We start from the raw sequence: 57,671 nt of genomic DNA on the forward strand, positions 1-57,671 counted from the left end.
CTCCCCGTCCCCGACAGCTGACGGCACGCCGAGTGCCGACCCGAGCGGCGACCCGAGCGGAACGCCGTGAGCCGGTACGGGGCCCCACCGTGCCCCGGCCGGGAGTTGTGCCCGCCCCCGGCTTCTGTTCTGATCGGGACATGACAGCGCTCTCCGGCCTCCGAGCCGTACGCCGGCCCGTACGCAGGCCGACCATGGCCGACGTGGCGGCGGAGGCGCATGTCTCGATCAAGACGGTGTCCCGGGTGGTGAACCGGGGCCCCGGGGTGCGTCCGGACACCGCCGAACGCGTCCGGGCCGCCATCGAACGGCTCGGCTTCCGCACCACGGGCCCGGAGGCGCGCAGCCGGGTCCACACCGTCGGCCTGGTGGTCGAGACCCTGGCCGGCCCCTTCTCCGCGCAGATCGCCGCCGCGGTCGAACGGGAGACCCGGCTGCACGGGTACAACCTGATCACCGTCTCCGCCGAGAGGTCGGCCGCTCCGGACCGCCGGCTGCTGCACGACCTGGCCGCCCGCTGCGTCGACGGACTGATCGTCGTCCCGGCCGGTGAGGCGGCCCGTACGGAGTCCCAGGTGGCGGGCAGCGGTATCCCCCTGGTCTACCTGGGCCGCCCGGCCCGGGGCGCGGCGGACGCGGTCCTCAGCGACAACCAGGGCGGGGTGCGCGGCGCGGTCGAGCACCTGGTGGCGCACGGCCACCGGCACATCGGGTTCCTCGGTGGCGCCCCGCCCCGGTGGACGGCCCGGCAGCGCCGTGACGCCTTCGTCCACACCCACCAGGCGCTGGGCTTACCCGGTACCCCGCGCGTCGCCATGGGCCCGCACACCCGCGACTCGCTCGTGCACGCCCTGCGGACATGGAGCCGCCCCACCACCTCCGCCACCGTCACCGCCGTCATCGCGGGCGACAACCGGGTCACCCTGCTCGCGCTCTACGTGCTGCGAGGCCTCACCCGTCCGGTCTCCCTCGTCGGCTACGACGACATCGAACTGGCCGACCTGATCGAACCGTCGATGACGGTCGTCCACCAGGACCCGGCGGCGCTCGGCCAGAAGGCGGCCCAGCAGCTGTTCTCCCGGCTGCGCGGCGACCGGACGCCTCCGCAGACCTTCGTCCTCCCGACCCGGCTGATCGTGCGCGCCTCCAGCCGCCGCCGGCCGGAGGCCGACCAGGAGCCAGGGCGGAATCCCGAACGCTGAGCACCGGAGCGGACCGGACCGGACAGCGGCACCGCGGGGCGGGTACGGGCAGCCCTCGCCCGTACCCGCCCCGCGCTGGGCGACCTCAGCCGTTGTTGTCGATGTCCCCCCTGATCTGGTCGTAGACCAGCTGGATGCGGGTGCCGATGTTGGTGCCGCTGGGGCAGCCCCCGCCCCAGTGCAGGGCGATCACCTTGTGCGAGGAGGCCGCCAGCACCGGCGAGCCCGAGTTGCCGCCGGAGGTGTCGCAGCGGTAGCCGGTGTCCTCGCCCCGCACCGCGACGTCGATCTTGCAGGTGGCGCCGCCGTCGCTCTCCTCGTAGATGGACAGGCGCTTCGCCTTGGCGTCACCGTGGCCGGGGATGTAGATGCGCTCACCGGCCTGCGGGGTGCGTGCGTCGAGGTACAGGGTGCCGAACGAGCGGATGCTGTCGAAGCTGTTCACGCTGAACAGCGTGTAGTCCAGCGCCGAGCTGGTCCGGATGAAGTCGGCGCCGCTCACCTTGGTGCCCGGCTTGGGGTCGTTCCCGCCGCAGGTGGCGCACTGGTAGTCGAACTGGAACTCGCTGGCGCGCAGATCGGCGGCGCTGCCCAGGCAGTGGTTGTTGGTCACCATGCGGTTGGTGTTGCCGACCCGCCAGGCGGTGCAGTGGCCGCGGCCGTTGAGCAGCTGCCGGGCGACGGCGCCGCCCCGGGCGTACTCGGTGGGGTGGCTGCCGCGGTAGCACACCACGTCGCGGCGGGCGTCCCGGCCGCACACGCTCCTGGCCTTGCGGTCCTGTGCCTGCTGCTCCGCGGCGTCGAAGCCCCGGTAGATCCGGTCCACGACCACCCCGTACCCCGCTCGGCCCAGCCGCTGGGCCTGGCGGGCGGCGGTGGCGTGCAGGGTGACGACCGCGGTGTCCCCGTCGATGGACAGGGCGGCGAAGCCCGGGTGCCCGTGCTCGGTGCGGTCCGAGCCGCGCCGGGGGTCCGCGTAGTAGGTGTGCTTCTCGCGCCCGTCGGGGGAGGAGACGCTGACGTAGTCGTCGCCGGCCAGCTTCAACGAGGCGAAGTGCACCTTCACATACGAGGAGCCGGGCGACCGGATCTCGGTACGCCAGGAGCGCCCCGAGGCGCCGTAGGCGATCCTGCGCTCCAACGCCCGTTCCGTACCGGCGGCTTCCGGGCCGGGTGCCTCGGGCGCTGCGGGCGCGGCGGACACGGCGGTACGGGGTGCGGGGCCCCCGGAGGTGTCCGCCAGGGCCGAGGGCTGGGCGCCCGCCCCGAGCGCCAGCACGGCCGCCGCCGCGCCGAGGGCGGTGCCCGCACACCGTGAACGCCGTCTGCGGGAACGGAAGATGGGGAGGTCGGGTATGAGACGCTTCATACGAGTGCCGTGCCTTTCAGCCGTGGGGGGACAGGGCGGGTCCCCGGACGGCACGGCGGAAGGTGTCCCGCCCGGGGCGTGGCGCGCGGGCCCGGCGCTGACGCAGAACCTAGGGACCGCCCCGAACCGGGGTCAACGGCCGCACCGGGAGTTGTCCACCCTGTCCACCACGGCACCCCTGCCCACATGCCCCTTCACGCCCCGCCGCACCGGAAGTGGACCCGCCTTGTCCGCTTGGCCGATCCACCCGCCTGACCGGTCCACCCGCCCCCACTCCGCTCCCGTAACCGAACGAACGGGCTCAGTGCTCGCAGAGCGAGAACTCCCGCTCGTACAGCTGCTCGTTGTGCTCGTCCACGAAGAACGTGCGCTCCCGCATGAGCTGTTCGCGGAAGTCCCGGGCCTGTTCCAGCGTCATGGTGGACGTGTCGGACCAGGGCTGCTGCGGCGGCACATCGGAGGTCGAGACGATGGTCTCCGACGGGTCGACCAGGAAGAACACCAGGATCTTGCGGTGCCCCGGGCGGGTGGGGTCGGCGAGGCGGAAGGAGCCGACGCGGTGCTGCAGGACGTTCGGGAAGGCCAGGCAGCGGCCGGCCGGGGTCGGCGCCGAGCCCAGCGGCTGGTTCAGCGCGTCCTCGTCCTCCAGCCCGTAGACCTCGCGCAGACCGTTCTCGTCGTTCTGCTCGTAGGCCGGGTCGTCGAGTGCCGCCCGGAAGCCCAGCCGGCTCTCGGTGGTGTTCTCGCTGTCCCAGTAGTAGATGCCGGTCGAGACGATCCGCTCGTTCAGCATCCCCTCGACATGCCAGGAACCGCCGGCGTACTCGGGCTGGTCCGGGGTGAGATGGATGGTGGCGAGCTTGACGATGACCTGGAGGCGGCGGCCGCGCAGATCGACCCGGTCGGCCGCGTCGGGCGGCTCGGGCGGGGTGAAGGCCGGGGCGTCCGGGACGACCGGGAGGCGGTTCTCCCACCAGTCGTCCTGGGCGGTCCTCCAGGCGCGGAGGGCCGCCCAGTAGGCTGCCGTGTCCTCGCCGTAGGAGGACTTCTCCGGACGCTCGGGCGCCGGGTCGTACCACCCGTAGGGGTCGGTCTCGATCCGCGGCGGCCGCGGATGGCGCAGATCGGTGAGCACGTTCTCCAGCAGCGGGCGCAGCCGCGCGAACAGTTCGGGAAGGACGGCGGCCAGTTCGCGGTGGGTCTCGGGGTGGACGTTGTTCACATACGAACGGAAGGCGACCTCGCCGTCGGCGCCGACCTCGACGTCCGTGGGCAGCCACTGGAACTTCTCCGAGAACTCGTACGCCGAGTAGTGGTCCGTCGGGTTCCGCCAGGCCCGCTCGGGCGCCCCGCTCACCTCCCGTACCAGGCAGAACAGCGAGGGATGCACCAGGTCCAGCACCTGGCCGCCGGATCCGGGATGCCAGTCCCGTTCCGCTTCGGGGACCTCTTCCAGGACCCGGACCGCCTCGCGCAGCCGGGACCTCAGCCCGTCGTCGACCAGGGTGTCCGACTGCCACACCCCGTCGACGGAGGACACCTCGACACCGGTCCGTCCGTCCCGCAGCGCCGCGTAGTGCGCGAGCTCGGCGATGACATAGCGCACCTGCGCCTCGGTGAGCCCCTGGGCGACCGCCTCCTGGGTCCATCGGGCGACGATTTCGGCGTCGTTCATCTTCTCGGACCACCCCGGCTTCTCCCGGATGGCGGCGCTGCACCGCATCATCTGGAGTTCCCGCAGTGTTCGGGGTGCCGCGAACGGCAGGGAACGCGAGGCGTGAAAGGGCAGCGGAAAAGCGGACAGGCCGGTCAATTCTCTTGTTCCTCCCGGTCGATGTGACGGCGGGAAGACTACGTCAGTGCACTGACACCGCCGCCGGCTGCCCGGCTCGGCGTCCCCGGCTCAGGTGGCGGTGAGCACCAGGACGGCCTGGTCGTCGTCGATCTCGCGGTTCCCGGTGAAGGCGCGCACCGCCCGGGTGAGGGTGTCGATGACCTGCTGGGCGGTGGGGTGGTGCGGGGTGGCGGTCAGGGCGTCGGCGAGGCGCTGGTCGCCGAACTGCTCGCCGTGGGCGTCCCGGGCCTCGGTGAGGCCGTCGGTGTAGAGCAGCAGGCTCTCGTGCCGGCGCAGCCGCAGCCGGTGGGAGGTCACCCGCGGGTCGGCGGAGATGCCGAGCAGGGTGCCGGGGGAGTCGACGGGGTGCGCGGTGTGCCGGGCGTCGAGGTGGAGCGGGAGGGTGTGGCCGGCGCGGACGAGTTCGACGTCCAGGCCGTCCGGGGTGGGGGTGAGCCGGCCGTGGACCAGGGTGACGAAGCCGGTGCCATGGCTGTCGGGCCGGTTGGTCAGGGCCCGGTTGACGGCCCGGACGACGTCCTGCGGGCCGGGCAGCAGCGGCGCGACGGCCCGGGCGGTGTGCCGGACCAGCGCGGTGGTGGTGGCCGCCATGGCGCCGCGTCCGCACACGTCGCCCAGCAGGAACGCCCAGCTGCCGTCGTCGAGGGGGAAGATGTCGTAGAAGTCGCCGCCGATGTCGAGCCCTTCGCCGGCCGGGTGGTAGTAGGTGGCGACGTCGGCGCCCGGCACCCTCGGCAGCTCGGGGAGGAGCAGCCCGGCCTGGAGGTCGCGGGCGAGGGTGACGCGGTGGGTGTACTGGCGGGCGTTGCGGGCGGCGGAGGCGGCGCGGCGGGCCAGTTCCTCGGCCAGGGCGACCGCGTGGCCGTCGAAGGCGTGCTCCCCGGTGGACAGCAGGGTGACGGTGCCGAAGGTGGCGCCCCGGTCGGTGAGCGGGACGCAGAGGTAGCCGGTGACGCCCAGGTCGTGCCAGGGGCCCGGGCCGGTGGGGGTGCGGCGGGCGACCTCGCTGATGCCGGAGGCCAGCACCCGGGCGACGGCGTCGTCGGCGGCGTCGTAGACCGGGATGTGGGAGGCGAGCAGCTCCCGCCGGTCCCGGGCGGGGGCGGCGGTGGCGATACGGCGCACCCGTCCGCCCTCGATCACGTCGACCGCGCACAGGGGCGCCAGCCTCGGTACGCAGGAGGCGGCCAGCCGCCCGAGGGTCTGGTCGGCGTCCAGGTCGGAGGCCAGGGTGGTGCTGGCCTCCAGCAGAAAGGCGAGGTCGTCGCGGGCGGCCCTCTCCCGGTCCTCGGCCGCCCGCCGCGCCCGCTCGTCGTGGTGGCGCTCCACGGCCAGGGCGGCGGTGTCGGCGAAGACCCGGGCCAGGGCGAGGTCGGCCTCCCGAGGCGCCCGCGGGACGCGGTGGTACATCGCGAAGGTGCCCAGCAGCGAGCCGTCCCGGGCCAGGATCGGGGTGGACCAGCAGGCGGCCACCCCGGCCCGGCCGGCCAGTTCGCGGAAGTCGTCCCAGAACGGGTCGGTGGCGATGTCGGTGATGATCACCGGGCGGCGGCGGTGGGCCGCGGTGCCGCAGGAGCCCACACCCTCGCCGGTGGCGATGCCGTCGATGGCCTGGTTGTAGAAGTCGGGCAGGCTGGGTGCCGCGCCGTGCCGCAGCCGCCGGCCGTCGGCGTCGGCCAGCAGCACCGAGACCAGCACCTCCTCCGGCGCCAGCTCCTCGATGGCGCGGGCCATCCCCTCCAGGACCTCGGGCAGCGGGGCCTGGCGGGCGATCTGCTCCAGCAGCACCCGGTGCTCCGCGGTCAGCCGCTGGGCGTGCTTGACCTGGGTGGTCTCCACCCCGATGACCCGTACGCCCACGACATTGCCGCCGACGTCCAGCCGGGGCTCGTAGGTGAAGTCGAAGAACGCCTCCCGCGCCGCGTCCCCCTGACCCAGCACCACCCGGGCGTCACGTCCGGTGTAGGGCTTGCCGGTGCGGTAGACCCGGTCCAGCAGCGCGGTGAACCCCTGCTCGGCCAGTTCCGGCATGAACTGCCCCAGCGGCACTCCGGTACGGCCGCGCTCGCTGCCGCCGATCGCGGCGAAGAACGCGTCGTTGGCCGTCTCCAGCATGTGCGCCGGGCCGGCCAGCGAGGCGAACACGGCCGTCGACTGCCCGAACAGCGCCCGCAGATCGTCCTCCGCGGCGCCACCCGCGACCCCGTGCGGGCCGGCGGCGCCGCGGGGTGTCTGCTGCTCCGGTACGCGCGTCATACGGGCTGCCCCTCACTCGAACGGGCCGGGCCACGGGGGCCGGCGCCCCCGGCCAGCGCCGCCGGCACATCGGCGTACACGGAGAACACCTGGTCCAGGCCGGTCAGCGAGAACAGCCGGGCCACCGAACCCGGTACGGACGCCAGCCGCAGCGCCCGGCCCGCCTCGGCCAGCCGCTGGTGCAGCCGTACCAGCGCGCTGATGCCGGAGGAGTCGCAGAACTCCAGCGCGGCGCAGTCGGCCACCACCGGGCCCACCGCCCCCGCACCCCTGGCCGACTCCCTCTCGCCGGCCTCCCGCAGCTGCACCGTGCTGTCGAAGTCGAGCTTGCCGCGCAGCACGAACACCACGTGCCGCGCACCGTGCCTGACATCCACCGAGAACACCCTCAGCATCCCCCGAGCAAGCCCCTCACCGACGAATCCGTTCATGGTAGACAGCCGGCCGCACCGCCGTGGATCCCGGGCCGACGCGGAGCCCCTATGCTTCTACATGCGTGTAGAAAAGCGAGGGGCGGCAGAGGTGCCCGGTTGCCCGACGGCGCCGTGAACGATCCCTCTCGCACGTCCGCATCACACGAAGGAGTGGACTCCCTGATGGTGTTCAAACGGCTACTCGGCTCGCTCGGTGCCGGCGGTCCGAAGGTGGACACGGTGCTCGATCCCGGTGCGGTGGCCCCGGGCGGCGTTCTCGGCGGACAGGTCCATCTGGAGGGCGGTGACGCCGACTTCACCATCGAGCACATCACCCTGGAGCTCGTGGCCCGGGTGGAGGTCGAGCACGGCGACGGTGAGTCCGAGGGTACGGCGGCCTTCGACCGGCAGGTGGTCGGCGGCCCCTTCCGCCTCGCCGCGGGCGAGCGGCGCAGTGTGCCGTTCTCCATCGCCCTGCCCTGGGAGACGCCGATCACCGAACTGCACGGCCAGCACCTGGGCATCGCCCTGGGGGTGCGGACCGAGCTCGGTGTGGCCGGCGCCCGGGACAAGGGCGACCTCGACCCGCTGACCGTGCGCCCGCTGCCCGTCCAGGAAGCGGTCCTGGAGGCGTTCGGGCAGCTCGGCTTCGGCTTCGCCTCCGCCGACCTGGAGGCCGGGCACATCTCCGGCACCGGCCAGCGGCTGCCCTTCTACCAGGAGATCGAACTCACCCCGGCGCCCGCCTACGCGCACCGGGTCGACGAGATCGAGGTGACCTTCCTGGCGAACCCGGCCGGGGTGGAGGTCGTCCTGGAAGCCGACAAGCGCGGCGGCTACGGCGCCGAGGGAGGTGACGCCCTCACCCGCGTCACGATCGACCACGCCGAGGCCGCCCGCACCGACTGGAACGCCCAAGTCGAGTCCTGGCTCGACAGGTTGGCCGACCGCCGCCCTCCCCACGCCTCCGGCTTCGGATACGCCGACCACACCGCCCACGGCCACCACGACGAGCACGGCTCCGGCCGGCGCTCCGGGCCCGGGGTGGGCACGGCGGTCGCGGCCGGCGCCGCCGGGCTCGCGGTGGGGGTGGCCGGCGGCCTGGTCGCCGCGGAAGTCGTCGACGAGGTGGGCGACTTCTTCGAGGGGGACGACGAGGGCGGCGAGGGGGAGGAGGGCTGAGAGACCCTTTCGGCGCCACGCCGATCTGATAACTTCTACACCACTGTAGAAGTCAGGGGCGGCGGTTCGGCCGGTGCTGAACCGGCCCGGATCGCCGCCCTGGTGATCCATGAGGAGACGGTGTGGCCCTGTGGGACCGGATCAGGGAGTCGGCATCGCAGATGCAGACCCAGCTGATCGCCAAGAAGCACGACCTGAAGTCCGGAGCCTTCCGCGACGCCTCCATGGCGATGTGCGCGCTGGTCGCCGCGGCGGACGGCACCATCGACGCCGCCGAACGGCGCCGGGTCGCCCAGCTCATCGCCTCCAACGAGGTGCTGGGCGCCTTCGACGCGGAGGACCTGCGGCGCCGCTTCGAGGACAACCTGGCCAAGCTGACGGCCGACTTCGACTTCGGCAAGGTCAGCGTGCTCCAGGAGATCGCCAAGACGAAGAAGAAGCCGGCCGAGGCCCGCGCGGTCATCCAGATCGGCATCGTCATCGGCGGAGCGGACGGCGACTTCGACAAGACCGAGCAGGGCGTGGTGCGCGAGGCGTGCTACGCGCTCGACCTGCCGCCGCACGAGTTCGACCTCTGAGCCGCCGGTACCCCCCCCCGGGGGCGCGGGCCGCTCGGCCTGCCGGTGGTGATCGGCGCGGCCTGGCAGGGTAGGGGGCAGACAGCGGACGCGGAGGCTCCCGCCGGCCCGGTGGCCGCGACGCACGGGCCGGCGGGCCGGATCCTGGAGGCGACGATGGACGACGGCGACTGGGCGGAGTTCGCCCGGCGGATGGCGACGCTGGCGCGCGACCTGCTCGCCCAGCCCTCGGTGGACGCCACCCTCAAGCGGATCACCGAGTCGGCCGTGGAGCTGATGGACGGCTGCGACGCGGCCGGCATCCTCCTCGTACGCCGCCGCACCGTCCGCACCTTCGCACCCACCGACGACCTGGTGACCCAGGCCGACGAACTGCAGGAGCACCTGGGTGAAGGGCCGTGCCTGGACGTGATCCGGCACGACGCCGAACGCGTCTTCCGCGTCCACGACCTCACCGCGCACCCCGACCGCTGGCCCCGCTTCGTGCCGGAGGCCGCCGGGCTGGGCATCGGCAGCATGATGGGCTTTCTGCTCTACACCGAGGACGAGGAGCTGGGAGCCCTCAACCTCTACTCCCGCAGGCCCTCCGCCTTCACCGAGGCCGGCGAGACCACCGGCTGGCTGCTCGCCTCCCACGCCGCCGTCGCCCTCTCCAGCGCCCGCACCCACGCCCAGCTCGAAGAGGCGATGGCCACCCGGGACGTCATCGGCGAGGCCATCGGCATCCTGCGCGAACGCCACCACCTCGACCCGGACCAGGCGTTCACCGCACTGCGCCGCTACTCCCAGGAGCGCAACATCAAGCTGCGGGACGTCGCCCGCCAGGTCTGCGCCAGCGGCCGTATCGGCAGCTGATCCGGGCACCGGCACCAGGCGCGGGCGCGACCGGGGGTGGTGGCGCAAGCGGTGGCGCGTCGGCCGAGCGTGCGTCAGGCGGCCCCCCGGGACCCGGACGGCCATACGGGCGGCTCCGGCGGCCGATCGGGTTTCCATTCCGGCACAGGGGTACTTGGGGGCGGCAACCGGAAGCGCCCCGCGCCGCACGGCACCCGTGCGGCATTGGGCGGATCTCCCGGACCCCTCCGTTAGGACGCCGAGCGCGGCGGTCATGGCTGTGGAGTCCCTTCCCCGAGCACGCCTGCCCCCAGCACGGAGGAACGATGTCCCACTCGCATCCGATCAAGGCGGCCGCCGAGAAGGTCGCCGACGCCCTGGGCGTCGGCGGTCCCCCCGAGGGGGTCCCGGGCGCTCCGTCGTCCGAGCCCGCGACCGTCGAGGAGCCCACCGAGCCGCGTGGTCCGCTGCCGCCCAAGCCCGACCAGGGCACGCCGGAGACCGTCAGCCCCACCGGCCAGCCGACCGGGGCGGAGCCGACCCGCAAGGCGCAGAGCGGCCCGTACCTGACCACCGCCCAGGGCACCCGGCTTCACGACACCGACCACTCGCTCAAGGCGGGCCCGCGCGGCCCGGTCCTGCTCCAGGACCACCACCTGCGCGAGAAGATCATGCACTTCGACCACGAGCGGATCCCGGAGCGCGTGGTGCACGCCCGCGGCGCCGGCGCCCACGGGGTGTTCCGGGCCTACGGCACCGCCGAGAACGTCACCCGCGCGGCCTTCCTGCGCAAGGGCACCGAGACCCCGGTCTTCGTCCGCTTCTCCACGGTGCTCGGCTCCCGCGGCTCCGCCGACACGGTCCGCGACACCCGCGGCTTCGCCACGAAGTTCTACACCGAGGAGGGCGTCTTCGACCTCGTCGGCAACAACATCCCGGTCTTCTTCATCCAGGACGCCATCAAGTTCCCCGACGTCATCCACGCCGGCAAGCCGCACCCGGACCGGGAGATCCCCCAGGCGCAGAGCGCCCACGACACCTTCTGGGACTTCGTCTCGCTGCACACCGAGGCCCAGCACCACGCCCTGTGGAACATGTCCGACCGGGGCATCCCCCGCTCGTACCGCACCATGGAGGGCTTCGGCGTCCACACCTTCCGGCTGGTCAACGCGGAGGGCGAGACCACGCTGGTCAAGTTCCACTGGAAGCCGAAGCTCGGGGTGCACTCCCTGGTGTGGGAGGAGGCCCAGATCGCCGGCGGGGTGGACCCCGACTTCCACCGCCGCGACCTCTTCGACGCCATCGAGTCCGGCGCCCACCCGCAGTGGGAGTTCGGCATCCAGGTCTTCCCCGACACCCCGGACCAGACCTTCGAGGGCATCGACCTGCTCGACTCCACCAAGATCGTCCCGGAGGAGCTGGCCCCGGTCCAGCCGATCGGGCTGCTCACCCTCGACCGCAACACCAGCAACTTCTTCGCCGAGACCGAGCAGGTCGCCTTCCACACCGGCCACCTGGTCCCCGGCATCGACGTCACCGACGACCCGCTGCTGGCCGGCCGGCTCTTCTCGTACCTGGACACCCAGATCACCCGGCTGGCGGGGCCCAACTTCAACCAGATCCCCATCAACCGGCCGCACGCCCCGGTCAACGACATGCTGCGCGACGGCTTCCACCAGCAGGCCGTGCACACCGGGGTCGCCCCCTACAAGCCGAACTCGCTCGACGGCGGCTGCCCGTTCTTCGCGGGCGCGGACACCGGGGCCTACATCGAGGTGCCGGTCGAGCTGCCGGCCGCGCGCAAGGTCCGCGAGGCCCCGGCCTCCTACGCCGACCACTACAGCCAGCCCCGGCTGTTCTGGCTGAGCATGTCCCCGGTGGAGCGCGAGCACATCATCGCCGCGTACACCTTCGAGCTCGGGAGGTGCTGGGACAACGCCGTCAAGGAGCGCCAGCTGCGGGCGCTCGCCAACATCGACTCCGAGCTGTGCGCCAGGGTCGCCGAGGGGCTGGGCCTGCCCGCCCCCGAGGCCACCGAGCCGCCGGTGGACGTCCAGCCCAGCCCGGCCCTCTCGCAGGTCGGCCGGGAATGGCCGTCGGACGGCCGGATCATCGGCATCGTCACCGACGGCACCACCGACGCCGACGGGGTGCGGGCGCTGCGCCAGGAGATCCTGACCGCCGGCATGGTCCCGCTGGTCGTCGCCCCGGCCGGCGGCAAGCTCGGCACCGGAGCCGACGCCATCACCGTCCAGCGGACCTTCGCCACCGCCCGCTCGGTCGAGTTCGACGCCCTCGTCCTCGCCGGCGTCCCGGCCCCGGGCGGCGACGCCTACGGCGCCCGGGACTCCAAGGCGGGCGAGGCCAACCCGGCCGGTGCGGCGCTGGACCCGAGGCTGCTGCTGCTGGTCTCCGAGGCGTTCCGGCACGCCAAGGCCATCGCCGGCTGGGCGGGCGCCGAGGCCGTCCTGGAGGCGGCCGGGATCGCCCCCGGCGCCCCCGGGGTGGTCCTCGCCGACGGCGGCACGGCGGCGCTGACCGGGCTGACCCCGCTGCTGGCCCGGCACCGCGTCTGGGACCGCTTCCCGGCCGCGGTCTGAGCCGGCGGCGTACGCGCGTGGGCCCCGCCGCCCGATCCTGGGCGGCGGGGCCCTGGGCGGCGGGGCCCCACGCGGTACCGCCGCGCATACGGCCCGTCCGCCGCGTCGCCGCTCCGTACAGCGCGGATACGGCCCGTCCGGTGCCCCCGCGGCCGTTTGGCGGGCGGTGATCGTGGCATCCGTTCCCCCGCGGCGCCACCACCGACGGGGCCCGCGGCAGGCCCGCAGCAAGGGAGAACAGGGCGCGATGCGAGCACCGTACGAACACCGTCCGAAGGCCGCGGCGGGACGCCGGGGGCACCTGCCCCGGCCGTCCTCGGCGCGACCGGGCCCGCGAACCGGCCCGGCCGTACGGTGAGCACCGCGCCGAAGAGCACGCCCGCACCGGGCCTGCGCCGCGCCCTGACCACCCCGCTGCTGTACTTCTTCATCCTCGGCGATGTGCTGGGCGCCGGGGTGTACGTACTGGTCGGCCAGGTCGCCGCCGCCTCCGGGGGCGCGGTGTGGGTGCCGCTGCTGACCGCGCTGGTGCTGGCCCTGCTGACCGCCGCCTCCTACGCCGAGCTGGCGACCAAGTACCCCCGCGCCGGCGGCGCCGCCCACTACGCCACCCTGGCCTACGGGCCGGCGGTCGGGTTCGTCGCCGGCTTCTGCATGCTGGCGGCCGGCATCGTCTCGGTCGCCGCGCTCGCCCGCGGCTTCGCCGGGGACTACCTCGCGGAGTTCGTCACCCTGCCGGTCGCCCTGGTGGCCGTGGTCTTCCTGGTCCTGCTGGCGCTGCTCAACGCCCGCGGCATCAAGGAGTCCACCCGGGCCAACGCCGTCGCCACCCTGATCGAGGTCGGCGGGCTGCTGGTCATCGTGGTCCTCGGCGCCTGGCTGCTGCTGCGCGGCGAGGGCGACCCGGGTCGCCTGGTCCGGCTCGGCACCCCCGAGGAGGGCGCGGCGGCGGCCGTGCTCAGCGGCTCGGTCCTCGCCTTCTACTCCTTCGTCGGCTTCGAGACCTCGGTCAACGTCGCCGAGGAGACCCGCGACCCCCGCCGCTCCTACCCCCGCGCCCTGTTCGGCGCCCTCGCCACCGCCGGAGCCGTCTACCTCCTGGTCGGCCTCGCCGCCTCGCTCACCGTGCCGACGGAGGTCCTGGCGACCTCCAGCGGGCCGCTGCTGGAGGTGGTACGCGCGGCCGGCGGCGTCCCACCGCGCCTGTTCAGCGCCATCGCGCTGATCGCCGTCGCCAACGGGGCACTGCTCACCGGGATCATGGCCTCCCGGCTCGCCTACGGCATGGCCCGGGACGGGCTGCTGCCCGCCGCCCTGACCCGGGTGCTGCCCGGCCGCCGCACCCCCTGGGCGGCCATCGCCGCCACCACCGTGCCGGCCCTGCTGCTGGCGCTGACCGGCAGCACCGCCACTCTGGCGTCCACCCTGGTGCTGCTGCTCCTGGTGGTCTTCCTGATCGTCAACACCGCCGTCCTCGTGCTGCGCCGCGATCCGGGCGAGCCCGGCCACTTCCGCGCCCCGAGCGTGCTGCCCGTCCTCGGCGCCGCCTCCTGTGTGCTGCTCGCCACCCGGATCGAGGCCGAGGTGTGGCTCCGCGGATCACTGGTCCTCGTTCTCGCGGTCGTCCTCGCCGCCGTCGCCGCCACCCGGCGGAGGCGTACCCGGCCCGGACCCGAGGGCGGCTCCTGACCTGGCCTTTCGCCGTCTGTGGCGGGCGACACCCCTGGTGGGCTGTGGCGCGGACCGTTGCCGGTGTGCAACGCTTGGCGGACGAAGAGACTGGCCGGCCCGCGAGGCCGGCCATGGTGCTGGGCATCGCCCCCCTCACGGGCATTCAGCACCGCCATCGTCGGCGCGCCCCGCGAGGGGCGTTTCGCCTTTGGGCTCACCACCCCCTGAGAGGGGGCACGCCCACCATGCACAGCACCACCACCATCGAGGGCACCACCGCCCGGATCACCCCGCACGGCGTGATCGACTTCACCACCCTGCCCGGCCTGCGCGCCAGCCGCGCCGCCCTGCCCTCGGAGATCACCGCGGTCACCTGGGACCTGCGTGACATCGTCTTCATGGACGTGGCAGGCCTCCATCTGCTCACCGAGCACCTGTCGGAGAACGGCCTCCCGCGGCGGTGGATAGTGGCCGTCGCGGGCCTCGCCGCCCAGCCCGAGAGACTGCTGCGCATGGCCGCCGAGGCGTTCCCCGCCATGGGCTTCGGCCGGCTGCTCACCGGACCGCCCCGGGAGCAGGTCTCCTGAACGCCCCGGACCGGACGCGGACCAGCCCGCGGCGCGTGTGCCGTGCCCCGGGCCGAGGACCGGGAGCCGTCGGCCGGCGGGTTGCGGCCGTGATGACAGGATGAGTGCCATGGATGTACGCCGCAGGAACAACGTCGTGGTGACCGGCCCGGAGGACGGGCCGGTGCTGGTGCTGGCCCACGGGTTCGGCTGTGACCAGAACATGTGGCGGCTGGTCCTGCCCGCGCTGGCCCGGCGCCACCGCGTCGTGCTGTTCGACTACGTCGGCTCGGGCCGGTCGGAGCCGACCGCGTGGAGCGAGGAGCGGTACTCCTCCCTCGCCGGCTACGCCCAGGACGTCGTGGACGTCTGCGAGGAGCTGGACCTGCGGGACGTGGCCTTCGTGGGGCACTCGGTCAGCGCGATGGTCGGTGTGCTGGCGGCCCAGGCCGCGCCGGAGCGCTTCGGTGCGCTGGTGATGGTGGCGCCGTCCCCGTGCTACATCGACTCCGACGGCTACCGGGGCGGGTTCAGCGCCGAGGACATCGACGAGCTGCTGGCGTCGCTGGAGTCCAACTACCTGGGCTGGTCGGCGGCGATGGCCCCGGTCATCATGGGCAACCCGGACCGGCCGGAGCTGGGGGAGGAGCTGACCGGCAGCTTCTGCGCCACCGACCCCGAGATGGCCCGGATCTTCGCCCGCACCACGTTTCTCTCCGACTCCCGGGGAGACCTGGACGGGGTGAGTGTTCCCACGCTGGTCCTCGAATGCGCCCACGACGCCATCGCGCCCCGTGAGGTCGGCGCCTACGTCCATGACCGGATCCCCGGCTCCGTCCTGGTGACGCTGGAGGCCACCGGGCACTGCCCGCAGCTGTCCGCGCCCCAGGCCACCGCGGCCGCGATCCTCCGGTTCCTGGAGCATCCGCGGTGATGTGCCGTACCGAGGAGGACCCGGAGCCGCGCGAACCGGATGGGGCCAAAGACGGAGACCGGACGACGGACGCGGCGTTCAGCGCCCTGCTGGAGGACAGCGTCGAGGAACTGTACGAGTCGGCACCCTGCGGGTACCTGTCCACGCTGATGGACGGCACCATCGCCAAGATCAACAGCACCCTGCTGGAATGGCTCGGGACGGACCGCGAGACGGTGGTGGCCCGCAAGCGGTTCGCCGACCTGCTCACCGTCGGCGGCAGGCTCTACCACGAGACCCACTTCGCCCCGCTGCTGCGGATGCAGGGCCGGATAACCGGCGTCGCCCTGGAGATGCGGACCGGCGACGGCGGGCGGCTGCCGGTCCTGGTCTCCTCGGTCGTCAAGCACAGCGGCGACGGGGAGCCGCTGCTGATCCGCACCACCGTCTTCGACGCCTCCGCCCGCCGCTCCTACGAGCAGGAGCTGCTGCGCCGGCAGCGGGAGGCCGAGGAGGCCCGCCGGCAGGCCGAGGAGGCGCGCAGGCAGGCCGAGGCCGACCGGGCCAGGCTGACGGAAGCCCTCGCCGCGCTCCAGCGGTCCCTGCTGCCCGCCGAACTGCCCGTCGTGCCCGGGCTGGAGACGGCCGTGCACTACCACACCGCCTCCCCCGACCGGCTCGGCGGCGACTTCTACGACCTGTTCCCCCTGGACGGGAAGCGCTGGGCGTTCTTCCTCGGCGACGTGTCCGGCAAGGGCCCCCGGGCCGCCGCCGTCACCTCGCTGACCCGCTACACCCTGCGTACCGCCGCCCTGCACGACGCCGACCCCGCCGGGGCGCTGGGCACCCTGAACACCGTGCTCCACGAGCGCTACACCGGCGACGACCCCCGCTACTGCACCGCGATCTTCGGCGTCCTCGAACCCGACCGGGACACCGGTGAGGTGACCGTCCGCCTGGCCTCCGGCGGCCACCCGCCCGCCCTCGTCACCCGCGCCGACGGCACCGCCCACTTCCTGCCCACCCCCGGCGGACTCCTCGTCGGCGTCCTGCCGGACCCGCACTTCGTGACGGCCACCACCGTCCTGGCCCCCGGCGACACCCTGCTGCTCTACACCGACGGCCTGACCGAGGCCCGCACCGGACCCGACCGCACCGACCTCTACGGGGACGAGGCCCTGCACGCCTTCGCCACCCGCCTCGCCGGCCCCCCGCCCGGAGGGCTGGTCCAGGCCCTGACCGCCCTGCTGGACAGCCTCGGCGACGGCGTCGACGACGACACCGCGCTGCTCGCCCTCGGCGTCCCCGCCCGCCCCGGCGCCATGTGACACCGCCACGCCCGCGCCTCCCGGGCGGACCCCACCGGCACCGCGCGCGGGCCGCCCGTGCCCGGACCGGGCGGATCCCGGCGATCCGGCGGATGGTGAAAGGACCGCTGCTCATGGGAGCCGCCGCCCGCGCCCGGGCCCGCCGGCGTCACCTTCCGCGGCCGCTCGCCGTCGCCCGCCGTCGCCCGCCGGAAGGTGACGGGCGTGCCGAGCGGTATGCGCCCCGGCGCACCCCGGAGGGCCGGGCCCCGGCCACGGATTCCGCGGCCGGGACGGGGCGCGGCCGACGTAGGCTCGACCCGGCGACCCAGGGACGAGGAGGACTTATGAACGCCGCCGACAGAGACCTGCGGCAGCTGGACCCGGTGAGCGTCCTCAACGCGAAGACCACGCTGGTCCAGCTGCTCGGGCGGGCGGGGGTCTACTCCGGCGACGCGGAGGAGCTGATCGCGCTCGTCGAGGCGGGCGCGCTGGCCGAGGCGCGCCGGGAGGCGGCACCGGTGCCGGAGGGCGCGCCGCCGGGGAAGGGCGAGCTGTACGCGGCGGGGTGGGGCGACGGCGCCCGGGCCGTGGTCCACGGGCTCGACGAGATCGCCGAGCGGGTGCTGCGGGAGGCGGTCGGCGACCACGGGCCTCAGGAGCCCGAGGAACCGGAGGAGCGGTACCGCGTCGGGCGGATGGACCTGGAGCGGGTGAAGGTGGTGGTGACACGCCTTCATCTGTCGTTCGCCGACGACTCGGAGCTGGACCCGGAGGTCTCCGAGCAGGTCCTGGTCGCCGTGCTGCGCACCATGGGGGCGCGGAACCGGGCCGGGTACCCGGGCCGGCTGACCCGGTTCACGGATGAGCACCGCGCCCGGCTGGAGCGGATGTTCGCCCGGTACGGGCCGGGCAGCCCGATCGCGATCCACGGCCGCTACACGCTGCTGCACTCTCCCACCTGCGTCGCGGTGCTGGAGCGGCTGACGGTGACGCCGGAGGAGCTGCGGAAGGAGTGGGACGCCGGGGAGCTGCCGCCGGCCTGGCTGGACGGACTGACCGCCGCCTGGGAGGCGACGGGCTGAGCGGCGCCGGGCCGGGCCGGGCGCGTCAGGCGTGACTGAGGATGACCAGCAGCGCGAAGCACTCTGCCAGCACCTGGACCGCGAGTGCCGCCTGCCGGATCCGTACGGCCGGCCCGGCCAGGGCGAGGAGCAGCGCCCCGCCGCCCAGCCCGGCACTCCAGCCGAACAGCCACCACGGCAGCCCGGGGGCGCACTGCTCACCATAGGTCAGACACCGGGAGGCCCCCTCCGACGCCAGGGTCAGCAGACCGGTGCCCGCGGCCCCGGGCACGAACAGGACGCCGGCCAGCACGGCCGCGAGGCGGGTGTGATCGGCCGGGGCCGGGGCGGTGTCCGGGTCCGGGCCGGGGTTCGCGGAACCGTTCATGTGCCCAGCCAACCCCGGCGCCGCGCGACGTGGCAGCGGACGGCTACTCAGATCGCCTGGTACGTCCTACTCAGCGGCCGCCGGGCCGCAATCACCGGGCGTCCGGGCGGTTCGTGCGCCTCGTGGAGGTGGGGGCGGCGAGTCCCGGGGGCCCGCCAGGTGTGCCGGCTCAGGGGTGCAGGGTGGGCCGGTAGACGAGCTCCTGGATGCTGCCGTCGAGGGTGCGGCTGTCGAGCAGTTCGAGGTCGAAGTCGGCCGCGCCCGCGAAGACCGGGTCCAGCCCGGTCCGCCCGGTGATCACGGGGAAGACCGTCACCTGGACGCGGTCGACCAGACCGGCGGCCATCAGCGCCCGGTTCATCGACAGGCTGCCGTGCGAGCGCAGCGGTACGTCCGACTCCTTCTTCATCCGGGCGACCACGTCCACCGCGTCGCCGTACGCGATCCGCGCGTCCGGCCAGTCGAGGGGCCCGTCCAGCGTGGTCGACACCACCGTGGCCGGCATGCTCCTCATCCGGGTCACCCAGGGGTCGCGCACGTCGGAGTCCTCGGTGCTCGCGGCCAGCATCGAGGCGAACAGCCGGTAGGTGCCGGCGCCGAAGACCATCCGCTGCTCGTCGCTGTACTGGGCGAGGCGGTGGGCCAGGAGCTCGGGGCCCTGCTTGCCCCAGTAGCCGGTCCAGTCGCCACCGGCGGCGCCGAAGCCGTCGAGGCTGGAGAAGACGTCGAACGTGTAGGTGGCGGTCATGGTGTCCTCCGGGAGCTCGGGGTGCTGAAGGTCTTCCGGAGGGGTGACCGCTGGCGGTCGCGAAACTCATCGCAGAGGGGCCCGTTTCCGGGAGGCGCCGGGGCCGCCCCCGGGAGGCGAGGTCGGGAGGTTTGCCCGGGAATAGGCGGGCCATGTTAGTTGCTATCTACACGTAGATGGCTCCCGGCCCGGAGCCCACTCGGCCGGAAACCCCGGCCCCGACCGCACCCCGCTGGAAGGAAGCGCACCCCATGCCCCGCACCGGCTCCGTCCCCACCGGCTCCGTCCGCCCCACCGGCGGCGGCACCCTGACCGACCGGGTGGCCACCGCCGTACGGGAGCCCGCCACCGAGGACGGCTACGACCTGCACGCGCGGCTGGACGAGGTGCTGGCCGGGGTCGGTCTCAGCGCCGCGGAGGCGGGCGGGGAGATCACCTTCACCGGCGCGGACCCCATCGTGCCCAGCACCCTGCGGCTCGCCTCGGCGACCGCGCTGGCGCTGACCGCGAAGTCGGTGGCCGTCGCCGCGCTCTGGCGCGACCGGGGCGGCGAGGGCCAGTCGATCAGCATGGACCTGCGGCGCGCCCCGCACCGGCTCTGCCCGTTCTACGACCGCCGCTGGGAGCTGGTCAACGGCTTCCCGCCCGGCCGCCCAAGCGACCCGGACAACCCGATGGCGCTGGACTTCTACCGCGCCGGCGACGGCCGCTGGGTGATGCCGCTGGAGATGTACCCGGGCCTGAAGTCGCGCACCCTCAAGCTGCTGCGCACCCACGACGACCGGGCGGCGATCGCCGAGGCGGTGGCCCGCTGGAACGGCGCCGACCTGGAGGCCGCCGGGGCGGAGGCCGGGGTCGTCATGCCGATGGTGCGCTCCACCGGCGAGTTCCTGGCCGAGCGCCAGTACCGCGAGGTCCTGGCCGATCTCCCGCTGGTCGAGGTGGAGAAGATCGGCGACAGCGCACCCGAACCGCTCCCCGAAGGCGCCGATGCCCCGCTGGCCGGCGTACGGGCCCTGGGCATGGGCCATGTGATCGCCGGCGCCGGCATCGGCCGGGCACTCGCCCTGCACGGCGCCGACGCCCTCAACCTCTGGCGCCCGGGGGAGTGGGAGCACGACGTCGTCTATGTCACCGCCAACACCGGCGTCCGGTCCGCCACCGTCGAGCCGGCCGTCCCCGAGGGCGCGGCGACGGTACGGGCGCTGCTGCGCGGGGCCGACGTCTTCTACGCCAACCGCCGCCCCGGCTATCTGGCCCGCTTCGGCCTCACCGCGCACGAGGCGGCCGAGATCCGGCCCGGCGTCGTCCACACCACCGTCACCCTGCACGGCGAGCGGGGACCCTGGTCCCAGCGGGTCGGCTTCGACCAGACCGCCGGCTGCGTCACCGGGATGATGACCCTGGAGGGCACCGCCGACCACCCGCGCCTGCCGTACATCAAGGTGGTCAACGACTACCTGGTGCCCTGGCTCGCCACCGCCGGGATCATCGCCGCGCTGCGCCGCCGCGCCCGGGAGGGCGGCAGCTACCGGGTCCATGTCTCGCTGACCCGGGTCGCCCTGTGGATCCTCTCCCTCGGCACCTTCGATAAGGACTACGCCCGGGAGGTGGCGGGCACCGGCACGCGCCACGCCTACCTGGACCCGGAGACCTTCACCGCCGACACCCCGCTCGGCCGCTACCAGGGCGTCACGGAGCAGATCGCGATGTCCGCCACCCCGGGCGCGTACCGCCCCTCGTCCCTGCTGGTCCCGCGCGGCTCGGGCCGGCCGGAGTGGCTGCCGGACCACCGCTCGTAGCCCCCTTCTCTCACACCATCCGCAGCTCCCCCAGCGAAGGACCCCCATGAACCAGGAACAGCAGCACACGCCCGCCGCGGTCCCCCCGGCCGCCGAACGCCCCGCCGATACCGTCGCCCGGCTGCGCGCCACCTTCAGCACCGGGCGCACCAAGCCGCTCGCCTGGCGGACCGCCCAGCTCCGGGCGCTGCGCACCCTGCTGACCGAGGAGGGCGAGGCGCTGGCCGCCGCGCTCCTCACGGACCTCGGCAAGGGGCGCGAGGAGGCGTACCGCACCGAGATCGACTTCACCGTCCGCGAGATCGACCACACCCTGGAGCACCTGGCCGACTGGCTGCGGCCGGAGCCGGCGCCCGTCCCGGAGCGGCTGAGCCCGGCCACCGCGCACACCGTGCTCGACCCGCTCGGCGTGGTCCTGGTCATCGCGCCCTGGAACTACCCGGTGCAGCTGCTGCTGGCCCCGGTGGTGGGGGCGCTCGCCGCGGGCAACTGCGTGGTGGCCAAGCCCAGCGAGCTGGCGCCGGCCACCTCCGCGGCGCTGGCCCGGCTGCTGCCCCGCCATCTGGACACCGACGCGGTGGCCGTGGTGGAGGGGGCCGTGCCGGAGACCACGGCCCTGCTGGCGCAGCGGTTCGACCATGTCTTCTACACCGGCAACGGGACCGTCGGCCGGATCGTGATGCGCGCGGCCGCCGAGCACCTCACCCCGGTCACCCTGGAACTGGGCGGGAAGTCCCCGGTGTTCGTGGACCGGGACGCCGATCTGCCGACGGTCGCGGCCCGCCTGGTGGCGACCAAGTTCATGAACGCCGGGCAGACCTGTGTGGCCCCCGACTACGTGCTGGCCGACCCGGAGACGGCCCGTGCGCTGGAGAAGGAGCTGGCCTCCGCGGTGCGCGAGCGGTACGGCGACGACCCCTCGGCGACGGAGGCCTACGGCCGGATCGTCAACGAGCGGCACTTCGACCGGCTGGTGGGGCTGCTCGACTCGGGCCGCACGGTCGTCGGCGGCCGGCACGAGCGCGAGGGGCGCTACATCGCCCCGACCGTGCTCGCGGAGGTCGCGGCCGACTCCCCGGTGATGCGCGAGGAGATCTTCGGGCCGATCCTGCCGCTGGTGGCGGTGGCCGGCCTGGACGAGGCCATCGACTTCATCCGGGGGCGCGACAAGCCGCTGGCCCTTTACGCCTTCACCGGCTCCGACACCACCCGGGAGCGGCTCACCGCCGAGACCTCCTCGGGCGGGCTCACCTTCGGGCTGCCGGTGGCCCATCTCACCGTCTCCGACCTGCCCTTCGGCGGTGTGGGGGAGAGCGGTATGGGCAACTACCACGGCCACTACTCGCTGGAGACCTTCAGCCACCGCAAGGCGGTGCTGGACCAGCGCGGCTGAGCCCGGCTCCTACCGCCGGAGTGCCGCCAGCTGGGCCAGCAGCAGTTCCAGGGCGTCCGGGAAGGCCGATTCGGCCATGGCGGACAGCTGGGCGCGGACGGTGTGCAGGTTCGGGTAGTCGCCGGGTGGCAGGGTGCCGTAGACGTCCTGCCACGCCTGGCGCTCCTGACGGCGCTGGTGCTCGGTGAGGCCCAGCACCTCCGCGTCCAGGGCGGCGTGGGCGAGGACGGTGTCGATGAAGGTGCGGTAGAGGCGCACCGCCTCGGCGGGCGGGAAGCCGGCCCGCAGCAGGATGCCGATCCCGGTGTCCACCGCCCGGCACTCGGCGGGCCCCGCGGTGACCCGGGAGGCGCTGACCGGCGCCAGCCGGGGGTGACGCAGTACCGAGCGGTGCACCCGCACGGCGAGCTCCCTGAGCGAGGCGGTCCAGTCCTCGCCCGGGGTGAAGCCGTCGATCGACTCCCCGATCAGCCGGTCGGCCACCGCCAGCAGCAGGGCGTCGGTGTCGGCGAAGTAGCGGTAGACCGCCGAGGGGTCGCAGCCCAGGGCGGCACCGAGCCGCCGCACCGTGAGCGCGTTGCCCCCGGGCGCCTCGATGAGCTCCAGCGCCGCCCGGACGATCGCCTCCTCGCTCAGCACCGTCCCGGAGCCGGTGGGGCGCCTGCGCTTGCGCCCCACCGGGATGCGCTGGGGATCCGGCATACCGGCCTCCTGGTCTGCGCGGCCCGCGGTGCCACGGAAGGGGCCGAGGGCTTACGACAACTTATTGACGTAAGTATGGCGCGGTTGTTTCATCGGCGCACCCCCTCGTTCACCGCCGAAGGAGCGCACCATGGCCGCAGTCATACCGGAGACGGAACCACCGGCGACGGCGATGCGCCGCACGCTGGGTGTACGGGACGGCGTGGCGATCGCGGCCTCCAGCACGGCCGCGACCACCAGCATCGGCATCGGGATGGGGGTGCTCGCGCTGTACGCGGGGCGGCAGACCCCGGCGCTGCTGATCGTCGCCTTCCTGCCGATCCTGGGCATCGCGCTGTCCTACGCCCGGCTGAACCGCACCGAGCCCCACTGCGGCAACGGCTACACCTGGGTGGGGCGCTCCCTCGGCGCCTGGCCGGGGTTCCTCACCGGCTGGGTGGTGCTGGTGGCCAACGTGGTGTTCATGGCGTACACCAGCGCCGTCACCGGCTCGGTGATCCTGCAGTTCGCCGGCAAGCTGGGGCTGCACAGCCTGCTGGGCGTCCCGCTCGACCCAGGGTCCACCGGGGTGAGCACGGTGATCGGCCTGGTGGCGCTGGTGGTGGTGACCGTGACCGCCGTGACCGGGGTCCGCTCGGCGACCCGGCTGCAGTGGGTGCTGCTGGTCTTCGAGTACGCCGTGCTGCTGGTCTTCTGCACCTGGGCGATCGTCTCGGGCGACCAGCCGTTCTCCTGGAGCTGGCTCGACCCCTTCGCGATCGGCTCGGTGCGGTCCCTGGCCCAGGGGCTGGTGCTGGCGGTGTTCGTCTTCTGGGGCTGGGACGCCGCCTTCACGGTGAACGAGGAGACGAAGAACGCCTCGGACGCCGCCCGGGGCGGGCTCATCGCCCTGCTGGCCATGCTCGGGCTGCTGGTCTTCGCGGCGATCGCCTTCCAGCGGGCGATGGGCGACGGCGAACTGGTGGCCCAGGGGCCGCAGGCCCTGACCTACCTGGGTGCCCGGCTGGCCCCGGAGCCCTGGGCGTCGCTGCCGCTCGCCGCGCTGATGTGCTCGGCCTTCGCCTCGCTCCAGTCCACCGTCATCCCGACCGCGCGCGGCGCGCTGGCGATGGGTCGGGACCAGACCCTCGGCCGCAGATGGACGAGGATCCACCCGCGCTACGGTTCCCCCGCCGCGGGTACGGTGATGATCATGGCCATCTCGGCGGCGGTCGCGGTCCTGGCGGTCGGCATCCCCAGGATCAACCTGATGATCCTCACGGCCGTCAACTCCATCGGCCTGATCGTCTCCCTCTACTACGGCCTCACCGCGCTGGCCTGCGCCGTGCGGTTCCGCGGCGCGCTGCGCGAGGGCCCGCTCGCGGCACTGCGCTGCGTCCTCGTCCCCGGCCTCAGCGCGCTGGCGCTGTTCGGCCTCGGCGCCTATCTGGCCTACCGCTACGCCACCATGAGCGACCACTTCCAGGCCACACCGGACAACGGCTGGTTCCTGCTGCTGATCCCGGGCCTGTTCGTGCTCACCGGCCTGGTGGCCGCCGCGGTCGCCAAGTGGCGCCGCCGCTCCCCGTACTTCACCACCGGCCGCGGCACGGACGCCGACACCATCGCCCTGCCGATGGACCGCCGGCCCGCCTGACCCCGGCCCTCCTCCCACCCCTCCCGTCCACGACACCCGCACCCGGAGCCACCCCATGTCCGCCACCACCACGGCCGCCGACCTCGTCCTCACCGGCGGCCCGGTCCACACCGTCGACCCGGTCCACCCCCACGCCACCTCGGTGGCCGTCCGCGGCGACCGGATCATCGCGGTCGGCCACGACGAGGTCCACGACCTGATCGGACCCGCCACCGAGGTCGTGGACCTGCGCGGCCGCCTGCTCGTCCCGGGCTTCCAGGACGCCCATGTCCACCCGGTCGGCGGGGGAGTGGAGATGGGCCAGTGCGACCTGTCCGGCGCCACCGGCGCGGACGACTGCGCCGCCCTGATCCGCGCTTACGCCGAGGCCCACCCCGACCGCCCCTGGATCACCGGCGGCGGCTGGTCCCTGGACGCCTTCCCCGGCGGCACCCCCGACCGGCAGCTGCTGGACACCCTCGTCCCGGACCGCCCCGTCTACCTGGTCAACCGCGACCACCACGGCGCCTGGACCAACAGCCGCGCCCTGGAGGCCGCCGGAGTCACCCGCGACACCGCCGACCCCGCCGACGGGCGGATCGAACGGGAGGCCGACGGCCACCCCAGCGGCATGCTCCAGGAAGGGGCCATGCACCTGGTCGCCGACCACGCGCCCCCGGTCACCCCCGACGAACAGCTCGCCGGGCTGCTGCGCGCCCAGGCCCTGCTGCACTCCTACGGGATCACCGCCTGGCAGGACGCCCTGCTCGGCGAGCACGCCTCCATGGCCGACCCGGCACCCGCCTACCGGCGCGCCGCCACCGAGGGCCTGCTGACCGCACGGGTACGCGGGGCGCTCTGGTGGGACCGCACCCGCGGCCTCGAACAGCTCCCCGAACTGCTGCACCGGCGCTCCGAGTTCACCGTCGGCACCCTCAAGGCCCACAGCGTCAAGATCATGCAGGACGGCATCGCGGAGAACCACACGGCCGCGATGCTCGCCCCCTACCTCACCGCCTGCGGCTGCGCCTCCGGCAACGCCGGGATCTCCTTCGTCGACCCCGCCGCACTCGGCGAGATCGTCACCCGGCTGGACCGCGAGGGCTTCCAGGTGCACTTCCACGCCCTGGGCGACCGCGCGGTACGCGAGGCCCTGGACGCCGTCGAGACCGCGCAGCGCGCCAACGGCCGGCGCGGCAACCGGCACCACCTCGCCCACCTCCAGGTGGTGGACGCCGCCGACATCCCGCGCTTCCGGGCCCTGGGCGCCACCGCCAACATCCAGCCCCTCTGGGCCGCGCACGAACCGCAGATGGACGAGCTGACCATCCCGTTCCTCGGCGCCCGGCGGGCCGCCCGGCAGTACCCGTTCGCCGACCTCGTCCACAGCGGGGCGCCGCTGGCGGCCGGCAGCGACTGGCCGGTGTCCAGCCCCGACCCGATCGCCGGGCTGCACACCGCCGTCAACCGCCACCAGCCCGGATCCGGCCGCCCGGTCTTCCTGCCGGAGCAGCGCATCACCCTCGGCGCGGCCCTGACCGCCTACACGGCGGGCAGCGCCCATGTGAACCACCTGGACCACACCGGCACCATCGCCCCGGGCAAGCTGGCCGACCTCGCCGTGCTGGATCGCGACATCTTCGCCCGCCCCGCCGACGAGATCGCCCAGGCGCGGGTGGAGCAGACCTTCGTCGGAGGCCGCCGGGTCCACCACGCCCCGGACGCCTGACCCCCCGGCCACCCGTGCCCGTCCGCGACCGCGCCGGGCGCGCCGGCGGCGTCAGCGGACCGTATGGATACGGCCGACCACCGTCAAGGTCCCGTCATCGCACGGCCCATGGCGCGGAAGCGGGGGATACCGTCGATGGCGCGCCCCGGGTCGCCTCCCCGCGTCCGGGGCCCCACCAGCTTCCGCCGTTCCCCTGGGAGGGCCCGATGTGCCTGTTCCGCTACGACGACGACCCCGAACCCGAGGAACCGGACCCGGCCGGCCCGCTGTTCGTGCCGGTGCGGCCGGGACACGCGCGCCTGGGCGTACGGCTGTTCCGCACCCCGCTGGGCGCCCGTACCGCCGTCGGCTTCACCAGTGCCGAACGGCTGGCCGCCACGCTCGGCGCCGAGCAGCCCTGGATCCGGCTCTCCGTGGCGGTGCTCCGCTCGCTGGCGGAGCCGGTCGGGGCCTCGCTGGTGACCGTCGACCCGACGCTGACCGCCCCGGCCGCCACCGGCGCACCGGCGTCCGGCCCCGGCGCGGATCCCGGCACCCAGCGCCCCGGATCCCTGGCCCGGACCGTCTGAGGGGAGCCGCCATGACCGTCACCGCGCTGCCCGAGGCCGCCACCGGCACCGGCGACCTGTCCGTCTGGCCGGCGTCCACCACCCGGCTTGCCCAAGGGGACCTGGCCGTCGGCGGGGTGTCCCTCGCCGAGGCCGCCGAGCGGTTCTCCACCCCGGTCTACCTGCTCGACGAGGGCGAGGTGCGCCGGCGCTGCCGCACCTACCGGGATGTCTTCCCGGACACCGAAGTCCTCTACGCGGCCAAGGCGTTCCTCTCCCGCGCGATGGTGCGCTGGGTACGGGAGGAGGGGCTCGGCCTGGACGTCTGCTCCGCGGGGGAACTCGAACTCGCCGTCACCGCGGGCTTCCCGCCCGAGCGCATCGTGCTGCACGGCAACGCCAAGTCGCCCGCGGACCTCGACAACGCGCTGCGGCTCGGGGTCGGCCGTATCGTGATCGACTCCCCCTCGGAGATCACCCGGATCGCGGCCGCCCTCGGCAAGCGGGACCGCCAGAAGGTCCTGCTGCGGATCGTGCCGGGCGTCTCGGCGGGCGGGCACGACAAGATCCGCACGGGCACCGACGGCCAGAAGTTCGGTCTCTCCCTGACCGACGGATCGGCGCAGGACGCCATCGAACGCGTCCTCGGCCGGCGGCGGTTGCTCCTGGCCGGGCTGCACTGCCACATCGGCTCCCAGATCACCGAGGTGGAGCCCTACCTCGCCGCGCTGCGCCGGATGGTGGAGCTGATGGCCCGGATCCGCGACCACCACGGCCTCACCCTGACCGAGCTCGACCTGGGCGGCGGCCACGGCGTCGCCTACCGGCCCGGTGAACCGGCCCTCGACCTCACCGCCCTCGCCCACCGGGTGCGCACCACCCTGGCCGAGAGCTGCGCGGCGGCCGGGCTGCCGGTGCCCCGGCTGCTGATCGAACCGGGCCGGGCCGTCGTCGGGCCGGCCGGGGTCGCCCTGTACCGGGTGCTCACCGTCAAGCGCACCGGCGGCACCACCTTCGCGGCCGTCGACGGCGGTATGAGCGACAACCCGCGGCCCGCGCTGTACGGAGTGCGGTACGCGCCCCGGCTGGTGGGCCGCGCCTCCACGGCACCCACCCATGCCACCACCGTCGTCGGCCGGCACTGTGAGGCCGGCGATGTGCTGGCCGCCGGGGTGGAACTGCCCGCCGACCTCCGCCCGGGCGATGTGCTCGCCGTCCCGGTCGCGGGCGCGTACCAGGTGTCCATGGCCTCCGGGTACAACATGGTCGGCCGCCCTCCGGTCGTCGCGGTCCACCAGGGCACGGCCCGGCTGCTGATCCGCCGCGAGACCCTGGCGGACCTGAGCGGCCGGGACATCGGCGGCTGAGAGCCGGGTCGCCACCGGACGAGGAAGGGCCGGGCCTCCGCCGCACGCGGGGGCCCGGCCCTTCGTCGCCGGGCCTCAGGCGGACGGCCGGGCGGTGATGCGGAAGCGCAGCCGGCAGACGGCGGCGTCGGTGCCGCGGCGGACCGCGTGGGCGACGACGGAACCGCGCTGGTTCTGCAGCAGCCGCTGCCACAGGCGAGCGGGCTCGGTCTCCGGGATGAGCACGGTGACCTGCGCGTCGGGGTGCGCCGCCGTCAGCTCGCGGACGTGGTCGCGCACCGGGCGGCCCAGCGAGCGCGCCACCGTGGGGAGTTCCACCAGCTCGACCCCCGGGTCCCACAGGTCCCAGTCGCGGCGCAGGGCTTCGGCGGCCCGCCGGTCCTCGGGGTCGGCGTAGGTGACGGTGATTGCCCGGACCTCGTCGCCCAGGGAGCGCGCGGCGGTCAGGGCCTGGCAGGTCAGCCGGGAGATGCCGGAGACGGGGACCACCACCAGGGACCGCACCCGGCGGGGCGGGCCGGGGATCCGGCCGAGCTCCAGGCACGCGCCGATCCGGTCGTAGGCGCGGTGCACCCGCTCGAAGGCGACGACCAGCAGGGGCAGGGCGAGGACGATCAGCCAGGCCCCCTCGGTGAACTTGGTGGCGGTGACGACCACGGCCGCGATGCCCGTGGTCAGCGCGCCGAAGCCGTTCAGGGCCGCCTTGGCCCGCCAGCCGGCGGGGCGCCCGGTGCTCCAGTGCCGGACCATGCCGGCCTGGCAGAGGGTGAAGCCGACGAAGACGCCGATGGCGAAGAGCGGGACCAGGGTGTTGGTGTCGCCGCCGGAGAGCACCAGCAGGGCGCCGGAGACCACGGCCAGGGCGAGCACGCCGTGCCGGTGCACCTGCCGGTCGGCCTTGAGGGCGAAGACATGCGGCAGGTGGTTGTCCCGGGCCAGCAGGCCCATCAGCACCGGCAGCCCGCCGAAGGAGGTGTTGGCGGCGAGCGCCAGCAGCACCATGGTGGCGAACTGCACCACGTAGAACACCGCGTTGTGCCCGAAGGACGCGTCGGCGAGCTGGGCGAGCACCGTCACGCCCTCCACCGGCCGCAGCTGGAAGCGGCCGATGAGCACCGACAGCCCGATCAGCATGGTGCCCAGCAGGGCTCCGAGGGCCACCTCGGTCCGCTGGGCGCGGCGCGCGGCCGGTGCCCGGAAGGACGGTACGGCGTTGGCCACGGCCTCCACACCGGTCAGCGCCGAGCAGCCGGCCGCGAAGGCCTTCAGCAGCAGCAGGGCGCCCACGGCGGTGGCCCCTTCACCGAGCGCCGAGGGATGGCCCGCTGCGGAGGCCGTGCTCACCGGGGTGTCGCGGAGCAGACCGGTCACGATCATCGCCAGGACGGAGCCCACGAACACCGCGGTGGGGACCAGGAAGGCCTTCGCGGAGCCGACGATGCCGCGCAGGTTCACCGCGGTGACCAGGACCAGCACCGCCAGGCAGAGCCACACCCGGTCCGCGTACAGCGCCGGGAAGGCCGAGGTCAGCGCGGCCACCCCGGCGGTGACCGAGACGGCCACGTTCAGCACGTAGTCCAGGACCAGCGAGCCGGCGGCGACCAGGCTCGCCCGCCGCCCCAGGTGCCGGCGGGCGACCGCGTACGCGCCGCCGCCGTCCGGGAAGGCGGCGACGACCTGCCGGTAGGAGGCGACCAGCACGGCCAGCAGCGCGGCGATCGCCAGGGTGACCGGGAGGGTGAAGCCGAGCCCCTGGGCACCGGCGGCCGCGAGCACCAGCACGATCGCCTCGGGCCCGTACGCCACGGAGGCCATCGCGTCCAGCGACAGTGCCGCCAGACCCTGGAGCGCGGTGAGCCGGTGCCGCTCACCCGCCGTCTCGTCGGCGGCGGTATCGGGGGGTTCCTCCGGCCCGCGGTCCTCGGCGTCCGGGGTCGGATGTGCGGTGTGAACGGCCATGTCGGCGGTACCTCCGGTCGAGCTGACGGAGGGACAGCGTCGCCGCCGGCGGACCCGTCCACCAGCACCGTTGACGGCATCCATACGACTGACCGGCCACTTTTCACGCGTCCCTGACGAGGTGGGCGGAGGCGGCGTACGGAGTGCGTCAAGCCCCCGGGCGGGTCGGCCCTCGGCCGTGCTGCCGCCGGTGGCGGACCTGATCGTCCGGGGCCGCCGATGACCCGGTCGGGTGACCGCCTCCGCGCCGCCGGCGTCAAGACCGCGTCAACGCCGAGGCCGCCGGCGTATGGGCGGCGTCAAAGCTGGGGCTCCGGCCGTAAGAGGCCCGTCAAAGCGGCTTACCCCCCGCCCGCCGCCGAGGTTTGCTCTTCCTCGGCCACACCGGCCGAAACACGTCCCTACGACCCAGGAGCTCACGATGGCCGATCTGGCCTTCGTCGCCGCCACGATCGCGGTCTTCGCGCTGGTGGCGCTCATCGCCCGGGGGGTGACCAAGCTGTGACCGTCGAGAACGTCGTCGGCCTCGTCGTGGCCGTCTCCCTGCTCGGCTACCTCGTCCTCGCCCTTGTGTTCCCGGAGAGGTTCTGAGCGCCGGTATGAGTTCCCAGACAGCCGGCCTGCTCCAGCTGCTCGCCCTGATCGGCGCCCTCGCGCTGGCGTACCGCCCGCTCGGCGACTACATGGCGCGCGTCTACTCCTCACAGAAGCACTACGCGCCGGAGCGGTGGATCTACCGGGCCATCGGCGCCGACCCGGCGGTGGAGATGCGCTGGCCGGCCTATCTGCGCGGAGTGCTCGCCTTCTCCGCGGTGGGCGTCCTCTTCCTGTACGGGCTTCAGCGGCTGCAGGGCAGCCTGCCCGGCTCGCTCGGCTTCGTCTCGATCGACCCGGACCAGGCGTTCAACACCGCCGCGTCCTTCGTGGCCAACACCAACTGGCAGTCGTACTACGGCGAGCAGGCCATGGGCCACCTCGTGCAGACCGGCGGCCTGGCGGTGCAGAACTTCGTCTCGGCGGCCGTCGGCATGGCCGTCGCGGTGGCCCTGGTCCGCGGCTTCGCCAGGAGCCGCACCGGTGAGCTCGGCAACTTCTGGTCGGACCTGGTGCGCGGCACCGTGCGCGTCCTGCTTCCGCTCTCGGTGGTCGGCGCGCTGGTGCTGGTCGCCTGCGGGGTGATCCAGAACTTCGCCGGCATCCACGAGGTGGGGCAGTTCGGCGGCGGCACCCGGCAGTGGAACGGCGGCGCGGTCGCCTCCCAGGAGGTCATCAAGGAGCTGGGCACCAACGGCGGCGGCTACTTCAACGCCAACTCCGCCCACCCCTTCGAGAACCCCACCCCGTTCTCCAACCTCTTCGAGGTCTTCCTGATCCTGCTCATCCCGTTCTCCCTCACCCGGACCTTCGGCCGGATGGTCGGCAACCTTCGCCAGGGCTACGCGATCCTCGCCACGATGGGCGTCATCTGGGTCGCCTTCACCGGGCTGATGCTGTGGACCGAGTTCGCCGGCCGCGGGCCCGCCCTGGAGGTGGCCGGCGGCGCCATGGAGGGCAAGGAGACCCGGTTCGGCATCGCCGGCTCCTCGCTCTTCGCGGTGGCCACCACGCTCACCTCCACCGGCGCGGTCAACTCCTTCCACTCCTCGTACACCGGCTTCGGCGGCGGCATCACCCTGCTCGGCATGCAGCTCGGCGAGATCGCCCCCGGCGGCGTCGGCTCCGGCCTCTACGGCATGCTGGTCATGGCCGTCATCGCGGTGTTCATCGCCGGACTGATGGTCGGCCGCACCCCCGAGTACCTGGGCAAGAAGATCGGCACCCGCGAGATCAAGCTCGCCGCCTGCTACCTCCTGGTCACCCCGGCCCTGGTGCTCTGCTTCACCGCGGCCGCCATGGCGCTGCCCACCCCGGCCGGCTCCATGACCAACAGCGGCGCGCACGGCTTCTCGGAGATCCTCTACGCCTACACCTCCGGCGCCAACAACAACGGCTCCGCCTTCGCCGGCCTGAACGCCGACACCCAGTGGTTCAACTCGACCATCGGCATCGCCATGCTGCTGGGCCGCTTCCTGCCGATGGTGTTCGTGCTGGCGCTGGCCGGCTCGCTGGCCCGGCAGAAGCCGGTCCCGGAGACCGCGGGCACCCTGCGCACCGACAAGCCGCTCTACGCGGGCCTGCTCGTCGGCACGATCGTCATCATCACCGGTCTGACCTACTTCCCGGCCCTGGCACTGGGGCCGCTCGCCGAAGGACTCGCAGCATGAGCACCGCCACGCCCACCAGGGCACCGCAGCACGACGCACCAGCCGGCGAGCAGCCCGGCGGCGGGCGGGTCGGCGGCGGCCTGTTCGACCCCCGGCAGCTGCTCACCTCGCTCCCGGACGCGGTCCGCAAGCTGGACCCGCGGGTCATGGTCAAGTCACCGGTGATGTTCGTGGTGCTGGTCGGCTCGGTGGTCACCACCGTGCTGGCCTGCGCCGACCCCACGGACTGGTTCGGCTGGGCGATCACCGCCTGGCTCTGGCTCACCACCGTCTTCGCCAACCTGGCCGAGGCGGTCGCCGAGGGCCGCGGCAAGGCCCAGGCCGACACCCTGCGCAAGGCCAAGACCGACTCCGTCGCCCGCCGCCTGGGCGAGGACGGCACCGGCGAGGAGCGGATACCGGGCTCCCGATTGCGCATCGGCGACATGGTCGTCTGCGAGGCCGGCGACACCATCCCCGGCGACGGGGACGTCGTCCAGGGCGTGGCCTCGGTGGACGAGTCCGCCATCACCGGCGAGTCGGCCCCGGTCATCCGGGAGTCCGGCGGCGACCGCTCGGCCGTCACCGGCGGCACCAAGGTCCTCTCCGACCGGATCACCATCAGGATCACCACCAGGCCGGGTGAGACCTTCATCGACCGGATGATCAACCTGGTGGAGGGCGCCGCCCGGCAGAAGACGCCCAACGAGATCGCGCTGAACATCCTGCTCGCCTCGCTGACCATCGTCTTCCTGCTGGCGGTGGTGACCCTCCAGCCGTTCGCCGTCTACGCCGGCGCCGAGCAGTCGATGATCGTCCTGACCGCCCTGCTGGTCTGCCTGATCCCCACCACCATCGGCGCGCTGCTCTCGGCCATCGGCATCGCCGGCATGGACCGCCTGGTCCAGCGCAACGTCCTGGCCATGTCCGGCCGGGCGGTCGAGGCCGCCGGCGACGTCTCGACCCTGCTGCTCGACAAGACCGGCACCATCACCTTCGGCAACCGCCAGGCCGCCGAGTTCCTGCCGGTCCCGGGCACCACCGAGGACGAACTGGCGGATGCCGCCCAGCTCTCCTCGCTGGCCGACGAGACCCCCGAGGGCCGCTCGGTGGTGGTGCTGGCCAAGGAGCGGTACGGGCTGCGCGAACGCCACCAGGGCGAGCTCGCCCACGCCGAGTGGATCGCCTTCACCGCCCAGACCCGGATGTCCGGCGTGGACGTGGACGGCCGCAAGGTCCGCAAGGGCGCCGCCGGCTCCGTCATCGCCTGGGTACGGGAGCGGGGCGGGCAGATCGGCGAGGCGGCGGGAGAGCTCGCCGACCGCATCGCACAGGCCGGCGGCACCCCGCTGCTGGTCGCGGTGGAGGACGGCCGCGGCGCCCGCGTGCTGGGGGTCCTCCACCTCAAGGACGTGGTCAAGGACGGGATGCGCGAGCGGTTCGACGAACTGCGCCGGATGGGCATCAAGACCGTCATGATCACCGGTGACAACCCGCTCACCGCCAAGGCCATCGCCGACGAGGCCGGGGTGGACGACTTCCTCGCGGAGGCCACCCCCGAGGACAAGATGGCCCTGATCAAGCGGGAGCAGGCCGGCGGCAAGCTGGTGGCGATGACCGGCGACGGCACCAACGACGCCCCCGCCCTGGCCCAGGCCGACGTCGGCGTGGCGATGAACACCGGCACCTCGGCCGCCAAGGAGGCCGGGAACATGGTGGACCTGGACTCCGACCCCACCAAGCTCATCGAGATCGTGGAGATCGGCAAGCAGCTCCTGATCACCCGGGGAGCCCTGACCACCTTCTCCATCGCCAACGACGTGGCCAAATACTTCGCGATCATCCCGGCCATGTTCGCCGTGGTGTATCCGGGCCTGGACACGCTCAACATCATGCGGCTGGCCTCCCCGCAGTCCGCGATCCTCTCCGCCGTGGTCTTCAACGCGTTGATCATCGTGGCCCTGGTGCCGCTCGCCCTCAAGGGCGTGCGCTACCGGCCCACCAGCGCCGACCGGATGCTCCGCCGCAACCTCGGCCTCTACGGACTCGGCGGCCTCATCGCCCCGTTCGTCGGCATCAAGCTCATCGACCTGCTCCTCTCCCTCCTCCCCGGAATCGGCTGAGACGATCATGAACACCTCCGTAGCCGCGACCGCACGGCTCCTCGGCGCCGGACTGCGCGCGCTCCTCGTCCTCACGGTGATCTGCGGCGTGCTCTACCCGCTGGCCCTCACCGGCGCCGCCCAGACCCTCTTCCCCGGCAAGGCCGACGGCTCCGAGATCACGGACCAAGGCGGCCGGACCGTCGGCTCCTCCCTCATCGGGCAGACCTACACCCTCCCCGGCGGCGACCCGGAGGAGGCGGCCAGGCCCGACCCGCGCTGGTTCCAGCCGCGCCCCTCCGACGGGCTCGGCGCCAACAGCGTGAATACGCAGTACACGCTGCTCCTGTCCGGTGCCACCAACCGCTCCGCCGACAACGGCGCGGTCGACGGCGCCTGCCCGAAGGACGCCGAGGAGGGCACCCTCTGCGCCCAGGTCACCGCCGCACAGCGGGCCGTCGTCGCCGACAACTCCACCGCCTCCTACACGGTCGCGCCCCGGGACGTACCGGCCGACGCGGTCACCTCCTCCGGCTCCGGCCTGGACCCGCACATCTCGCCCGCCTACGCCGAACTCCAGGTCCACCGGGTCGCCGAGCGGAACAAGCTCGGCGTCGAGCGGGTCGAGCAGCTGGTACGGGAGCACACCGAGGGCCGCACGCTCGGCTTCATCGGCGAGCCCCGGGTCAACGTCCTGGAGCTCAACACCGCGCTGAAGTCGCTCATCCGGAGCTGATGGCACGCCCGACGTCCCGGCGACGAACAAAGGAGACCTGCCCATGCCCCGGGTGCTCGTGGTGGAGGACGATCCCCAGCTCGTCCGCGCACTGAGGATCAACCTCCAGGCACGCCGCTTCGAGGTGGAGGAGGCACCGGACGGCGGCACCGCCCTGCGGCTCGCCGCCGCCCGCACACCCGATGTGGTCCTGCTGGACCTGGGACTGCCGGACATCGACGGCATCGACGTCCTGAAGGAGATCCGCGGCGGAAACCGCATGCCCATCCTGGTCCTCTCGGCCCGGCACACCTCGGAGGAGAAGGTCCGCGCCCTGGACGCCGGCGCGGACGACTACGTCACCAAGCCCTTCAGCATGGACGAGCTGCTGGCGCGGCTCCGCGCGGCCGTACGGCGCCAGGAGGCACCCGCCCAGGGCACCGTGCCCGCCACCGTGCGGACCGCGGACTTCACCATCGACCTGACCGCCAGGAAGGTGGCCCGCGCCGGGAGGCCCGTACGCCTCACCCCCACCGAATGGCACCTGCTGGAGATACTCGTCACCCACCCGGGCCACCTCGTCTCCCAGCGGAAGCTGCTGCTGGAGGTCTGGGGCCCCGCCTACCGGAACAACGCCAACTACCTGCGGGTCTACATGGCCCAGCTGCGGCGCAAACTGGAGTCGGACCCCTCCCACCCCCGCTACCTCATCACCGCGCCGGGCATGGGCTACCGCTTCGAACCCTGAACCGCCCCGGCCGGGGCCCTTCGGAACCATCGCACCAGCACACACGAGAAGACGGCGGTATGGGACGCGGCAAGCTTCGGATCCACCTCGGCGCGGCACCGGGCGTCGGCAAGACCTACGCCATGCTCTCCGAGGCGCACCGCCGGCTCGAACGGGGCACCGACTGCGTCGTCGGCTTCGTGGAGCACCATGGCCGGCCGCGCACCGAGGTGATGCTGCACGGCCTGGAGCTGGTCGGGCGGCGCGAGATCGCCTACCGGGACGGCGTCTTCACCGAGATGGACGTCGACGCGGTCCTCGCCCGGCGCCCCGCCGTCGCCCTGGTGGACGAACTCGCCCACACCAACGTCCCCGGCTCGCGCAACGCCAAGCGCTGGCAGGATGTCGAGGAACTCCTCCGGGCCGGCATCGACGTCGTCTCCACCGTCAACATCCAGCACCTCGAATCCCTCGGGGACGTGGTCGAGACGATCACCGGCGTCCGCCAGCGCGAGACGGTCCCCGACGAGGTGGTGCGGCGCGCCGACCAGATCGAACTGGTCGACATGGACCCGCAGGCGCTGCGCCGCCGCATGGCCCACGGCAACATCTACCAGCCCGACAAGGTCGACGCGGCCCTCTCCCACTACTTCCGCCCCGGCAACCTCACCGCCCTGCGCGAGCTGGCCCTGCTCTGGACCGCCGACCGGGTCGACGAATACCTCAACGAGTACCGCGGCGAGCACGGCATCCGCTCCACCTGGCAGGCCCGGGAGCGCATCGTCGTCGGCCTCACCGGCGGCCCGGAGGGGCGCACCCTCATCCGGCGCGCCGCGCGGCTGGCCGAGAAGGGCGCGGGCGGCGAGGTGCTGGCCGTGCACATCGCGGCCGGCGACGGACTGACCTCCGCCTCACCCGGCGAACTCGCCGCCCAGCGCACCCTGGTCGAGGACCTGGGCGGCACCTTCCACCACGTCATCGGGGAGAAGGTCTCCGACGCGCTGCTGGAGTTCGCCCGCGGGGTCAACGCCACCCAGATCGTGCTCGGCGTCAGCCGCCGCAGATCCTGGCAGTACCTCTTCAGCCCCGGGGCGAGCGCCACCGTCGCCCGCGACTCCGGCCCGGACCTGGACATCCACATCGTCACCCACGACGAGGCCGCCAAGGGCCGCCGGAGCCTGCCGGCCGTGGTGCGGGGAGCCCGGCTCGGCCGGGGCCGGGTCATCCGGGGCTGGCTGGCCGGCCTGCTCGGCCCGGCCCTGCTCACATGGCTGCTCCGGCAGGCGGTGCCGGAGCTCGGGCTCGCCAACGACATGCTGCTCTTCCTCACCTGCACGGTCGCGGCCGCCCTGCTGGGCGGCGTACTGCCCGCGCTGGCCTCGGCGGCCTTCGGCTCCCTGCTGCTGAACTACTACTTCACCCCGCCGCTCCACCGGTTCACCGTCTCCGACCCGAAGAACATCGTCGCCATCGCGATCTTCGCCGGGGTGGCCGTCTCCGTCGCCTCGGTGGTCGACCTCGCCGCCCGGCGCACCCACCAGGCCGCCCGGCTGCGGGCCGAGTCCGAGGTCCTCTCCCTGCTCACCGGCAGCATCCTGCGCGGCGAGGACACCGTGGACGCCCTGCTCTCCCGGCTCCGTGAGACCTTCACCATGGACTCCGTCGCCCTGCTGGAACGCGCCGGCGAGACCGGCGCCTGGTCGACGGTGGCTTCCGTCGGCGCCACCCCGGCCGACCGGCCCGAGGACGCCGACGTCGACCTGCCCATCGGCGACCACCTGGCCCTGGCGCTCTCCGGCCGGGTGCTGCCGGCCGAGGACCGCAGGGTCCTCACCGCCTTCGCCGCCCAGGCCGCCGTGGTCCTCGACCGCCAGCGCCTGCTGCACCAGGCGGGCCAGGCGCGCGAACTGGCCGAGGGCAACCGCATCCGCACCGCCCTGCTGGCCGCCGTCAGCCACGACCTGCGCACCCCGCTCGCCGGCATCAAGGCCTCGGTCACCTCGCTGCGCTCCGAGGACGTCGCCTGGTCCGACACCGACCGGGCCGAACTCCTCGAAGGCATCGAGGACGGCGCCGACCGGCTCGCCGCCCTGATCGGCAACCTGCTGGACATGTCCCGCCTCAGCACCGGCACCGTCGTCCCGCTCGTCCGGGAGACCGACCTGGACGAGGTCGTCCCCATGGCGCTCGGCGGCGTCCCCGAGGACTCCGTGGTCCTGGACATCCCCGAGTCCCTGCCGATGATCGCCGTCGACCGGGGCCTGCTGGAGCGGGCCGTGGCCAACATCGTGGAGAACGCCGTCAAGCACAGCCCCGACGGCCGGCCCGTCCACGTCTCGGCCAGCGCCCTGGCCCACCGGGTGGAACTGCGCGTCACCGACCGCGGTCCCGGCGTCCCCGACGAGGCCAAGGACCGGATCTTCGAACCCTTCCAGCGCCACGGCGACGCACCGCGCGGCGCCGGCGTCGGCCTGGGCCTCGCGGTGGCCCGCGGCTTCACCGAGGCCTTCGGCGGCACCCTGTCCGCGGAGGACACCCCCGGCGGCGGCCTCACCATGGTCCTCACCCTGCCGGTGGCCGAGCCGCCGCCTCCGGCAGGGTGAGGAGCCGCCGCACCGGTGCCCCGTACGGAAGCGGACCCGTGCGGGGCACCGGTGCGGCCCGGCGAGGAGTCAGTCCCCCTCGGTCTCGAAGGTGCGCAGCAGATCGGCGGCCACGCTCACCGCGATCGTCGCGGGTTCCTTGCCGGTGATGTCGGCCAGCCCGATCGGGGTCTTGATCCGGTCGATGACGGCCTCGTCATGACCGCCCTCGGTGGCCAGGCGCCTGCGGAACCGCGCCCACTTGGCCGCCGACCCGATCAGCCCGACGGAGCCGAGGTGGTCGGTGCGCAGGGCGGCGTCGCAGAGCGCGGCGTCCTCGGCGTGGTCATGGGTCATGATCAGGACATGGGTGCCCCGCGGCACCGTCGACAGCACCTCCTCGGGCAGCAGCGGGGTGTGGTGGGTGTGCACCTGCGCCACCGCGTCCCCGAGGACGGCGAGCCGCCGCTCGGTGAGCATGTCGGCCCGGGAGTCGACCAGATGGAGGTCCAGGTCCTGGCGCGCCAGGATGCGCGCCAGCTCCAGGCCGACATGGCCGACGCCGAAGATGGCCACCGCCCGTACCACCGGCAGCGGTTCGAGCAGCACCGCGACCGTGCCGCCGCAGCACTGCACACCGTGCTGGTTGGTCACCTTGTCGTTCAGGGCGAAGTCGATCAGCTCCGGCTCCGGTTTGGACACGGCGATCATCTCCCGGGCCCGGTCGATCGCGACCGCCTCGACATTGCCGCCGCCGATCGAGCCCCAGGTCTCGGTCCGCCCCACGACGAGCTTGGCACCGGCGTCCCGCGGGGCGTGGCCGCGCACGGTCGCGACGGTCACCAGCACACCGGGCTCCCGGCGTGCCCGCAACCGTGCGACCGCGGCCACCCAGGTCATGTCAGGCATGGCTCAGGGCGGTGGTGCGGACCGGCTCCCCGCCGGTGTCGAACGTGCGGCCGTCGCGCCGCACCTCGCCACCGCGGGCCGCCTGGACCGCCCAGTACACCGCCTCCGGGGTCGCCGGGGAGGCGAGGTCCACGCTGACCCCGGCCGGCCCGAACGCCGCCGCGGCCTGCCGCAGCGCCTCGCGTACCGAGAAGGCCAGCATCAGCGGAGGCTCACCCACCGCCTTGGAGCCGAACACCGCGCCCTCCTCGGTGGCGTTCTCCAGCAGCGTGACGTGGAACTCCTCGGGCATCTCCGAGAAGCTCGGCAGCTTGTAGGTGCTGGCGGCCTGGGTCAGCAGCCGGCCCCGGTGCGGGCCGTCACCGGTGTCCCAGCGCAGGTCCTCCAGCGTCAGCCAGCCCGCGCCCTGCACGAAGCCGCCCTCGACCTGACCGATGTCGATCATCGGGGAGAGGCTGTCGCCGACGTCGTGCACGATGTCCACCCGCCGGATGCGGTACGCGCCGGTGAAGCCGTCCACCTCCACCTCGGTCGCCGCGGCGCCGTAGGAGAAGTACTTGAACGGCGAGCCCTGGAACTTCTTCACGTCCCAGTGCAGTCCCTCGGTCCGGTAGAAGCCGGCCGCCGAGAGCTGGACCCGCTGGATGTAGGCGGTGCGGATCAGATCGTCCCAGGCCAGCTCCTGGTCGCTGCCGAGGGCGCGGGCGATGCCCTCGACGATGCGTACGTCCGCGGCGCCCGCGCCCAACTGGGTGGCGGCCACCTGAAGTAGCCGCGTACGCAGCTGCTCGCAGGCGTTCTTGACCGCCGCGCCGTTCAGGTCCGCGCCGGAACTCGCCGCGGTCGCTGAGGTGTTGGGCACCTTGTCGGTACGGGTCGGAGCCAGCCGCACCCGGTGCAGCGGGATGCCCAGGGTGGTCGCGGCCACCTGGAGCATCTTGGTGTGCAGGCCCTGGCCCATCTCGGTGCCGCCGTGGTTGATCAGGACCGAGCCGTCCTTGTAGATCAGCACCAGCGCGCCGGCCTGGTTGAAGGCGGTGAGGTTGAACGAGATGCCGAACTTGACGCCCGTGACCGCCAGCGCCCGCTTGGTGTGCGGGTGCGCGGCGTTGAAGGCCGCGATCTGGCGCTTGCGGTCGGCCAGGCCGCCGTTGGCGCGGACCTGCTCCCACACCGCGGAGATCCGCTCGGGGTGGGTGACCGGCTGCCCGTACGGGGTGGTCTGGCCCTGCCGGTAGAAGTTGCGCTCCCGCAGCTCCATCGGGTCCAGCCCGAGCAGCGGCGCGACCCGGCCGAGGATGTCCTCGATGACGATCATGCCCTGCGGTCCGCCGAAGCCGCGGAAGGCGGTGTTGGAGACCGAGTTGGTCCGGGCGATCCGACCTTCCACCCGCGCGTGGGGGATCCAGTAGGTGTTGTCGATGTGGCACAGCGCGCGGGCCACCACCGGCTCGGACAGGTCCAGGCTCCAGCCGCCGTCGGCGGTCAGGGTGGCGTCCAGGGCCTGGATGCGGCCCTCGGCGTCGAAGCCGATCTTCCACCGGGCGTGGAAGCCGTGGCGCTTGCCGGACATGGTCATGTCCTGGGTGCGGTTCAGCCGCAGCCGCACCGGACGGCCGGTGAGCTTGGCGCCGAGCGCGGCGATGGCAGCGAACCCGTGCGGCTGCATCTCCTTGCCGCCGAAGCCGCCGCCCATCCGCAGGCACTGCACGGTCACCTCGTTGCTGCTGAGGCCCAGGACGTGCGCCACGATCTCCTGGGTCTCCGAGGGGTGCTGGGTGCTGCTCTGGATGAAGACCTGCTCGTTCTCGTCGACGAGCGCCAGCGCCGCGTGGGTCTCCAGATAGAAGTGCTCCTGGCCGGAGAACTCGAACTCACCGGTGAACACATGGGTGGAGTCGGCGAATCCGGCCTCGGTGTCACCGGCCGTCATCACCGGGTTGATGCCGTGGAAGCTGGAGGTGGCGATCGCATCCTTCAGCGTCAGGACCGAGGGCAGCTCCTCCAGCTCCACCTCCACCGCCGCGGCGCCGAGCCGGGCCGCCTCCAGGGTCTCGCCGAGCACCCAGGCCACCGCGTGGCCGTGGAACATGACCTCTTCGGGGAAGAGCGGCTCGTCGTGCTTCATCCCGGCGTCGTTGACCCCGGGCACGTCCTCGATGGTCAGCACCCGGACCACCCCGGGCACCTGAAGCGCCGGCCCGGTGCGCAGTGCGGTGATCCGGCCGTGGGCCTTCATCACCTGGACCGGGTGGGCGTGCAGCACGTCCTTGGTGCGGTGCACCAGGTCGTCGGTGTAGAGCGCGGTGCCGGTGACATGCAGGCTCGCGCTCTCGTGCGGCATGGAGACGCCGACCACGGGCTTCTCGGGACGCTCGGACAGTTGGCTCATGACGACACCGCCTCCTTGGTCTGGGCGTACAGCTTCAGCAGGCTCTGGCCGAGCATCGCGGCGCGGTACTCGGCACTGGCGCGGTGATCACTCATCGGGGTGCCCTGGGCCCGGAGCACCCGGGCCGCGGCCTCGACGGTCCCGGCCGTCCACTCCCGGCCTTCCAGGGCCGCCTCGGTGGCGAGGGCGCGGATCGGGGTGGCGGCCACGCCGCCCAGGCCGATCCTGGCCTTGCGGACGGCGCCGTCCTCGATCTCCAGCGCGAAGGCGACCGCCACGCTGGAGATGTCGTCGAAGCGCCGCTTGGCGATCTTGTGGAAGGCCGTGACCGGCGCGAGCGGCAGCGGGACCCGCACCGCGCGGATCAGCTCACCGGGGCGCCGCACGCTCTGGCGGTACCCGGTGAAGTAGTCCGCCAGCGGCACCTCGCGCTCGCCGTCGGCGCCCGCGAGCACCAGCGAGGCCTCCAGGGCCAGCAGCACCGGCGGGCTGTCGCCGATGGGGGAGCCGGTCCCCAGATTGCCGCCGAGGGTGGCGCCGTTGCGGATCAGCCGGGAGGCGAACTGCGGGAACAGCTCCGCCAGCAGCGGGACGCGGCCGTCCAGCCGGCGCTCGATCTCGGTGAGCGTCAGCGCCGCCCCGATCTCCACCGCGTCGGCCCCCACCTTCAGCTCCCGCAGCTCGGGCAGCCGGTCGATGGCGACCACGCAGTCCGCCCGGCGGGCGCGGATGTTGACCTCCACGCCCCAGTCGGTGGAGCCGGCGACCACCACCGCCTCGGGCCGCTCGCGCAGCACCTGGAGCGTCTCGGCCAGGGTGTCCTTGCGCAGGAACGCGCTGCCCTCCTGGATGTACGAGGTGGCCACCGCCGCGGGCGGCGACTGCTCACGGCGCCGGGCCAGTGGGTCCTCGTCGGCGGGCGCGCCCACGGCGAACGCGGCGTCGCGGATCGGGCGGTAGCCGGTGCAGCGGCACAGGTTGCCGCTCAGCGCGTGCAGGTCAAAACCGTTCGGCCCGTGCTCGGCGTCCTCCGTGCTCTCCGCTCCCTCCGCCGGCTCCGCGTGCGCGCAGCGGCCGGGCCGGTAGTACTCGGCGGCCATGCTGCACACGAAGCCCGGAGTGCAGTACCCGCACTGCGAGCCGCCGCGGACCGCCATCTCCTCCTGCACCGGGTGCAGGGTGGGCGGCGTTCCGGGCTTCCCGGCGGTGGCCAGGCCTTCGGAGGTGACGACCTCCTGGCCGTCCAGCGCCGCGGCCGGGACCAGGCAGGCGTTGACCGCCACCCAGTCGGTGGGCTTGTCCACCCCGGGACGGGCCACCAGGACCGAGCAGGCGCCGCACTCACCCTCGGCGCAGCCCTCCTTCGTACCGGTGAAGCCCTGCTCACGCAGGAAGTCCAGCACCGTGGTGTGGGGAGCAGCCGGTGAAATCGGCGTTTCTTTCCCGTTGACCGTGATCCGCGCTCCTACCATGACGGGCCTCCGTTTCGGTGCGCGACGGGTCGATTCATCATGTTCGCCAATTTCGGGCAGCTTTCTGTGTTCCGGCGCACCCCCGGTGATCAGGAGGCGGCCGCGCCACGGCACGCGTCAGGCGTCAGCGATTGCCGAGGGATACCGAGAGAGGGTGACAGCAGGACCCGGAACGTGCCACGGACGGGAGGCGCGTCGAGACGGCGGCGAGCTCAGCAGCCGTGCCGGGAAGAGGTGACAGGGGTCCGGGGACCCGTCACCACGGCGCGTTCAGGAGCCGTGGGCGATGCGACCCGGAATCCAGACCGTGCGATGAGCGAGGCGACTGAGATCGGAGCAGGTGTACATCCGCGGGTCGCCTCCTTTCGGTCATGACGGGTCGACGTCTCACGCAAAGTAGTGGCTGCGTCCGAGGTGGTCAAGGGGTCGACCACCGGCTGCTCCTCCCCGCCGAGGACCGCGACCGAACGGGGCCGTCTGCCGCTGAGGGCTCATCACCGCCGCCGCGGCGGGTAGACGCCCCTCATGGACGGTGTCTCCTGGTGGCTCATCGGCGCGGCCGTGCTGGCCGTCGCCACGGCGGTCGGTGCCCTCTGGCTGCTCATCCGGCTGCTCCGGGCGCGCCGGCTGCTGCTGAACGCCGGGGTGCCGCTGCGGGACAAGGCGCTGTTCTGGGCGGCCGTCGTCTACACCGTCTCCCCGGTGGACCTGGTGCCCGACCCGGTCTACCTGGACGACATGGGGGTGCTGCTGCTCGCCCTGCGCACCCTGCACTCCGCCGCCGCCCGCCGGCGGACGCGGCTCGATCACTCCGCGTAAGGAGTCGGTGGCGGACCGGGGCCGGACCGGCAGGCGGCCCTCCCGCCCGCCCGAAGGGGCATTTCCTGACAGTTCGGATCGTTATTCGTTTGACGACGTCCAAAGAGGGTCACTGGTGCCTAGGGGCCTCGCCCGGGCCTCCACCGCATCACAGTGACAGGGCATGGGACAGCGGAGGAAACGGTTATGACGGAAGACGTTCGCAAGCCGACAACCATGGATTCCGGTGCACCGGTGGAGAGCGACGAGCACTCGCTCACCGTCGGACCGGGCGGTCCGATCCTGCTCCAGGACGCCTACCTGATCGAGCAGATGGCGCAGTTCAACCGGGAGCGCATCCCCGAGCGCCAGCCGCACGCCAAGGGCAGCGGCGCCTTCGGTCACTTCGAGGTGACCAACGACGTCAGCGCGTACACCAAGGCCGCGCTGTTCCAGCCGGGCATCACCACCGACCTGGTGATCCGCTTCTCCACCGTCGCCGGGGAGCGCGGGAGCCCGGACACCTGGCGCGACCCGCGCGGCTTCGCGGTGAAGTTCTACACCAGCGAGGGCAACTACGACATGGTCGGCAACAACACGCCGGTCTTCTTCGTGAAGGACCCGATGAAGTTCCAGCACTTCATCCGGTCCCAGAAGCGCCGCGCCGACAACAACCTGCGCGACCACGACATGCAGTGGGACTTCTGGACCCTCTCACCCGAGTCCGCCCACCAGGTGACCTGGCTGATGGGCGACCGCGGCATTCCGCGCACCTGGCGCCATATGAACGGCTACACCTCCCACACCTACATGTGGATCAACGCCTCCGGTGAGCGGTTCTGGGTGAAGTACCACTTCAAGACCGACCAGGGCATCGAGTTCTTCACCCAGCATGAGGCCGACCAGATGGCCGCGGCGGACACCGACTACCACACCCGGGACCTGTTCGAGCACATCCGCGACGGGGAGTACCCCAGCTGGACGCTGTATGTGCAGGTCATGCCGTACGAGGAGGCTGCGGACTACCGGTTCAACCCGTTCGACCTGACCAAGGTCTGGCCGCACGGCGACTACCCGTTGATCGAGGTCGGCCGGATGACCCTGGACCGCAACCCGACCGACAACCACGCCGAGATCGAGCAGGCCGCCTTCCAGCCGAACAACTTCGTGCCCGGCATCGGCCCCAGCCCCGACCGGATGCTGCTGGCCCGCCTGTTCTCGTACGCCGACGCGCACCGCTACCGCATCGGCGGCAACTACCAGCAGCTCCCGGTCAACGCCCCCGTGGTGGAGGTGAACACCTACTCCAAGGACGGGGCGATGGCGTACCGGAAGACCACCGACCCGGTCTACGCGCCCAACTCCAAGGGCGGCCCCGCCGCCGACACCGAGCGCTACGGCTCCCCGCCCTCCTGGTACGCCGACGGCGAGATCACCCGGGCCGCCTACGTCTCGCACGCCGAGGACGACGACTGGGGCCAGGCGGGCACCATGGTCCGCGAGGTCCTGGACGACGAGGCGCGCGACCGGCTGGTGGACAACGTGGTGGGCCACCTGCTCAACGGCGTCACCGAGCCGGTCCTGGAGCGTGCCTTCACCTACTGGTCCAACATCGACCCCAAGATCGGCGAGCGGATCCGGCAGGGCGTACGCGACAAGGCCGACGAGAAGGACCCCAAGCGCGACGAGCAGGGCAACCCGGCGCGCAGCAGCATGCAGCACAAGGCCTGACGCGGCCCCCGAGGACGCGCCAAGGACGCGCCGACGGGCTCCCGGCGGACGAACACGGTCCGCCGGGAGCCCGTCGTCGTACGCGCCTCTCAGCCGGGCGGGCGCCGCCCGGGGCCGGGGCGGCCCGAGGCGAACGCGTCCCAGTCGGCCCGCCCGCCCGCCCCCAGCAGCCGCACATCGGCCCCCAGCTCGGCAGCGGACGTGCCACGCAGCTCGCGCCGCGCGATCCGGGTGACCAGCGCCGGGAACAGCGGGCGCAGCGGCTGGCACCAGCGCAGCCAGGGCGGGGCGTGGATCCGGTGGGCGCGGTGCGCGATGCCGTCCGTGAGCCAGTCGGCCACCCGCGCGGGCGGGTGGACACGGCGGGCGAAGCCCGGCTGGTGGCGGCGGAGCGCGCGCAGCACCGGGTGGTCCTCGACGCCGGCGACCATGTCGGTGCCGGTCCAGTGGAGGTAGGCGATGCCGACGGTGACCCCGTCGGGCTCGACCTCGCCGCGCAGCGCCTGGGCGAAGGACTCCACCCCGGCCTTGGACGCGCAGTAGGCGCTCATCATGGGCGCGGAGCCGAAGGCGGCGGTGGAGGCGATCTGCAGGAAGTAGCCCCGGGTGCGGGTGAGCTGGGGGAGGAAGGCCCGGGCGGTGCTGGCGGACCCGCCGAGGTTCACGTCCACGACCCGCTGCCACAGGTCGGGGTCGGTCGCCGCGAAGGGCCCACCGGTGGCGATACCCGCGTTGGCCACCACGACCGAAGCCGGCCCGAGCCGCCGGGCCACCTCACCGGCCGCCCGGTCGAGCGCGGCACGGTCGGTGACATCCGCCTCGACGCAGAGGCCCGGTGCGGGCAGGGAGGCCGCCACCTGGCGCAGCGTCCCGTACTCAAGCCCGACCAGCGCGACCCGCATCCCCGCCGCCGACAGCCGCCGGGTGAGCGCCTCACCGACACCGCGAGCCGCCCCTGTCACCACCGCGACCCGCCCGTACAACGGCCCCCCGCGGATGCCCGCTCCCGTACTGCTGTCCCGCACGTCATGGCTCCTTCCGCGTCGGCTGCCGCCCAGGACATCGGACCTGACGAGGCCGGTACCCCTCACGGCGATCACGCCCGAACGTCCCGGCGCCCCGACGCGCGGGTGCCCCGCCTCCGGCCCGCGGCGGCTGCCGCGGGGGAGGGCGGGGCACCCGGGCATGGCCCGCCGGTGCGGCCGAACGGCTCAGAAGCCCTCGACCACGAAGCCGCCGTCATGGTCGTACCCGACGGCCTCGGCGGTGGTCAGCCCGGCCGGTCCGCCGATGTTGGAGTACCTCCCCGCGAAGCCCTCGTTCGAGTAGCCGCCGGCGGCGGACCGGTCCGGGCCGTCGTGCCGCTCGCACGCGAGTGCGGACGAAGCCCCGGCGATCGACAGGCCCACCAGGGCGACCGTGGTGACGACAGCGCTGCGAACGCGCATCTCTACCTCCTTGACAGATGCCAGTGAAACGTGCCTATCCATGCCCTCTCAGCACGCGACACGGCACCTCCCGCCCCGATATCCGTCGAATGGACGCGCCCCGGGTCCCCGTCGGCCGTCCGCCGGTCTGCTAGGAACACGGCCCGGCCGATGGTCCTACGCCGCCGGGGAGGCGGGGGCGTCCGCCGGTTCCCCGGGCGGGTCGCTGAGCTGTTCGCGGGTGTAGTTCCAGGCCACCGCGATCAGCGCGGCCACCGGGACCGCGAGGAGGCTGCCCACGACGCCGGCCAGGCTGCCGCCGAGGGTGACGGCGAGCAGGACCACCGCCGCGTGCAGTCCGAGGCCGCGGCTCTGGATCATGGGCTGGAAGACGTTTCCTTCGAGCTGCTGCACCAGGACGATGATCGCCAGCACGATCAGCGCGTCGGTCAGGCCGTTGGACACCAGGGCGATGAGCACCGCGACGAAGCCGGCGAACAGGGCGCCCACGATCGGTACGAACGCCGAGACGAAGGTCAGCACGGCCAGCGGCAGCACCAGGGGCACGCCCACGATCCACAGGCCCAGGCCGATGAAGACGGCGTCGAGCAGGCCGACGAAGGCCTGGGAGCGGACGAAGGAGCCCAGGGTGTTCCAGCCGCGCTCGGTCACCACCGGGAGGTGGACGGCGAGCCGGCCGGGGAGCTGGCGGGTCAGCCAGGGCAGGAAGCGGGGGCCGTCCTTGAGGAAGAAGAACATCAGGAAGAGCGCCAGGACGGTGGTGACGATGCCGTTGAACACGGTGCTCACCCCCGTGACGACGGTGGTGACCGCGCTGCCCACGCTGTCCTGCAGCCGGGCGATCCCGGAGTCCATGGCCTTGGTGATCTGGTCGTCGCCGATGTTCAGCGGCGGACCGGCGGCCCAGTCGCGTACGGTCTTCAGACCCTCGACCACGCCGTCGCCCAGCTCGGCGGACTCCGACGCCACCGGCACCACGATCAGCGCCAGGATGCCGGCCGCGGCCAGCAGGAAGAGGACGGTCACCACCGACGCGGCCAGGGCGGGCGGCCAGCCGCGCCGGCGCAGGAAGCGGGCCGGCGGCCAGGTCAGGGTGGTGAGGAGCAGGCCCACCACGAGCGGCCAGACGATCGACCACATCCGGCCCAGCAGCCACAAGGCCGCGGCCGCCAGCACCAGGACCAGCAGCAGGTCGAGGGAGACACGGGCCGAAGTGCGGAGCGCCGCGGCGGTTTTTCTGGAGCTCAGGGTGGCAGGCATGCCGTCACCCTATGGGGGCGGTGCCCACCCTCCGGGGGACGGGGGGCGTCCCCGTGCCTCGGCACCGCCACCGCCGGGGCGCCCCCGGCCCCGCCGCCGTCACTCCGTACCGCGGCGCAGCCGGCGGGCGCGGAGCAGGAGGAGCATCTCGAAGCGGCGGTCCGGGTCGTCGAGCGCGTCGCCCCACAGCTCACGGACCTGGCGCAGCCGGGCGCGGGCGGTCTGCGGGTGGACGTCCAGCCGTTGGGCGACCTCGGGGGCACCGCCGGTGGTCTCGATCCAGGCCAGCAGGGTGGCGGCGGTGCGATCGGCCTGCGCGGGGCTCATCGCGTCCAGCGGGGCGAGCCGGCGGGCCGCCGCCGCGTCGATCAGCTCCAGGGAGGGGAGGAGGAGCAACTCCTGCGTGTGGTCGGTGCAGTTGAGTACGCGGCCGGCGGGCAGGGCGCCGCCCTCGACCAGCCGTACCGCGGTCGCCGCCCAGCGCAGCGAGACCGCGGCCCGGGCGAGCGGCACCACCGGACCGAGCGCCCCGGACCAGCCCGCGGCGGCCCGCTCCACCAGGTCCAGCCGCCCCGGGGTGTCCGGCTCGGGCACCACGATCCGGGGCTGCTCGGCGTCCATGTCGAGCAGGATCTCCTCGCCGACCGCCGGGGCGACGGCCTCCCGGGCGGGGCGCACCAGCAGCCCGACGCAGACCGTCTCGGGCAGCTCCCAGCCGACCCGGGCGGCGCGTTCGCCGAGCACCGCCGCCGGGTCGGCGTGGTGCTCGGTGAGCAGCAGGTCGATCAGCTGCTTCTGCAACCGCAGCCGCTCCCCGGCCCGGCGCGCGGCCGCCTCGGCGTAGCCGCGTACCGACTGCTCCACCAGCCCGTCCAGATACTCGAACCCGGACTCGGCCAGCTCGTACATGGCCGGGGCGGCGATCCCGACCTGCTGGCCGATGTCCGCGAACCGGCGCCAGGAGAGGCGGACCCCGAGGCGGTAGACCGCCTGCAGGGAGTCCAGGCTGCGCCCCACCCGTACCTCCCCCCGCCCGAACTGCTGGAACATCGCCGGCGGCACACGCGGGTTCTGCGTCCCGGCGGCGAGGTGCTGGACGAAGCCCTCGATGGCGCGGCGGATGCCGACCAGCGCCAGCGGCTCACCGGTCTCGTCCTCCACCAGCCGCAGATGGGGGAAGTCCTGGCGGATCTCGCGCAGGATGGCGTGCGCCAGCTCGTCGGACTCGGCCAGCACCCGGTGGGCGAACTCGTCCACCTGCCGGGGCGGCACCTCGCTCCAGGCGCTGCGGCTGAGCGGCCGGTGCGTGGTCATCGGCCGGTGGGGGAGGTGTCGTAGCTGATCAGCGGGGTGTTGGGCTGCTCGGGAGGGGCGTCGAGCAGGGCCACCACGGCGAAGGCGGCGGCGACGGCGAGGGCCGCGGCGGCCACCACGGTGATCGCGACGGCGGTCAGGGTGCGCATGGGCGGGTCTCCTTGCAGGCGGCTCGTCCCACGAAGCGGCCGGCCCCCACCGGCGAATGGCCCAGTGTCATCAGCTCATTGACGCGGAGTCAAGGGCAGGCCTACGGTCGGGTCCGGAAATCACGGGCTGACCGGCCCGGGGTCCGTGCGCCTCCCTCGACAGCCTCGTCCAGGAGTTGCCCGGATGCGCCGCACCGCCTTCACCCTGCCCCTCGCCCTGCTGGGCGCCGGGGTGTTCCTCCTCGTCCTCGCCCCGCTGCTGGCCGGCCATGTGCTGCCGCACGCCAAGCGCACCCCCGTCGACACCGACACCACCACCATCTTCACCGGCACCGGCAGCTACTTCGACACCTCGGCGCTGAAGACCGTGGACGACCGGCGCCTCACCATCACCCGCCAGGTGCGCGGCGATGTCGCCGACAGCCTGCGCAGCGGGAACGCGGTCTGGGACGTGTCCACCTCGGTCGACGCCGACCACACCCTGCCCGCCACCGACGTACGGGACTCCCTCCAGTGGACGCTGGAGCGCTGGGTCACCGACCGCGCCACCAACGAGCCGGTGCACTGCTGCGAGGAGACCCCGGTCTTCGACGGCGAGGCCTATCTGAAGTTCCCCTTCGACGTGGAGGAACGCTCCTACCGCTGGTGGGACGGCACCCTGGGCGCGGCCGTCCGGCTCGGCTACGCGGGCCGGACCCGGGTCCAGGGGTACGAGGGGCTGCGCTTCACCGGCAGCGTCGAGCCGACCCGCACCGGGGTGCGCCAGGTGCCCGGACGGCTGGTGGGGCGCCCCCGCACCCCGCAGGTGCTGGCCGAGGAGTGGTACGCCAACAGCGGGATCGAGCTGGTGGTGGACCAGGCCACCGGGCGCATCGTCTTCGCGGCCATCGGCCCGCGCAAGACCCTGCGGGCGCCCGGCGCGAAGAAGGACGCGGTGGTGCTGCTGGACAGCGACCGGCTGGCCTTCACCGCCGCCACCCAGCGCCACCAGGTGGCCCTGGCCTCGGCGGACAGCCGCCGGCTCGCGCTGCTGGGCACCACGGTCCCGCTCGCGGGCGCCATCCTCGGCGTGCTCCTCACCGCCGGTGGCACGGTGCTGCTCGTCCGCGCCGGGCGGCGCCGGCGGGTGGCCGAGGCGGCGCCGGACCAGCTCACCTGACGGACCCGATGCTCACCTGAGGACGAAAAACGGCGCCCATGTGGTGGTCGAAGTTGTCATACCGGTGAGTAGCCGCGGCTGGAACCACCCCGGACACTGGCCGGACCACTGAGCACGCCCCCACCGGTCACCCGTCCCTGCCCCCGACCCCGCCCGCCCGTACCCGCCCTCTCCCGCCGGCCCCCGGCGCCTCACCCCGACCTTCACCCGCACCCCGGCGGACCCACCGCCTCGCCACCGCCCCGGCCCCGTCGCGGCCCTCGGGCGGCGCCGCGCCCCGCCGCGCCCCGGCCGGCACCTCGCGGCCCCCGACACGTTGGAGCACCGCATGCCCCGGCACGTCCCCTCCCCACGCACCGGCCCGCAGCCCACCCGCACCCCCGGCCCCCGGCCCGGTACGTCCGCAGCCACCGCCACCGAACCCGCGCCCGGCCCCCTGACCGGCCCGCCACCCGGCCCGGCATCCGACACCCTGAGCGCCGCCGCACCGGGTCCGGTGTCCGACGCCCGGGCGGGTGCCCTGGCTGGTCCGGTGTCCGACGCCCTGGCCGGGTCTTCGGCTGGTCCGGTGTCCGACGCCCGGGCGGGTGCCGCACCGGGTCCGGCGTCCGACGCCCGGGCCGGTGCCCTGGCTGGTCCGGTGGCCGATGCCTTGGCCGGGTCTTCGGCTGGTCCGGTGGCCGACGCCCGGGCCGGTGCCCTGGCTGGTCCGGTATCCGACGCCTTGGCCGGGCCCTCGGCTGGTCCCGCCTCGGACCCCGCGGCCGTTCTCCCAGCCGCCCCCGTGGCCGGGGCCGTGTCCGGCCCCACGGCCGGTGTCCTGTCCGGTCCCGCCGCCGGGCCCCTGGCCGACCCCGCTGCCGGTTCCCCCGCCGGTGGCATGACCGGACCGCTGTCCGGCCGCGGGACCGGACGGCTGTCCGACCCCGCCGCCGAGCGGGCCGGGCGGACGACGGCCGGGCCGCGGCATATCGTCTTCCTCGCCCACCGCGATCTGTCCCATCCCTCGGCCGGCGGCTCGGAGTTGCTGGTGGACCAGCTGGCGCGGGGGCTGGTGGCCGAGGGGCACCAGGTGACGCTGCTCTGCGGTGGCCCGGCCGTGCACCGGTCCTACCGGGTGGTGTCCGCCGGGTCCGACCTCGGCCACTTCCTCGGCGCGCGCCGGGCCTTCGCCCGCCAGGTCGGCTCCTGCGACCTGCTGGTCGAGGTCTGCAACGGCATGCCGTATCTGGCCCCGCTCTGGCATGACGGGCCCACCCTCTGCCTGGTCAACCACGTCCACACCGACCTGTGGGGGATGCGCTTCCCCCGCCCGCTGGCCCGGGCCGGGCGGTTGCTGGAGCACTGGGCGCTGGCCCGGGCGCACGCCGGGAACCTGCTGGTCGCCGTCTCCCCGTCGACCGCCGCCGCCTTGCGCGGAATCGGCGTGCCGGGCGACCGGATCCGGCTGGTCCCCAACGGGGTCAGCGAACCCCGGGTCACGGCCCCGCGCGCGGCCGAGCCGGTCTTCACCGCCCTGGGCCGGCTGGTCGACTACAAGCGGGTCGACATGCTGCTGCGGCTGTGGGAGCGGGTGCGGCCGGTGACCGGCGGCCGGCTGGTCATCGCCGGGGACGGTCCCGAGCGGGCCCGGCTGGAGCGGATGGCCGGGCCCGGTGTGGAGTTCACCGGCCATGTCACCGAGGAGGCCAAGCACAAGCTGCTCGCCGCCTCCTGGCTGCTGCTGCACCCGGCCGCGGTGGAGGGCTGGGGCCTGGTCGTCACCGAGGCGGCCACCCACGCCACCCCGACCCTCGCCTTCGACGTCCCCGGACTGCGGGACTCCGTGGTGGACGGGGTCACCGGGCTGCTGGCCCGCGGCGAGTCCTCGTTCGCCGCCGCCTGGTGCGCGCTGGCCCTGGACCACGAGCGGCGCCTCGCCATGGGCCGGGCCGCCGCCGAACACGCCGAGGCCTACCGCTGGCACGCCACGGTCCGCCGGTTCCGCGCCGTCGCGCTGGAGGCCGCCGGCGCCGCGATGCCGGAGGCCGTGCCCGTACGGGAAGGGGCGCGGCTCGCCGAGACGGCGCCGCTCCGGACGGGCGGCGGTGCCCGCGCGTGAAGGACCCCTCGTTCCACCGCTCCCTCACCCTCTTCCGCGCCTTCCTGCGCGAGCAGCAGGACCCGGCGGCCGTCTACGACCTGCTGGCCCGGGACGCCGCCGACCAGGTCGAGCGGTATCTGCGGGTCCACGGCCGGACGGTCGTCGACATCGGCGGCGGACGCGGCCACTTCACCGCCGAGTTCCGCCGGCGCGGCGCGCACGGCTACCTCTTCGAACCGGACGCCGCCGAACTGACCGACGCCCCCGCCGGAGCGGCGGTACGGGCCGACGGTTATCTGCTGCCGCTCGCCGACGGCGCCGCCGACGTCTGCTTCTCCTCCAACGTCCTGGAGCACGTGGCCGACCCCGCCACCTTCCTCAGCGAGATGGTGCGGGTCACCCGGCCCGGCGGCATGGTCTACCTCTCCTTCACCAACTGGCTCTCCCCCTGGGGCGGCCACGAGTGGGCGCCCTGGCACTACCTCGGCGCCGAGCGGGCCTGCCGGCGCTACGAGCGGCGCACCGGACGCACCGCCAAGCACCGCCTCGGCGTCAACCTCTTCCCGGTCGGGGTCGGCCGGACCCTGCGCCAGGTCCGCGCCCGGACCGACGTACGGATCGTCACCGCCCGCTCGCGCTACTGGCCGCTGCTCCCCGAACTCGCGCCCCGGCTGCCGGTGGTGCGCGAGTTCGCCACCTGGAACCTCCTCCTCATCCTCCGGCGGTGCCCATGACCAGCACACTGCACATCCGTCCGCCCGCCGCGCCGCCCGGCCGCCCCGACCCCGGCCCCGCCCGGCCGCCCGGCCCGCGCCCGCGCTCCCGGCGCTGGCTGGCCGGCTTCTGGGCCGTGGTGTTCGCCGCCTTCCTGGCCGCCGCGCCCGGACGGATGACCTTCGACACCAAACTCGGTGTGGTCACCGACCCCTGGGGCTTCCTCGCCGACCTCGGCACCCTCTGGCACGACCGGGCCGGCTTCGGCGGCATCGCCGACCAGTACATCGGCTACGCCATCCCGATGCTGCCCTTCCACGCCGCGGCCGACCTCGTCGGACTGCCCGTCTGGCTCAGCCAGCGGTTGTGGCTCTCCCTGGTGGTGTCCGCCGCGTTCTGGGGCGCGCTGCGGCTGGCCGAACGCCTCGCGGTGGGCTCCGACCGCAGCCGGCTGCTCGCCGCCGCCGTCTACGCGCTGTGGCCCACGTACACCACGGTGGTCGGCTCCACCTCCGCCGCCGCGCTGCCCGGCGCCCTGCTGCCCTGGGTGCTGCTGCCGCTGACCGACCCCCGGCTCAGCCCCCGGCTCGCCGCCGCCCGCTCCGCGCTGCTCATCCCCCTGATGGGCGGCGTCAACGCGGCCTCCACCCTGGCCTCGCTGTTGCCCGCCGGGCTCTATCTGCTCAGCCGCCCCGGCGGCCCGCGCAAACGGGCCCTGATCGCCTGGTGGACCCCGCTGGTCATCGCCGCCACCGCCTGGTGGACCGTCCCGCTGCTGCTGCTCGGCGGATACGGCGAGAACTTCATGCCGTACGTGGAGACCGCCCGCACCACCACCTCCACCATGTCCGCCACCGAACTGCTGCGCGGCGCCGGGAACTGGGTGGGCTACCTGAACTTCGGCGACCCCTGGCTGCCGGCCGGCTGGGCCGTCGCCACCTCGGCCCTGGTCATCGGCTGCTCCGCGCTCGCCGCCGCCCTGGGCCTGGCCGGACTCGCCCGCCGCGACCTGCCCGAACGGCGCTGGCTGGTGCTCACCGTGCTCACCGTCGCCCTGATCACCCTGGCCGGCTACGGCGGCGCCCTCGGCGCGCCGTTCCACGGATCCGTACAGCAGTGGCTGGACGGGACCCTGGCCCCGTTCCGCAACATCTACAAGTTCCAGACCGCCCTCGCCCTCGCCCTGGTCCTCGGCCTCGCCCACCTCATCGCGGGAGCCGCCGAAGCCCCCGGAGCCACCGCCGGGGCCGCCGTCCGCTCCACCGGGGCCCGCGTCCGCCGCCACCTGCCCGCGCTCGCCGCGCTGCTGGTGCTGCCCGGTCTCTTCCTGCCCTACCTCGACGGCCGGGTCCTCCAGCCCGGCTCCTTCCGCCAACTGCCCGCCTACTGGCAGACCACCGCCGACTGGCTGGCGAAGAACGCGCCAAAGGACCGCGCACTGGTGGTGCCCGCCACCGCGCACGGCATCTACACCTGGGGCTCGCCCATCGACCAGCCGCTGCACGCGCTGGCCCGCTCGCCCTGGGCCCAGCGCGACTACGTGCCCTTCGGCACCCCCGGCAACCGGCGCGCCATGGACGCCGTCGAACAGGCCCTCACCTCCGGCGGCGAGGTCCCCGGACTCGCCGCCTACCTCAACCGGGCCGGGCTGCGCCATGTCGTCGTCCGCAACGACCTCGACCCCGACCAGCTCGGCTACGTCCCCACCGCCACCGTCGTCCGCACCCTGGAGGCCTCCGGCTTCCGCCGGGTCGCCGGCTTCGGCCCGGTCACCACCGGCGGCCGGATCGCCGACGACACCCCCGTGCAGGTGGAGGCCCTCTATCCGCGCCGCCGCGCCGTGGAGGTCTACGCCCCGCCGGCCGCGCTGCCCGCGCCCGGACCGGCCCGCCTCACCCCGGTCGCCGGCACCGCCGTGGTCAGCGGCGGCCCCGAGACCCTGCTCCCGCTCTCCGCCGGCGACACCCTCACCGGCCGGCCCGCGGTCCTCACCGGCGACGCCCACCCCGGCGTCGACAAGCCCCCGGTGTACGCCTCCGGGGACGGGATGCGGCGCGCCGACACCCGCTTCGGACTGGTCAACTCCGGCACCTCGCACACCTACACCGCCGACGAGCGCAACCCCGCCGAGGCGGTCCAGGACCCCGGGGCCGTACCCCGGCAGATCCTCCCCCTCCGCGGCACCGGCCACCAGACCACCGCCGTACTGCGCGGAGCCGCCTCGGTCACCGCCTCCTCCGTCGGCAACTGGCTCTTCCACCTGCCCCAGTACGACCCGGTCGGCGCCTTCGACGGCAACCCCGACACCGGCTGGGCCGAGGGCTCACCCGCCGACCCCGAAGGCGAGTGGGTACGCGTCGAGTTCACCGGCCGCACCGCCGTCCCGGCCACCATCCGGCTCACCCCGCTGCCCGGCGGGGACGTCCGCGCCGCGCCGACCGTCGTCCGGGTGGAGACCGACCTCGGCCACCGCGACAGCCCGCTGCGTCCCGACGGCACCCCGCAGGACGTGCCGGCCCCACCCGGCCAGGCCGCCTGGCTGAAGGTCACCATCCTCGACTCCCAGCAGGGGCGGCCCGGACTCACCGGCGCCGGGTTCAGCGAGATCACCGTCCCCGGACTCCAGGTCAGCCGCACCCTGGCGCTGCCCGCCGACACCCCCGACGAGCCGGGCGACTCCGTCGTCTACACCCTCAACCGGGGCTCCGACCCGGGCGGACTCTCCGCCGTCACCGCCGAGACCGGACTGCACCGGCAGTTCGAGGCGGTCCGCGAGGGCGACTACACCGTGCGCGCCACCGCCCTGCCGGTGCCCGGCGACGCCCTGGACCAGCTGCTGTACAAGCTCACCGGACGGCAGCGGCAGATCACCGTCACCGCCGACTCCACCGCCCGGCTGGGCACCGCCCTCTCCCCGCGCAACCTCACCGACGGCGACCTCACCACCGCCTGGATCGCCGGTGAACGCCCGGTCCTGCGGCTGCGCTGGCCCGAGCGGACCTCGGTCGGCGAGATCGTCTTCGCCGCCGCCGGCGGGCTCTCCACCCGCCCCGAGCAGGTGCAGATCAGCTCCCCGGACGGCACCGCGATCGCCTCCGTGGACGAGAACGGCATGGCCCGCTTCGCCCCCATCAGCACCGACCGGATGGACATCACCATCTCCCGGCGCGCCCCGCTGACCCTGCACAACCCGGTCGCCGACGACCGGCTGCAACTCCCGGTCGGGCTCAGCGAGGTGTACATCCCGGCGCTGGAGAAGTTCCGCTCCCCGCAGCCCGACCCCGGCACCCGGTTCAGTCTGCCCTGCGGCCAGGGCCCGATCCTCTCGGTGGACGGGCGGTTCCTCGCCACCCGCGCCGAGGGCCGGGTCCGCGACCTGACCGAGCGCCGGCCGATCGAGGTCACCCCCTGCACCGAGGGCGGCGCGGTCGCGCTGGACCGCCGCACCCACACCGTCCAGGCCGGGGACAGCGGGCCGCTCGCCCTCACCTCGGTCACCCTCAGCACCGGAGACCCGGCTCCCGAGCCGGCCACCCGCTCGCTGGGCGAGCTGACCGGCGACGCGGACCGCCGCACCGTCCGGGTCGGCGCGGGCGCCGCCTCCTACCTCCAGCTCCATGAGAACGCCAACCGAGGCTGGCGGGCCACCCTCGACGGCAAGGAGCTGGAGCCGGTGCGGCTGGACGGCTGGCAGCAGGGCTGGCTGGTGCCCGCCGGATCCGGCGGCACGGTCACCCTGGAGTACGCCCCCGCCACCCTCTACCAGGCCGGGCTGATCGGCGCCGGGGTGCTGCTGCTCGCCCTCGCCGCGC

The 57,671-nt window shown here is 73.7% G+C and carries 43 protein-coding genes and 1 pseudogene (1 of these 44 running past the window's edge); 28 read left to right on the forward strand and 16 right to left on the reverse strand.

The window, feature by feature from the left end:
- Positions 1–140: 140 nt before the first annotated feature.
- Complete coding sequence (locus M1O15_RS13075; RefSeq protein WP_248633929.1) at positions 141–1,202, forward strand: LacI family DNA-binding transcriptional regulator; 1,062 nt, start codon at positions 141–143, stop codon at positions 1,200–1,202.
- Positions 1,203–1,287: 85 nt separating this feature from the next.
- Here the strand turns inward: M1O15_RS13075 and M1O15_RS13080 are convergent, their stop codons facing one another.
- The 4 genes and pseudogenes from M1O15_RS13080 to M1O15_RS13095 form a co-directional block, all read right to left on the reverse strand.
- Complete coding sequence (locus M1O15_RS13080) at positions 1,288–2,571, reverse strand: trypsin-like serine peptidase (RefSeq protein ID WP_248633931.1); 1,284 nt, start codon at positions 2,569–2,571, stop codon at positions 1,288–1,290.
- Positions 2,572–2,872: 301 nt separating this feature from the next.
- Positions 2,873–4,393: pseudogene (locus M1O15_RS13085) on the reverse strand (DUF4246 domain-containing protein); the annotation flags it as partial.
- 81 nt (positions 4,394–4,474) lie between these two features.
- Positions 4,475–6,682 (reverse strand): SpoIIE family protein phosphatase, encoded by a 2,208-nt coding sequence (locus M1O15_RS13090; protein ID WP_248633933.1) that lies wholly within the window; start codon positions 6,680–6,682, stop codon positions 4,475–4,477.
- On the reverse strand, positions 6,679–7,059 hold the full coding sequence (locus M1O15_RS13095) for an STAS domain-containing protein (RefSeq protein WP_248633940.1): 381 nt from the start codon (positions 7,057–7,059) through the stop codon (positions 6,679–6,681). Before M1O15_RS13095 ends, M1O15_RS13090 begins: the two co-directional genes overlap by 4 nt.
- A gap of 219 nt (positions 7,060–7,278) precedes the next feature.
- On the opposite strand from M1O15_RS13095, the gene M1O15_RS13100 reads away from it, so the two are divergent.
- The 9 genes from M1O15_RS13100 to M1O15_RS13145 all read left to right on the forward strand — a co-directional run bounded on the left by M1O15_RS13100 (position 7,279) and on the right by M1O15_RS13145 (position 17,831).
- Complete coding sequence (locus M1O15_RS13100; RefSeq protein ID WP_248633941.1) at positions 7,279–8,277, forward strand: sporulation protein; 999 nt, start codon at positions 7,279–7,281, stop codon at positions 8,275–8,277.
- A gap of 122 nt (positions 8,278–8,399) precedes the next feature.
- Positions 8,400–8,855, forward strand: a complete 456-nt coding sequence (locus M1O15_RS13105) for a tellurite resistance TerB family protein (RefSeq protein ID WP_248633942.1) — start codon at positions 8,400–8,402, stop codon at positions 8,853–8,855.
- A 156-nt stretch (positions 8,856–9,011) separates the two neighbouring features.
- Positions 9,012–9,710 (forward strand): GAF and ANTAR domain-containing protein, encoded by a 699-nt coding sequence (locus tag M1O15_RS13110; protein WP_248634099.1) that lies wholly within the window; start codon positions 9,012–9,014, stop codon positions 9,708–9,710.
- A gap of 305 nt (positions 9,711–10,015) precedes the next feature.
- The gene (locus M1O15_RS13120; RefSeq protein ID WP_248633945.1) at positions 10,016–12,289 is read left to right on the forward strand and encodes a catalase; all 2,274 of its coding nucleotides are present in this window, start codon (positions 10,016–10,018) and stop codon (positions 12,287–12,289) included.
- A 354-nt stretch (positions 12,290–12,643) separates the two neighbouring features.
- Positions 12,644–13,978 carry an APC family permease gene (locus M1O15_RS13125; protein WP_248633946.1) on the forward strand — a complete coding sequence of 445 codons (1,335 nt, stop codon included), beginning with the start codon at positions 12,644–12,646 and terminating at the stop codon, positions 13,976–13,978.
- A 227-nt stretch (positions 13,979–14,205) separates the two neighbouring features.
- Complete coding sequence (locus M1O15_RS13130) at positions 14,206–14,547, forward strand: STAS domain-containing protein (protein WP_248633948.1); 342 nt, start codon at positions 14,206–14,208, stop codon at positions 14,545–14,547.
- A 109-nt stretch (positions 14,548–14,656) separates the two neighbouring features.
- Positions 14,657–15,460 carry an alpha/beta fold hydrolase gene (locus tag M1O15_RS13135; RefSeq protein ID WP_248633951.1) on the forward strand — a complete coding sequence of 268 codons (804 nt, stop codon included), beginning with the start codon at positions 14,657–14,659 and terminating at the stop codon, positions 15,458–15,460.
- Positions 15,460–16,767 carry a PP2C family protein-serine/threonine phosphatase gene (locus M1O15_RS13140; protein ID WP_248633957.1) on the forward strand — a complete coding sequence of 436 codons (1,308 nt, stop codon included), beginning with the start codon at positions 15,460–15,462 and terminating at the stop codon, positions 16,765–16,767. The genes M1O15_RS13135 and M1O15_RS13140 overlap by 1 nt, the downstream gene beginning before the upstream one ends.
- A 326-nt stretch (positions 16,768–17,093) precedes the next feature.
- On the forward strand, positions 17,094–17,831 hold the full coding sequence (locus tag M1O15_RS13145) for a hypothetical protein (RefSeq protein WP_248633958.1): 738 nt from the start codon (positions 17,094–17,096) through the stop codon (positions 17,829–17,831).
- A gap of 25 nt (positions 17,832–17,856) precedes the next feature.
- On the opposite strand, the gene M1O15_RS13150 is transcribed toward M1O15_RS13145, so the two are convergent.
- Together M1O15_RS13150 and M1O15_RS13155 are read right to left on the reverse strand one after the other, a co-directional pair.
- Positions 17,857–18,198 (reverse strand): hypothetical protein, encoded by a 342-nt coding sequence (locus tag M1O15_RS13150; RefSeq protein ID WP_248633960.1) that lies wholly within the window; start codon positions 18,196–18,198, stop codon positions 17,857–17,859.
- A 169-nt stretch (positions 18,199–18,367) separates the two neighbouring features.
- Positions 18,368–18,946: a dihydrofolate reductase family protein gene (locus M1O15_RS13155; protein WP_248633961.1), complete on the reverse strand. Its 579-nt coding sequence runs from the start codon at positions 18,944–18,946 to the stop codon at positions 18,368–18,370.
- A gap of 251 nt (positions 18,947–19,197) precedes the next feature.
- On the opposite strand from M1O15_RS13155, the gene M1O15_RS13160 reads away from it, so the two are divergent.
- A complete protein-coding gene (locus M1O15_RS13160; protein ID WP_248633963.1) occupies positions 19,198–20,748 on the forward strand; it encodes a CoA transferase in 1,551 nt (516 codons plus the stop codon).
- 46 nt (positions 20,749–20,794) lie between these two features.
- Positions 20,795–22,141 (forward strand): aldehyde dehydrogenase family protein, encoded by a 1,347-nt coding sequence (locus M1O15_RS13165; protein WP_248633964.1) that lies wholly within the window; start codon positions 20,795–20,797, stop codon positions 22,139–22,141.
- Positions 22,142–22,150: 9 nt separating this feature from the next.
- Here M1O15_RS13165 and M1O15_RS13170 read toward each other — a convergent pair whose 3' ends face one another.
- Positions 22,151–22,843: a TetR/AcrR family transcriptional regulator gene (locus M1O15_RS13170; RefSeq protein ID WP_248633966.1), complete on the reverse strand. Its 693-nt coding sequence runs from the start codon at positions 22,841–22,843 to the stop codon at positions 22,151–22,153.
- A gap of 130 nt (positions 22,844–22,973) precedes the next feature.
- Between M1O15_RS13170 and M1O15_RS13175 the strand changes: the two genes are divergently transcribed.
- From M1O15_RS13175 to lysA, 4 genes are all read left to right on the forward strand, one after another.
- A complete protein-coding gene (locus M1O15_RS13175; RefSeq protein WP_248633970.1) occupies positions 22,974–24,479 on the forward strand; it encodes an APC family permease in 1,506 nt (501 codons plus the stop codon).
- A 55-nt stretch (positions 24,480–24,534) separates the two neighbouring features.
- Positions 24,535–26,187, forward strand: coding sequence for an amidohydrolase (locus M1O15_RS13180; protein ID WP_248633971.1), 1,653 nt, complete (start codon positions 24,535–24,537; stop codon positions 26,185–26,187).
- Between the two features lie 206 nt (positions 26,188–26,393).
- Entirely contained in the window at positions 26,394–26,756 is a 363-nt protein-coding gene (locus tag M1O15_RS13185) for an SAV_915 family protein (protein WP_248633979.1), read from the forward strand.
- An 11-nt stretch (positions 26,757–26,767) separates the two neighbouring features.
- A complete protein-coding gene (gene lysA / locus M1O15_RS13190; RefSeq protein WP_248633983.1) occupies positions 26,768–28,102 on the forward strand; it encodes a diaminopimelate decarboxylase in 1,335 nt (444 codons plus the stop codon).
- Positions 28,103–28,177: 75 nt separating this feature from the next.
- On the opposite strand, the gene M1O15_RS13195 is transcribed toward lysA, so the two are convergent.
- Complete coding sequence (locus tag M1O15_RS13195; RefSeq protein ID WP_248633985.1) at positions 28,178–30,061, reverse strand: APC family permease; 1,884 nt, start codon at positions 30,059–30,061, stop codon at positions 28,178–28,180.
- Positions 30,062–30,562: 501 nt separating this feature from the next.
- On the opposite strand from M1O15_RS13195, the gene kdpF reads away from it, so the two are divergent.
- Genes kdpF through M1O15_RS13225 form a run of 6 tightly spaced genes read left to right on the forward strand, consistent with a single transcriptional unit; the run spans position 30,563 to position 38,451 of the window.
- Complete coding sequence (gene kdpF, locus M1O15_RS13200) at positions 30,563–30,652, forward strand: K(+)-transporting ATPase subunit F (protein ID WP_248633987.1); 90 nt, start codon at positions 30,563–30,565, stop codon at positions 30,650–30,652.
- An 8-nt stretch (positions 30,653–30,660) separates the two neighbouring features.
- Positions 30,661–32,325, forward strand: a complete 1,665-nt coding sequence (kdpA, locus tag M1O15_RS13205) for a potassium-transporting ATPase subunit KdpA (protein ID WP_248633988.1) — start codon at positions 30,661–30,663, stop codon at positions 32,323–32,325.
- Positions 32,322–34,427 (forward strand): potassium-transporting ATPase subunit KdpB, encoded by a 2,106-nt coding sequence (kdpB, locus tag M1O15_RS13210; protein WP_248633989.1) that lies wholly within the window; start codon positions 32,322–32,324, stop codon positions 34,425–34,427. Before kdpA ends, kdpB begins: the two co-directional genes overlap by 4 nt.
- A gap of 7 nt (positions 34,428–34,434) precedes the next feature.
- Positions 34,435–35,142: a potassium-transporting ATPase subunit C gene (locus M1O15_RS13215; RefSeq protein WP_248633990.1), complete on the forward strand. Its 708-nt coding sequence runs from the start codon at positions 34,435–34,437 to the stop codon at positions 35,140–35,142.
- 43 nt (positions 35,143–35,185) lie between these two features.
- Positions 35,186–35,869, forward strand: a complete 684-nt coding sequence (locus M1O15_RS13220) for a response regulator (protein WP_248633991.1) — start codon at positions 35,186–35,188, stop codon at positions 35,867–35,869.
- A gap of 59 nt (positions 35,870–35,928) precedes the next feature.
- Complete coding sequence (locus M1O15_RS13225; RefSeq protein WP_248633992.1) at positions 35,929–38,451, forward strand: ATP-binding protein; 2,523 nt, start codon at positions 35,929–35,931, stop codon at positions 38,449–38,451.
- 69 nt (positions 38,452–38,520) lie between these two features.
- Here the strand turns inward: M1O15_RS13225 and xdhC are convergent, their stop codons facing one another.
- Genes xdhC through M1O15_RS13240 form a run of 3 tightly spaced genes read right to left on the reverse strand, consistent with a single transcriptional unit; the run spans position 38,521 to position 43,203 of the window.
- On the reverse strand, positions 38,521–39,330 hold the full coding sequence (gene xdhC, locus M1O15_RS13230; RefSeq protein ID WP_248634100.1) for a xanthine dehydrogenase accessory protein XdhC: 810 nt from the start codon (positions 39,328–39,330) through the stop codon (positions 38,521–38,523).
- Between the two features lies 1 nt (position 39,331).
- Positions 39,332–41,731 (reverse strand): xanthine dehydrogenase molybdopterin binding subunit, encoded by a 2,400-nt coding sequence (xdhB, locus tag M1O15_RS13235; RefSeq protein ID WP_248633993.1) that lies wholly within the window; start codon positions 41,729–41,731, stop codon positions 39,332–39,334.
- A complete protein-coding gene (locus tag M1O15_RS13240; RefSeq protein ID WP_248633994.1) occupies positions 41,728–43,203 on the reverse strand; it encodes a xanthine dehydrogenase small subunit in 1,476 nt (491 codons plus the stop codon). The genes xdhB and M1O15_RS13240 overlap by 4 nt, the downstream gene beginning before the upstream one ends.
- Before the next feature lie 525 nt (positions 43,204–43,728).
- On the opposite strand from M1O15_RS13240, the gene M1O15_RS13245 reads away from it, so the two are divergent.
- Both M1O15_RS13245 and M1O15_RS13250 read left to right on the forward strand, forming a co-directional pair.
- Positions 43,729–44,022 (forward strand): YkvA family protein, encoded by a 294-nt coding sequence (locus M1O15_RS13245; RefSeq protein ID WP_248633995.1) that lies wholly within the window; start codon positions 43,729–43,731, stop codon positions 44,020–44,022.
- Between the two features lie 186 nt (positions 44,023–44,208).
- Positions 44,209–45,732, forward strand: coding sequence for a catalase (locus M1O15_RS13250; RefSeq protein WP_248633996.1), 1,524 nt, complete (start codon positions 44,209–44,211; stop codon positions 45,730–45,732).
- 89 nt (positions 45,733–45,821) lie between these two features.
- Here the strand turns inward: M1O15_RS13250 and M1O15_RS13255 are convergent, their stop codons facing one another.
- The 5 genes from M1O15_RS13255 to M1O15_RS13275 form a co-directional block, all read right to left on the reverse strand.
- Positions 45,822–46,757, reverse strand: a complete 936-nt coding sequence (locus tag M1O15_RS13255; RefSeq protein ID WP_248633997.1) for an SDR family oxidoreductase — start codon at positions 46,755–46,757, stop codon at positions 45,822–45,824.
- A 186-nt stretch (positions 46,758–46,943) separates the two neighbouring features.
- Positions 46,944–47,180 (reverse strand): hypothetical protein, encoded by a 237-nt coding sequence (locus M1O15_RS13260; protein WP_248633998.1) that lies wholly within the window; start codon positions 47,178–47,180, stop codon positions 46,944–46,946.
- A gap of 156 nt (positions 47,181–47,336) precedes the next feature.
- Complete coding sequence (locus M1O15_RS13265) at positions 47,337–48,440, reverse strand: AI-2E family transporter (protein ID WP_248633999.1); 1,104 nt, start codon at positions 48,438–48,440, stop codon at positions 47,337–47,339.
- Between the two features lie 99 nt (positions 48,441–48,539).
- Complete coding sequence (locus M1O15_RS13270; RefSeq protein WP_248634000.1) at positions 48,540–49,754, reverse strand: helix-turn-helix domain-containing protein; 1,215 nt, start codon at positions 49,752–49,754, stop codon at positions 48,540–48,542.
- Positions 49,751–49,903 carry a hypothetical protein gene (locus tag M1O15_RS13275; protein WP_248634001.1) on the reverse strand — a complete coding sequence of 51 codons (153 nt, stop codon included), beginning with the start codon at positions 49,901–49,903 and terminating at the stop codon, positions 49,751–49,753. Before M1O15_RS13275 ends, M1O15_RS13270 begins: the two co-directional genes overlap by 4 nt.
- A gap of 184 nt (positions 49,904–50,087) precedes the next feature.
- Between M1O15_RS13275 and pgfA the strand changes: the two genes are divergently transcribed.
- The 4 genes from pgfA to M1O15_RS13295 form a co-directional block, all read left to right on the forward strand.
- Positions 50,088–51,062, forward strand: a complete 975-nt coding sequence (gene pgfA / locus M1O15_RS13280) for a cell envelope lipid trafficking protein PgfA (protein WP_248634002.1) — start codon at positions 50,088–50,090, stop codon at positions 51,060–51,062.
- An 880-nt stretch (positions 51,063–51,942) separates the two neighbouring features.
- Entirely contained in the window at positions 51,943–53,163 is a 1,221-nt protein-coding gene (locus M1O15_RS13285; protein ID WP_248634003.1) for a glycosyltransferase family 4 protein, read from the forward strand.
- Complete coding sequence (locus tag M1O15_RS13290) at positions 53,160–53,879, forward strand: class I SAM-dependent methyltransferase (RefSeq protein ID WP_248634004.1); 720 nt, start codon at positions 53,160–53,162, stop codon at positions 53,877–53,879. The genes M1O15_RS13285 and M1O15_RS13290 overlap by 4 nt, the downstream gene beginning before the upstream one ends.
- Positions 53,876–57,671: the 5' portion of an alpha-(1->3)-arabinofuranosyltransferase domain-containing protein gene (locus M1O15_RS13295; protein ID WP_248634005.1), read on the forward strand. Its footprint extends 596 nt past the window's final position; the window shows 3,796 of its 4,392 coding nt (coding positions 1–3,796); its start codon is at positions 53,876–53,878; its stop codon lies beyond the right edge, outside the window. Before M1O15_RS13290 ends, M1O15_RS13295 begins: the two co-directional genes overlap by 4 nt.

The sequence above is a fragment of the Streptomyces lichenis genome (assembly GCF_023218175.1).
Lineage (GTDB): Bacteria > Actinomycetota > Actinomycetes > Streptomycetales > Streptomycetaceae > Streptomyces > Streptomyces lichenis.

Coding starts and splice junctions, on each gene's coding strand:
- M1O15_RS13075 (WP_248633929.1), top strand. CDS start 141: ATGACAGCGCTCTCCGGCCTCCGAGCCGTACGCCGGCCCGTACGCAGG.
- M1O15_RS13080 (WP_248633931.1), bottom strand. CDS start 2,571: ATGAAGCGTCTCATACCCGACCTCCCCATCTTCCGTTCCCGCAGACGG.
- M1O15_RS13090 (WP_248633933.1), bottom strand. CDS start 6,682: ATGACGCGCGTACCGGAGCAGCAGACACCCCGCGGCGCCGCCGGCCCG.
- M1O15_RS13100 (WP_248633941.1), top strand. CDS start 7,279: ATGGTGTTCAAACGGCTACTCGGCTCGCTCGGTGCCGGCGGTCCGAAG.
- M1O15_RS13110 (WP_248634099.1), top strand. CDS start 9,012: ATGGACGACGGCGACTGGGCGGAGTTCGCCCGGCGGATGGCGACGCTG.
- M1O15_RS13120 (WP_248633945.1), top strand. CDS start 10,016: ATGTCCCACTCGCATCCGATCAAGGCGGCCGCCGAGAAGGTCGCCGAC.
- M1O15_RS13130 (WP_248633948.1), top strand. CDS start 14,206: ATGCACAGCACCACCACCATCGAGGGCACCACCGCCCGGATCACCCCG.
- M1O15_RS13135 (WP_248633951.1), top strand. CDS start 14,657: ATGGATGTACGCCGCAGGAACAACGTCGTGGTGACCGGCCCGGAGGAC.
- M1O15_RS13140 (WP_248633957.1), top strand. CDS start 15,460: ATGTGCCGTACCGAGGAGGACCCGGAGCCGCGCGAACCGGATGGGGCC.
- M1O15_RS13145 (WP_248633958.1), top strand. CDS start 17,094: ATGAACGCCGCCGACAGAGACCTGCGGCAGCTGGACCCGGTGAGCGTC.
- M1O15_RS13150 (WP_248633960.1), bottom strand. CDS start 18,198: ATGAACGGTTCCGCGAACCCCGGCCCGGACCCGGACACCGCCCCGGCC.
- M1O15_RS13155 (WP_248633961.1), bottom strand. CDS start 18,946: ATGACCGCCACCTACACGTTCGACGTCTTCTCCAGCCTCGACGGCTTC.
- M1O15_RS13160 (WP_248633963.1), top strand. CDS start 19,198: ATGCCCCGCACCGGCTCCGTCCCCACCGGCTCCGTCCGCCCCACCGGC.
- M1O15_RS13165 (WP_248633964.1), top strand. CDS start 20,795: ATGAACCAGGAACAGCAGCACACGCCCGCCGCGGTCCCCCCGGCCGCC.
- M1O15_RS13170 (WP_248633966.1), bottom strand. CDS start 22,843: ATGCCGGATCCCCAGCGCATCCCGGTGGGGCGCAAGCGCAGGCGCCCC.
- M1O15_RS13175 (WP_248633970.1), top strand. CDS start 22,974: ATGGCCGCAGTCATACCGGAGACGGAACCACCGGCGACGGCGATGCGC.
- M1O15_RS13180 (WP_248633971.1), top strand. CDS start 24,535: ATGTCCGCCACCACCACGGCCGCCGACCTCGTCCTCACCGGCGGCCCG.
- M1O15_RS13185 (WP_248633979.1), top strand. CDS start 26,394: ATGTGCCTGTTCCGCTACGACGACGACCCCGAACCCGAGGAACCGGAC.
- lysA (WP_248633983.1), top strand. CDS start 26,768: ATGACCGTCACCGCGCTGCCCGAGGCCGCCACCGGCACCGGCGACCTG.
- M1O15_RS13195 (WP_248633985.1), bottom strand. CDS start 30,061: ATGGCCGTTCACACCGCACATCCGACCCCGGACGCCGAGGACCGCGGG.
- kdpA (WP_248633988.1), top strand. CDS start 30,661: ATGAGTTCCCAGACAGCCGGCCTGCTCCAGCTGCTCGCCCTGATCGGC.
- kdpB (WP_248633989.1), top strand. CDS start 32,322: ATGAGCACCGCCACGCCCACCAGGGCACCGCAGCACGACGCACCAGCC.
- M1O15_RS13215 (WP_248633990.1), top strand. CDS start 34,435: ATGAACACCTCCGTAGCCGCGACCGCACGGCTCCTCGGCGCCGGACTG.
- M1O15_RS13220 (WP_248633991.1), top strand. CDS start 35,186: ATGCCCCGGGTGCTCGTGGTGGAGGACGATCCCCAGCTCGTCCGCGCA.
- M1O15_RS13225 (WP_248633992.1), top strand. CDS start 35,929: ATGGGACGCGGCAAGCTTCGGATCCACCTCGGCGCGGCACCGGGCGTC.
- xdhC (WP_248634100.1), bottom strand. CDS start 39,330: ATGACCTGGGTGGCCGCGGTCGCACGGTTGCGGGCACGCCGGGAGCCC.
- xdhB (WP_248633993.1), bottom strand. CDS start 41,731: ATGAGCCAACTGTCCGAGCGTCCCGAGAAGCCCGTGGTCGGCGTCTCC.
- M1O15_RS13240 (WP_248633994.1), bottom strand. CDS start 43,203: ATGGTAGGAGCGCGGATCACGGTCAACGGGAAAGAAACGCCGATTTCA.
- M1O15_RS13245 (WP_248633995.1), top strand. CDS start 43,729: ATGGACGGTGTCTCCTGGTGGCTCATCGGCGCGGCCGTGCTGGCCGTC.
- M1O15_RS13250 (WP_248633996.1), top strand. CDS start 44,209: ATGACGGAAGACGTTCGCAAGCCGACAACCATGGATTCCGGTGCACCG.
- M1O15_RS13260 (WP_248633998.1), bottom strand. CDS start 47,180: ATGCGCGTTCGCAGCGCTGTCGTCACCACGGTCGCCCTGGTGGGCCTG.
- M1O15_RS13265 (WP_248633999.1), bottom strand. CDS start 48,440: ATGCCTGCCACCCTGAGCTCCAGAAAAACCGCCGCGGCGCTCCGCACT.
- M1O15_RS13270 (WP_248634000.1), bottom strand. CDS start 49,754: ATGACCACGCACCGGCCGCTCAGCCGCAGCGCCTGGAGCGAGGTGCCG.
- M1O15_RS13275 (WP_248634001.1), bottom strand. CDS start 49,903: ATGCGCACCCTGACCGCCGTCGCGATCACCGTGGTGGCCGCCGCGGCC.
- pgfA (WP_248634002.1), top strand. CDS start 50,088: ATGCGCCGCACCGCCTTCACCCTGCCCCTCGCCCTGCTGGGCGCCGGG.
- M1O15_RS13285 (WP_248634003.1), top strand. CDS start 51,943: ATGACCGGACCGCTGTCCGGCCGCGGGACCGGACGGCTGTCCGACCCC.